The sequence below is a fragment of the Indibacter alkaliphilus LW1 genome, assembly GCF_000295935.2.
In the GTDB taxonomy this organism is placed as follows: domain Bacteria; phylum Bacteroidota; class Bacteroidia; order Cytophagales; family Cyclobacteriaceae; genus Indibacter; species Indibacter alkaliphilus.
Window position 1 is genome coordinate 1 of record NZ_ALWO02000014.1, and the last position, 57,671, is coordinate 57,671.

A 57,671-nucleotide genomic window follows, 5' to 3' on the forward strand; every position below is an offset into this window, starting at 1 on the left:
AAAAGCAGGCCCCCAGGATTCAGGAAAACTTATAATCAGCTACTACCAAATACGGGATTTGAGTCAGACAAGTAATAGGCAAACTTCAAACTTTGTTCGGCTGTTCAATTGTATAATGAAGGTTGACTGCTTTGCATTCTGACACCACTCCCGACCCCAATCTGCCCTATCGTTGGCAATAACCTACAATATGGTCTCTCAGCTAAAGAAATTAACTAAACACTACTCAGAAATACCAGGGATTACCCGAATTTTTCTAGCAGTTCCTGACCCTGAATAAGTTTGAAGTGATTAAATCTTAAAATGAAGAATAGCTTGAATGAATAAACTGAATCCATCAATCAAACACCATCTCCTTGTTGGATTACTTTTCTCCCTGTGGGGTTTTCTGTTCATGTTTTTTGTGAGGCCCTTTACTGATGACACAACAGGTTATTATTTTTGGATCAGGTCCAGTATTGGATTCAATTTGGTCGCATTTTTAGGATATGGACTCATAGCTGTTATCCAAAAAGCTATCTATGACAAAGTTAAGACCTGGTCATTTGGCTTGGAGGTTGGCACACTCCTTTTTTTTTACATACTTCATACTACTGCAACCTTTGTGCTGTACAAGAGTCCGTTTATCGGAGGTGGATACACTTTTCTACAATGGAATACCGAAATCATGATGAGAGCAGCGATTGTAAACTTTACTGCACTGGCAATTGCCAGAAGCTATCTTATCAAGTTAATTCCTGCTCAGGAAGATGTGCTGACTATAAAGGGAGAAAACAAACTGGATATTTTAAAAATAAAGAAATCAGACTTGATCTGTGTGTCTAATGCGCAGAATTACGTTGAGATTTTTTACATCCAAAACAACACCCTTGATTCCAAGATCATCCGTACCTCTTTAAAGAGCCTCAAAGAAGAATTTGATTTCCTGCTTCAGGTACATCGCTCACACCTTATCAACCCTTCTCATTTCAAGTCTTGGAAAGATTCAAAAACCATTTACTAAACTGAAAAAGAGCTTCCTGTTTCCCAATCTTTCAACAAGGAGCTTCTGTCTTCCTAGTTTTTCTGTACCCATTACAGGAGATTAGGAACCATTTTCTTTTTTACTAAAATCTTTAAACCTAAATAAGGCAATTTCATACCTAATCGCCCCAAAAACACAAATAGACGAGTTTTTCGATTCACTTTTGTTTCAAATCGAAAAACTAAAACAATGAACAAAATCAGCTTACGAAAAACCTTAATTCCATTGGTCACTTTTGGCATCATATGTTTCATGTACTTTGGGCCCATCAATCGAACACCATTTGAAAATATAATTATCTCTTTAATAATCATTGTAGCCAATTGTTTTGAATATAGGGGAAAGCCGTTTTCAGCCCTCGGGTTATACATAGAAAAATTCAATGCCAAAGACTTGTTGGTTATCGCACCTTTGGTAGCATTTGGGCTATTTATCTTTTATGTAATTGCGTTGGTTCCAGGAATCGAGATGCTCACAGGAGTTCCCATTGATTATTCCAGCATGAACCAGTTGAAAGGTGACCTTCCAACCACTATAATCTGGATACTGATTGTGTGGGCTACAGCAGCCTTTGGAGAAGAAATTATTTTCCGGGGATACCTAATGCGACAGTTCGTGAAATTCTTTGGAGACAGTAAAATCAGCCTTGCGATCAATATCGTACTTATTTCCGGTTTTTTCGGATACATGCACATGCAGCAAGGGGTTACAGGCCAACTTGTTGCCGGATCTACAGGGGCAATTTTTGCCATAATATTTATCCTGCGCAAATATGATTTGTGGTTTATGATTATGGTACATGGCATTTTTAATACCATTGCCTTTTTCAGTATATATTTAGGTTTGGCCTAGGTTTGATTGGAGTCCTTATTTTAAATCTAGCTTGATTTTTTATGGATGCTATCAAACACTCAGTGGTTTGAGCTTCTCCCTTGGTTTCTAAATGACAGCAGAATCACCATGTAATATAAGACCATTCACATTATCATTTTAACCAAGCTTTGTGCACTTATCCTGATTGGGCTACCTTTGGTAATGACAAGAAGACATTTTCATTAAAAAATTGATACTTTTTCTCTGTTAATTTGATACTTTGAAAAAAAGGCCTGCTTCTCAGCAGGCCTGAAATTTCACTGATTTCAGCTGATAGAATCCAATTCCGTTGGCAGAACTTCTACCTCTACTGAGTCTCCCTCATCAAAAGTCCCTTCAGACAAAGGAACCTGTTCAGTTTGCTCTGGTTCAACCAGAGTATCTTCTGTGGTTTTGTTTCCACATGATGCCAACACTGCCATTCCGGCAACTAGCATTAAGACAAGCATTTTTTTCATTTTCAATTGGTTTAATTTCCTTCCCGGACAAAATAAATATTTCAAAATGTGTGCTAACTTTTTAAAAGTTCAGAGTTTTATACTGATGATTTTTGAAAATATTTTTTCTATTTCCAGGAAGGTGAGCGTGGCCAAAGCCACCCAGGTTTCTGTAAGAAGGAAAATTTCCATAGCAATCTAAATCTTATATATTTTTTGAGAGGTTTTAAAACAAAGGGGTATCAACTATCCCCCTGTCAAATTTAAGAACTGTATCCATTTCGATATTAGATTCCAGAAAATCCGATCGAATGAACTGGATACAAAATTTAAACTACTGCCAACAAAGGATTACTATTTCTTCCCCTGTTCTTTTTGAGAACTGAATTGACTTGGTCTCGCCATTTTTTAACCAAGACTGTTTCACCCAAAAGGTCAGAGTACTTCTCTCCATCATAAAACTCAAGCATATACCTGACATTCCCTGAGGCATCTATAAGCTCCAGAATCAACAGGTCAATGATCTTTCGCTTTGGTTCCTTTTCCCCAAGGATCCTAAATGATTCACTGATTTTAGCATAATTGATATCTTTCAGGTCAATCAGTTGATTGCTGAACTGATCAGAGCCTTTTGCATAGACCAACTTCATTTGGGAAGAGTCTATACCCACATAATAGAAGTTTCTCCAAAAATCAAAGTCATTGATCTGGAGTTTGTTTTCTTCAAGAAATCTATTGAGCTCAGATGCTTTTCTAAGCTTCGTTTTTTTCACCCTCAAATATTGGATATAGAAGGGGGCGAGGAATGCCATTATTGCAGCAATAGCAATCAGCATGGAGGGAATATCTATTTCAAACATGATATTAGAAGTCAATGGACAGCCATTAACAGCTGTCTGGTTAGAATTTGTAAATTGGAATTCAGTCAGAATACGTGTTTCTGACTTTAAAAATCACCCTCCTATTAAGAGGGAATTCCATGCTACCAAAAGAATGACTTGGAAATTTGAGTTCTCTGATGCCAAAAACAACGAAAACATGAGACCCAATACCTAAGCGGCATTTGATAAAAGTTGCCAAACAGTTTGCATATGCAGTAAAAGCATCAATGGAATGGCTTTCACTTGAATACTCTTTCTTTGAAGGCACAGAAGTCAGATCTGTACCGGCAACTGTACTATAGCCATCAAAATTCTCCCAGAAAGAAATAGAAGAAATCTTTTGTTTAGTTTCAGTACCGGTAAATTCAATTGATTGGTTTGTGAGGGGAAAAACCAATCCCAGGCCTATAAAATATAGCGCCATGGAAAGCCCAAACAATTGTCTTAAAAGTAATGTCATTTTCGGTGAAGAACTTATCAACTGAATTACAAAACTAATACCAAGATTTAACAAAAATACAGCCCTCAAAAAATAAAGTTTCGTGCCAGTGAATCCAAGTTCTAATTGTTGTTGGATTGATATTCTTAATGTGTCAGGAATCGTTTTTTTGGATAAAGTTAGGTTCATCAAAGTGAGGCTTACTGCAACTGTATTAAGAGCATTTAAATTTTTCAAAAGTCCTTGGGTCCACTTTTAAGCTGGATCACTTGGATAAAGATGTGGTGAAAAAAAATTTAAACACAAAAGGAATGGCTATCATGAAAAATCTTTTATATGAAGGGTATTCTATCAAATTAGTTTCCAGTGCAGGGTCTGGATAATAACAAAGCTTGAAAAATGTTAAATTGTAAAGGATAATCTTGTAGGTGCAATAGTTTGATTTACAGCTTAATTGTATAAGACATGCTTTTAAAGAAGTACACTTCAACTTGGATCAAAGATTTTGAAATGATCAAGGGGGAAATCGAAAATGGGCTTTTGGGTATGGATTTCACCATTGAACACGTTGGTAGTACTTCTGTTCCGGAATTGGATGCAAAACCGATAATCGATATTGACATTGTTTTTTTCAATCGTCAAGACTTTGAGGTCATAAAATACCTGCTCGAAAAATTAGGTTATTATCATAATGGAAATCAAGGTATCGAAAACAGGGAAGTATTTAAAAGATACGGTCAATCAACAAATAACATATTAGACTCAATTGCACATCACCTTTATGTTTGTCCTAAGGACAGCAAAGCATTGGAAAGACATATTTTATCAAGAAACTATCTTAGAAAGAATGAGTGGGCCAGGATAAAATATCAGGAAATGAAATATGAAATTGCTCTAACAGCCAATCAGGACAGAAAAAAATATGCTGAACTGAAGGAACAGAACATAAATGTTTTCATTGATTCAATTGTAGAAAAAGAAAAATCATCATTATAAAGTACATCTGATCTCTACCATATGTCCTGCAGTAAAAAAATGCTACATCTCTGTGATTTTTGGGGAACTTCATACACTAATTGTTTGAAATTAGATTTTCGATGGAAAAAAAAGACCGATTCTTTCAGATAGTAAAACAAAATGAGGGACTGATTTTTAAAGTAGCGATGCTTTATACTTATAATCCTCAGGATAGAGAGGACCTGTATCAGGAAATAGTCTTTCAGCTTTGGAAGTCCTTTGACTCTTTCAGTGAAAAATCCAAGCTAAGCACTTGGATGTACAGAGTGGCCATGAACACTGCTATTTATAACCTGAAAAGCACCAAAAAACAAGTTAACACTGTCCCTCTCGAATTGGTAACCATGGGCCACGCCGATGTATCAGACAAGCTTGAAGAGGAAAGATTGAAGCTGCTTTATGAGCATATCCAACTCCTTAACCTGCTGGAAAAAGGGATAATCCTTCTTTTTTTGGAGGGAAAAAGTCATCAGGAAATTGCAGAAATCATTGGTATTACGACCAGTAATGTTGGAACCAAAATATCGCGAATCAAAGAAAAATTGAAATCAACAATCACTAAAGCAAACTAATCATGGAACTGGAAGAAATGAAGAATACCTGGCAAGAAATGAGTAAGAGATTGGAAAAACAGGAAATTCTAACAAATCGACTTATAGAAAACATTACCAAGGAAAAATATAAAAGCAAATTTAGCAAATTGATGACTTACGAATTGATAGGTGCTTTAATATGTTTTTCCAGCGCAGTATTCATTGCGATTAATTTTGAAAAGTTGGAAACCTGGTATTTGATGTCATTTGGTCTGATTACCATTATTTCTTTGCTGGTACTCCCCTTGTTGACATTAAGCAAACTAAATTCCTTGAAAAAGTTAAACATTGCCATAAGTAGCCATGCAGAGGTGTTGATTGAATTCCATAAAGCAAAAAAAGCAATATTAGATAATCAAAAAGTAACGCTTTATTTAAGCATCCTACTGGCAGCAATAATTTTACCAGTCACATCGAAAATCTTTAAGGATAATGACCTTTTTCATGCTGAGCACATCACAAACCTTTGGCTCTATATCCCAGTACTTTTTGTCTTTCTATTTTTTCTCTCAAGATGGGTATTCAAAGGCTATAAAAGTGCTACAAATTCAGCAGAACAGGTATTAAATGAAATAGACTCATAACCTTAGAAGGTATTGCCTGACAATACCAAAATTCCAAGCAAGGAGGAAATCCCTTCGGATATCAAATACTAATAATTTAACCAGAAACGAATTCTAATTCAACAAAAAATAGCTGTAACAGGATAGGTACGCCTTAAAAAATTGAATTATGAAAAAAATATTAACCATTATAATCTTTCTACTGATTGCTCCTTTAGGGTTTTCGCAGGAAATTGAGGGGATTTGGAACAGTACTCTTGAAGTCCAACCGGGCAGAAAACTTCTATTTGTATTCCAAATCACCAAAATAGCCAACAAGCTTGAATCTGAAATTGACATCCCAAGTCAAGGAGTAAAAGGTATCAGAACATCAAAAACAATTTTTGAAGATGGACAGCTTTTTATTGATGCTTCAAATATAGGATTTAAATACAGTGGAACATGGAATACTGCTACAGGTAATATAGAAGGCACTTTCCAAGAAGGTGTCAATAAAGTGCCATTAGGCCTTACAAAGGAAGTATTGGAAGAAATTAAACTGAACAGACCCCAAGAACCGACCCTTCCCTACCCCTACTTAGAAGAAGAGGTCAAATTTGAAAACCTTGAAGCTAAAATTACTCTTGCAGGCACTTTGACACTTCCTAACCTATCGGGTAAGAAACCTCCAGTAGTTATATTGATTTCTGGAAGTGGTCCTCAAGATAGAAATCAATCCTTTCAAAGTCATCGAACTTTTTTGGTACTTGCTGATCACCTTACAAAAATGGGGATTTCCGTCTTGCGTTTTGATGACCGGGGCTTTGGCGAGTCTACGGGAAATTTTGCTGAAAGTAACACTGCTGATTTTGCAACGGATGTATTGAGTGCCATTGATTTTCTAAAACGCAGATCTGATATAGACGTCAATAAACTTGGATTGGTGGGACATAGCGAAGGCGCCATTATTGCCCCGATGGTAGCTAATCAATCGAAAGATGTAAACTTCATTGTAATGCTGGGAGGAACAGGAACAGCCGGCAAAGAGGTATCTCTAAGACAGGCAATTGATAGTCGAAACTTCCCTATTGCAGATGAGAAACAATATAAAACCTATGTAAAAGAGGCGATAGATATAGCATCCTCCGAAAGGGAGACAGACATTGTTAGAAGAGAGCTGAAAACATATTATCAAAATTCAGATTTACTAGCTTCACTTCTTCCACCCAATGTGGATCGTGAAGAATTCATTGAAACCCTTGTGGCGGCAAGAACCACCCCTTGGGTAAGATATTTTTACAATTACAACCCTGTTACAGAAATCAAAAAAATTAAAGTTCCAGCACTTGCCTTGTATGGAAGTAATGATACTCAGGTTCCTCCAAAATATCATTTGCAGCCAGTAAAAGAATCCTTGGCTTTAAGTGAATCAAAAAATTATGAGGTTGTTTTGATTGAAGGTCTGAATCATTTATTTCAGGAAAGTAAATCGGGGCTTATCTCGGAGTATTCACAAATTGAGCAGACATTTGCCCCGGTAGCCCTGGAAAAAATCAGTTCTTGGATTCTAAAACAAACCAAATAGAAAATATCATGAAGATTAACCTGGAAGAAAAATTCACTAAAATAAATAACCACTGGCACCCTTATATCATCGGAGAGTTGAATGAAAACTTCGTAAAACTAGCCAAGCTTAAAGGAGACCTGGTCTGGCATAGCCACCAGGAAGAAGATGAGATGTTTGTGGTCGTCACAGGCACCTTAATGATGGATTTTAGAGATGGAAAAACCATCACCACCAAACCAGGAGAGATATTGATTGTTCCAAAAGGAGTAAAACACAGGCCTTGGACCAATGGTGAAGAAGTGCAAGTAATGCTAGTCGAGCCTAAAACCACCAAACATACCGGAGATCTAAAAGTGCCGCAAACTGTGGACAAACAGGAGTGGATATAGCAACACCCATCATTATATCAAAAGCAAAATCAAGAAAAAGACAAACCATCTTAGAGGGTGTCTTTGAAAAGCCCCTGTAAAGGGCGTCAAACAAACAGAAGAATGACAATCGGAGGTGTTATCAATCATTCAGGCTGAGCCCCGAATTTCGATTCGTAAGATGGCCGAGAGACTTCGATTAAACAATTCTACGGTGGTCTAGCACATTGATTCTCGGAAAGAAAAAGGATTTTTGGAAAGGATCGGAAAAACACGGGGTTATTGAAAAATTAATGTCAAGGAATGATTTGAGTTCGGAAGAAATCAAATCATTCTCTAAAGAAATACTCAAAAAGTTCGGAGAAAATCAGAACGAGGGTAAATTTTCCCTTTAATTACTCTCGTTCCAATCTCAAGAGTAAACGTGACTCTTGAAGAGCGGTTTAAACCCATTAAGCTAAACTATATTTAAAAACATATAAAATTAGAACCAAAGTATAAATTATATTTTTTTACATATAATTAACTATATTTGAATCATATTGTATTCAAAAGCATATAATGAAAAGACTTGCAGACTTTGTAAAGGAACATAGAAAGGAAACAGGAATGACTCAAGAGGAGTTTGCTGACCGCTGTGGTGTGGCCTTGACAGTAATCAGAAAGATAGAACAAGGCAAAACTAACCTTAACCTGGATAAAGTTAATCTGGTACTCCAGATGTTTGGTCACGAGCTGGCTCCAGTAAACAGTAAAACTTTAAATGATGAGGCAAGCTGAAATATATTATAAAGATATTCTGGCAGGAATACTTGCTGAAGTTTAAAAAGAAAAGTACTCAATGGGTGAAGAATTCTTTACTTTCAATAGAAATGCAGGGAAAGTATCTGGATTTGATGGAAGAGCGATATGGGAGAATTGAGGGATAAAAATTACTCCTTCAATCAAGGTTTAAATCAAATGAATACAGTTTTTTAACAAAAAATTATACCCCTAATTATCTAAGGTTTTAGAAATAACTCAATACTAAGTAAATAAGCACAAAATGAAATATTTGAAGGGAATTTATCATTTCTTTACAAACCACTTTTAATACGCTGGTGGAAAAACCCTTCTTATTACAGCTTTCATTTTTCACCTATCAATCCCATTCGATTCAAGTAAATTAAGAAAAAACTAACTATTGGAAAAATAAAATCACCAGTTCTGATTTATTTAAACTTAGAAAGATGAATCATGTTAAAAATGAGACCGGTTTTTGTTAAAGGGTTTGGCAAAATCAGATGAATTGTACAAATCATTCCACCAAACTTAAAACCGATTTCAAACTAAACTAACCAATATGAAATACTTAAACAATTTAATAGCAGCATTTGTCCTGATAGCAGCATTTGCACTTTATTCCTGTAGCAATGATGATGAAATACCAGGATCTGGTGAAGGTAAATTAGGTTTTGCATTTGTTCTGAACAATAGCAGCTCAAGTTCACCCAACAGTAGAGTCCAGAACAGTAAATTAACAATCGAAAGTGGGTTCATTCAGATCAAGGAACTTGAATTTGAGGTCGAAGGCAGAAATGAAACCGGTTCTTTTGAAAGAGAATTTGAAATCAGATTCAATGATATTAGAAAAGTCACCTTTGATCAATTTGATGAATCAACTGATTTTTTTGTCAATATAGAAGCTGGGGAGTATAAAGAAATAGAATTAGAATTAGACCTGATAGACCATAGAAATGAACCGTCAATCTATATTGAAGGTACTTATGAATTCGAAGACGGTTCTTCCCTCCCAGTTGTATTTGAACATTTTGGAGATGACATTGATTTTGAAGTTGAAATTGAAGGAGAAGACGATGATGCCTATTTTTTGATAGATTCCAGAAACAATCCGCTTGCACTCTTTGAAATCAGTGCAGGAAATTGGTTCAGAGGTGTTTCTGACTCAGCATTTGAAAACGCTGAAGTTACTGACGGTGTTATTTTGATCAGCCGAACCAGCAACAGAAACATTTACTCTAGGGTTAAAAACAACATTGAAGAATTTGCAGATATTGAAATAGAATTAAAAAATTAAAAAAGAAAGTCTTCCCGGTTTTTAATCAAGTCCATTCTTCCGGGATGGACTTTTTTATTTGACCAAACCTTCAAAACTTCCGAATAATTATGTTCCCATTGGTGGTGGAATGTAGAAAGGTTCATTTCAAAGTCCTTTCTCTAAGAGCAAAGTTCTTATATTTACCTTTGTTTCCTTTGAGAGAGCCAAAGAATTTCATAGCTAAACCTTCTGGAGTAGCGTAGTTCAAGGAAACCTATTTTCAACGATTCCAAGCAACCATCACATCCAATAAAATCGGATTTATTTTTGAATACAAAATACCACAGAATGTTGAACAAGGTTTGTGCAACATGTAAAAACGAAATATCAACACATCATGTCAATAAAAACTGAGTCAGAACTGATTGCAATGAAAAGGGTAAGCAAAGCGGTGGCTTATACTTTGAAAGAAATGAAAAACTATGCCAAGCCCGGCATTTCAACCAAACAACTTGATGATTTTGGAGCAGGTATTTTGAAAGATTTTGGAGCAAACTCTGCTCCCAACAAAACCTATCAGTTTCCAGGCTGGACTTGTATCAGTGTAGGTAATGAATTTTGTCACGGGATCCCTTCAACAAAGAAAATTTTGAAAGAAGGAGACCTGATTAATATTGATGTATCAGCAGAACTGAACGGTTACTGGTCTGATAATGGCTCTTCTTTTGTACTGGGAGAAGATAAATTCTTTCACCAAAAACTTGTAGATGCCTCCAAGTCTATTTTAAAGAAAGCCATTTTCAACATCAAAGGAGGTGTAAAAATATCAGATATTGGTCACCTGATTGAATCAGAGGCAAAAAGACATGGCTTTAAAGTAGTTAAAAACCTAGCCGGACATGGGATCGGCAGAAGTTTGCACGAGCAACCTGACGAGCTACTCAATTACAAAAACAGGCATGATCTGAGACGTTTCAAAAAAAATTCAGTCCTGGCTATTGAGACTTTTATTTCCACTACTTCTAGTTTCGCCATCGAACTCAATGATGGATGGACTTTGGCTGGAAACAGGGGTGGTTATATGGCCCAACACGAACATACCATAGTAGTGACAGATAATAAGCCTATAATCTTGACCGAGAAAAACGAGATTTGGAATTAATTCAAGCCAAAGTCCACCCATCTTAAAACAAAACTACAGACACCTCACTAAAAAATACCTATTCCTTCCAGAAGCTGGATAATAACAACCCTATACGCTGTAATTGTATGGGAAATCGCAATTTGTGTTAGGTGTGAATCCTGTAAACTCAAAGACTTTTGCCATAAAACACCTGATCAATATTTCTATGGTCGATTTGAAGCTTGGCAAACATCAACAAAAGAGTGTATAAGGGAGCAAAGTCGATTCACTCAGGTTTCCTTTTTCTTGCACATTCCTTTCCAAAGTTCCAGTAATAATTTAATTATTGGTAAGAAGGAATTTTCCAAACTGTTACGAGCGGATATTACATTTTCACTTCATCAAAAATTGTATCGTGCTGACATCAGGATAATTCTGGTTTCTTGCTTGGAATAGAATTCCTGAGAAAATGAATTGGTCAGCGCATTCCCTGCAAATCTTCTGGTATCAAAAATATCCCGTACACTCAGTGAAATACTTCCCTTGTCCTTGAAGAGTGCTTTCTGTAATGTCCCATCCATATAGTATTGTGCCAAATCCCTTCCTTGGGCTTCTATTTCCGGGGAATCATAGTTTCCTGCAAATTGAAGGTTCAAGCCAAAAGGTAGTTTGAAATCCTGAATTAACTTTAGGTTCCAGGCATACCCAGAGTTGGTAAACTCTTCACTGATGTTAGACCCATCAACCAGAATCCTATAAATGGTGAATCCACCATTGATGGAATACCAACTGTTAACCTCACTGCTGCCAATCCATTCCAGTCCATAGGATTCTGCTGAAAGCAGGTTATCGGGTTGGGAATAGGATATTCCATCTTCTACAATGGTAATAAAATCAAGTTGTCCGTTTACTTTTCGATAAAACAAGTTGGTTGTCAAACTTGAATTCTTGAAGTTGGCAATATGGCCAAATTCAAACGAGTTGATCATTTCAGGCTGTAACTCAGGGTTACCTCTTCTTACATTCAAACTGTCTGTGATGTCAGGAAAGGGATTTAACCTCCAAGCAGTAGGTCTGTCTATCCTTCTGCTATAGGTAAACTTCAAAGAATGAATTTCACTGAAATTATACATCCCCTGCACACTTGGGAAGAGGTTAAAATAATTTTGTTTATTACTTTCATCTGTATTTTCCAGATAAGTGTCTACCACAGTCATTTCCCCTCTTAAACCAAGACCATACTCAAACTTTGGGGTACTTGCAGAAAACAAAGCGTAACCTGCGTGAATCTGATCTTGGTAAATAAAACGGTTGCTTATCAAGTCATCTTCCACAAATCCACCTTCAGACTCATTAAACCTAAAGTACTGGTAGTCATTGTCAAATTTTCTAAGAATAGATTTCAATCCAGTTTCAAACTTCCCGTTTTTTAGTGGTTTGATGTAATCAGCCTGAAATACTGATATATTCCTTACCTCATCTATATAGGCCAGCTCCTGGCCTGTTCGGTTTTCAGGAATAGGATTCAGTGTATTGTTGAAAATGTCAATTTCTTGTGTTTTGAACTGATTTCTAAAAGAATGACTTGCTGTTGCCCGAAACAAATGACCTTTCTCTTTAAAGTTGTGTTCAAAAATCAATGCATTATCCAGGCCGGTATCAGTTTCACTTTCTTCATTTCTTCGGACATAGTCAAATGACCGTGGGTTACTCCCTCCCCTTTCCAACTCAGCAAAAAGTGTATTTATCTGCCGATCAAGACTTGTTTGAAATACACCTTCATAACTCAGCACATTGTTGCCAAAGTAATATTCTGTACCATAATTAAAATTATGACCTGCATTCCTTCTGGAATTGGACGTATTTTGTCTGAGTTCTTCCTGATCCTCAAATAAAATCCTGGTATTGCGTCTTTCTCCTATATTTTTCCAGTCTCTGTAATTATAGCCTATAAATGTATTCCATTTTGCATTTCTGTGGTTTATTCTTGCTCCAACGTTTGTTCTGTTTCGTGTACCATAAGTTGCCTCCAATCCTCCATGGGTTCCCAGGTCTGTCCCTTTTTTCAATATGATGTCAATAACGCCACCTTCAGCTTCCGCATCATATCTTGCATTGGGGTTGTTGATGATCCTGATCTCTTCCACGGCACTGGCCGGTAGCTGGTCCAGGTTTTGGGTCAGGGATGAATTCCTACCATTGATCAGGATATTGGTCCCGGTGCTGCCTCTTAGCGAAATGCTTCCATCTTCAGACACTGAAATGGATGGCGTGTTGCGCAAAATATCCAAAAGTGTACCCCCAATATTGGCCAGGTTATTTTCCGGAGTGATGGTTATTCCCTCCATACTTGTCCTGATTGGAAGTTTATTTGTCTGGACAACCACTTCCTCCAGGTTTTCGCTGTCACCTACCATCTTCAGATCGCCAAGCCTCTTTGGTGCGTTAATGATAATTTCCTCTATAACCAGATCCTCATATCCTATAAAAAATGCCTTGAAAGTATAAGAACCTTTAGGGGCTTGCAATGCAAAACCTCCATTTTCATCTGTATCTGAAAATGTAAGTGGCTGGTCTTGATTTTCTTTTGAAAACAAAGCCACCTGAACAAAGGCCATCGGTTCATTTGAATCCGCATCCAATAGGGTTCCTGTGACCGGAAAGGACTGGGCCGAAACCTTTGATAATGAAATCAAAGAGGACATTATAAAAATCAGTGTAATGTTAATCTTAATCACTTGAATAGTTGGTTTAATATTTACCAACTAAATTACAGACACATTCTGATTCAATTTTGAAGAAGAAATTTAAAAGTCAATAGTTATGGTGTGTATGTCATCTTTGCTGACGGAATAATCAAATTGGAAGTGATATGTTTTACAAATTTGATTTACTATGGCCAAGCCCAAGCCCACTGAATCACTGTTGGAACTTTCTTTCTTGAATCTCCCCTTCAATTCATCGGTTTTTTTAGTCAAGGACTTGCCTGAGTTTGAAACAAGCAATTGATGGGGAGACAGTGATACCTTGATCCAACCTCCTTTAAAGTTGTGTTTGACGGCATTACTTAAAAGATTGCTGAACATAATTTCAGCCACTGATGGATGCATATTCACAAATACTTCCGGTCTGATATCGGCATTAAATTTAAGTTCACTCAAGATTACCAGTTCGGAAATGAGTTCAATACTTTTTTCAAGAATCTCCGACAGGTCAATTTTTGAGCTTGTATCAAATTCCGCATTCTGAAGTTTTGCCAACAGCCCCAGTGACTTGACTATTCGGTGAATCTTTTCGTTGTTTTGGTATGCGGCATAAATCAGGACTGCCTGGTCTTCTGTGATCTCAGAATTCAGCAAATTTTCCAGTTTTCCACCGACAACTGCTGTTGGAGTCTGAATCTCATGGGAAATATTTTCAGAGAATTCCTTGATCTGTCGATAGTCTATCAAAAGCTTTTGTGTCATTTTCTCAAGGAAACCATTGAGCTGATCAAATTCTGAAATTTTTGTTTCTTCAAAAACCAAAGGTTCATTGGCCCCAAAATCAAATTGTTTGATTTTCTTCAAAGTATTTTGAAACGGACGGAGTACCCTGTTTGAAATACTTCTGAAGAAAAAAACAACGAAAATGATCTGAATCAAAAACACCAAGACCATGGTATACACTACTGTTTCTGTTATATCCTCTGCTTCCACTACAAGATTGTAGTATGAAATTCTGTAATGCTTGTCTCCTATTTTATAGGACTTAGAGGCTTTGAGTTGTTTTTCTTCCCTGTTCATCGGGTCATGGTAAGCGATGGTATCACTCAAAACCAATGCTTCCTCTTCCAAATCGTAGGGAAGTTCTGTGATCTGCAATCGGTCATTTTCCAAAGCTGAAGGGGACAGACCATTGCTGATTCTTTGAGCATAAGCCTCAATTTGCCTTTCCAACTCCATTCCTAATTCAAAATCAATTTCAGAAACCAATTTGCGGTAAATGAAATAACCACCTGTAATAACCGCAGTCAAAGTGATCAGAAGGTATACAGTAGTAAGGATATTGAGTAGTCTCATGATTGATTGGCTCCAAATTTATACCCAATCCCATATACAGTAGACAAGTAATCACGTCCGCCGGCCTCAGCAATTTTTTTTCTGAGATTTTTGATATGCTGATAGACAAAGTCAAAGTTTGAGAGGTTATCTGTATAATCCCCCCACAGGTGTTGGGCAATGGCGCTTTTACCCAAGACCCTATTTTTATTGGTGATTAAAAAAACCAGGAGGTCAAATTCCTTTTTGGTCAGGTCTAACTGTTTTCCATGAACACTTGCCAGTAAGTTTTGATACTGAACCTGGATTTCTTCAAAAACCAACACCTCTGTTCCACCAAGTTTTGTCCTGCGGTAAATGGCCTTGATTCTGGCAAGCAGCTCTGCTAAATGAAATGGCTTGGGCAAATAATCATCAGCTCCCAAATCCAATCCCAGCAACTTGTCTTCTAGAGAATTTTTGGCTGAAATAATCAATACATCGGGTTTGGATTCCAATCTTTTTAATTCTTTCAACAAGCTTAGTCCGTTCCCATCAGGAAGAGTAAGGTCCAATAAAATACAATCATATTCAAAGGATAGAATTTTGTCTTGGGCATCAAATAGGTTCTCTGCTACCTCACAAATCATCCCTTCCTGGGAAAGGTATTTGATAATATTGAGAATCATTTCCTTGTTGTCTTCTATCAATAGGACCTTCATAGCATTGTAACCAAACTTTGAGATTTAGATTGGATTAGTAAATAACTTAAAAAAATTGAAGGAAATCTGAAGAGATAAGAATTACTTTCAGGTTTATAAGAACATGAGAAGAAGAAGTGAATCCTTTAAAATTAAAGTGTGGTAAAACTAGCTTAGAACAGTTTAAATAAGATTTTTTTGATACCTATAATTTTATTCCAAAGCCTTTTTATAAAAAAAAACTAAAGTTGTAAAAAGACTTGTGTAAAAGAGCAATAAAGAACTTCTATCACTGAAATGCCCAACCTATAAAAACCCCATAATTTGGCTTAAATTCTTTTTCAGGCCCATATTGATCCAAGTTAGCCCCTAAACCAAAGTTTAAAGCATTCTTCTTAAGCCCTGCCCTGAGTTGCAGAAAGCTTCGGGCGTGTTGATTTGCCGAAACTCCATGAATGTAGAGGTACTGCAACCTGCTGTATAAATTAAAGTTATCACTGAGGCAAGGTTTGTATTCATAGATCCCAAATAATTCTACATTTCTACTGGAATTTAAAAACAAAGAAGCAATGGTAACGGCCACCCATTCCCGGTTGGCAAAGGAATGTTCTATACCTGCTAAAGGCGCAAATCCAACTTTATTGTTAATCGTAGTCCCAGCCACCAAACCGAAACTTTTATAGACATTATATGTAAGCAAAACCGGCATGACCAAGTCTAAATCACTCAGTTCGTTGCTATAATCTGTTGAAAAGGATGTGACACTTAAAAAGCCCAATTTGCTTTCCTGGGTAAATTTCTTTTTAACCACCATCTGAAAAAAAAGTCTATCGTGTCCTACCATAAATTCCACTGGAGTAGAGACAATTGGCTTCTGGGCCTGCGCAAAAGCGGGAAAGATTATAATACCCATGAATGTTAGCAAAGCTGAAATAGGTTTTAGTAAAAGGCATTTGATTCGGAAATTCATAGGTTCATATTTTTCTACAAATTTCAGGAAACGAATGTTAAAAAATATTGCTCTATGTCAACGTTTTAAAGTTTCGATTTTAACCTACTTAATGTATATGGGGTAATGCCAAGATAGCTTGCCACTACTTTGTTGGAAATGCGGTTTAAGATTTTAGGCTGATTTTTTAAAAGCCATTGAACCCTTTCCAGACTATCTTTTCCCTGAAAATCATAAATCCGCCTCTGAGTTGTAATATATGCGGATTCGAGAATATTTCTGTAAACCTTATTGACACTTGGTTCAGTTTCTACCAAAGTATAAAAGTCATCCTTTCTTATCTGCAATACGGTGTTTTTTTCAAGACTCTGGATATTTTCAAATGCCGGTAACCCTGTGATCAGGCTGGTAAAACTGGTACCGAATTTCCCTTCGAATGCAATATAGCGCGTATTCTCCACCCCTTCTTTGTTGGTAGTAAATAGCCTCATGCAACCAGAGATTACAAAATAATTGTATTTACACACTTCCCCTTCACGAAGGAGATATTCGTTTCTTTTGAATGTCTTTTCTATAAAATATGGAGAGATTCTTTCCAGAACCTTATCATCGGCATTGGTATGGGATCTGAAATAATCTTTGAGTAAATGGTGCATATTTTCAAGTTGAAAACCCCTATTATATCTAATGATATATTACAATTTTGGCTCTAACCTATATTAAATATAGTTTGTTAACTTTCACGCTAAAAAAAACTCATTAAAAGCGACTCATATAGGATTATTGTAATCCTAAACGAATTGCTCTTTCGATTGGAGAATATTCAGAATCAGTTCCTGAAATAGTCAATTCAGCCTTTAGCTGCAGGGGCGGTTGAGCCATAAACTTTGGATTTACTCCTGTATGAGGTTGAGCAGCATGAACCAAAAAGGGGTGGCACAAATATACCGTTCCTGCTTTCCTTGTTGCAAGCATTTCTTTTCTTTATGGTTAAAATTGTTTGTAGTGTTGGGATTATTCAGTTCAAACACTGCGACAGGCTGTCGCAGATGTGACTTTAGGAAATAATTTGATAAATCTTAAAAAATAGAAAGGTACAAAAGTTAGTCACTTGGATTTTTAACCAGATCAATCATAAGCGATCACATCACATCAAATGAAAAAAATATTTTTTAAGCAACCGGACAAAATCGATATACTATTCGTCCTGAAAAAAACTAAACTAAACAATAATGAAAAACCCAATTTTACCTTTGCTAGCATTGTCAATTCTGATATTCTCTTGTGATACTGAATTGCCGGAAGAATCAATCACAGTAACCTATGAGGTAATTACTGAAAATGATGTTGCATGGTCAGGGGAATTCAAGGACGCCAGTGGCCAAAGAGTCCTGACTTTTGATCTGGATGAATTCACATCTGAAGCAGATGGGCACAGCATGCCAAGTGGCTGGAGATACTCCTTTCAGCCAGCAGTGCAACCTATTGAACTTTTGATTGCAGCAACAGCCTTTTGTGATGAATGTGATGAAAACACCCAAAGAAGCCCATCTCCCAGCATCACAGCAAACATTTACATCAATAACAAGCTGGTATGGACTGAAACAGATAACTGCAGAGAATGTACCGCTGAGAACCTTAAAGGATTGGCAACTTCTTGGTACAAGTTTCCTGAAGAGTGGGAAGCAAATGATTAGCCAATAGATTAATCATTTTTAAAAAATTCCTGCTTCTATATTCGGATTCTGGATGAATGTTTACCTGTTTTGGTTTGAAATACATCGGCAAATGAGATATCTGTCGGAAAATGGGTATATTTTTTTTTAGACCTAAAAATTATTTATTCTCCTGCGAAATAAGCTGTTTTGTGAACTAAAGTTTCTAAATAAAATAACTCAATTTGGAAAGCAAACCATAAATTGAATTACATTCTTTTATTTATAACTATAGATATTCTTAATAAATGGGTACAAAAAAATGGATTTCAGAGTAGATACCAATACATTTGTCAGCCCTGAAATTCAGAATAAAAAATTTCCTGTATTAATTTTTTCACATGGCCTTTACTCTGAAGCATTTGGGTATTATGCATTGATGGAAGAAATAGTAAGCCATGGATTTATAGTCCTGAATATTAACCATACATATGAAAGCAGTGGATCACTTTTCCCAGATGGAGAAATATTGCTTTTCCATTCTGAGTTCGATGAGAAAAATAATAACTCCACTATGGCAGAGATGGCTTGGGTTGCTTCCCAAAATTATTGGAATGCTTCCACCCTTGACACTAGGTATTCCGCTGTGGAAGATTTGATAAGAAACTATGTGGGAGCAGAAATTACAGAAAGATGGAGTAAGGACATTAAAGCTGTTTTAAATTGACCAGTCAAATTCAATTCCTAGAGACATATACCCAAGGTGGTTTGGAAGAAGTGATAAAAGAATTTATTATACCTACCAATGGTTGGGCCATGTAAATGAAGATGGGACCTGTCATTTTTATGCCAACGGAAATCTCAGACAGAACATCTCCATTATACCTCACAAAGAGACTGTAATTGTACATTGCAGCAATTCACTTCAGTATTTTAGCAGTGATTTTGGCTTATGGGATGTAGCTTTACAGCTGGAATAGGAAATTGCCATATTAAGATTTAATATTCAAATAAACTTAATGTTGTATTTTTAATCACTAATTATCATTTTGTTAAAATTTGATTTTCAGACCCTTATATTATTCACCCAATCCAAAAGCCAAATTCATGCATACAATCCCTCAAAACCTGGTAAAAACAGCTCGGATAACCGGCATCTGGTATTTGGCTTTGGCAATATCAGGAGTAATTGGCTTTTTGCTCATTCATCCTCAAGTATTCATAGCTGATGACCCTACAAAAACCCTGGAGAATATTACGCAAAACACTCAGCTTGCCAGGGTCAGGCTTATGCTCGAGTTTGCCATCATCATTTCACAAGCACTGACAGCCGTTTGGTTTTACAGACTTTTCAAGTCTATCAATGAATGGGGAGCTTGGACATTAGCTATATGGGGAACTGTAAACTCTGTAGTCATCATGGTAAGTGCTATTTCAATGGCAACTGCAATAGGAATCGCCGAATCTCTTACCTTAGGCCTAGAACAGAAAATAAGTTCAATAGAACTTTTAAATCATGTTAGTTCCAATGCTTGGGGAGTAGGAAGTCTATTTTTTGGGTTATGGCTTATTCCCATGGGTTTCATCATTCTCAGTTCAGGGAGAATGCCTGTCTGGCTCGGCAGGGTCATCATCATTGGAGGCATGGGTTATCTTCTCAGTACATTCCTGGGATACTTGAGTCAGGAATTTGTATTCATTGATTTCTTGACAATCCCTGCAACTATCGGAGAATTCTGGATGATAGGTTACCTGCTATGGTTTGGAATACGTCCGGCAAGTGAGAAAGGTAAAAAGGATGGCGATTAGGCTGTTTAGGCTTGAAAACTAATCACGAAAGCAGCTGGTGTGTAACATATAAAAGTTTAAAAACTTAAAAATGAAAAAAGCAACGGGCATCGGGGGAATATTCTTTAAATCTAAAGATCCCCAAAAGATCAACATTGAAAAAGTCTTAAATGAAACCAGTGCGGCTTATTCCCCATTGTCAGCTGAGTGTAGCCAGGATTTTATTGACAATTTGAGCATACGGAAATTCCAAAGAGGCGATCTGGTTGTCCGTGAAGGACAATTTGCCAAAAAAGCTTATTTGATAGTATCAGGTTGTTCGAGAGCTTTTTACCTGAAAGAGGGTAAGGACATTACGGATTGGTTCACTTTTGAGAACCAGTTCATGGCATCCATTGTCAGCTTTTTCAGCGACAGGCCGAGCCCACATTATCTAGAGTTTTTGGAAGATTCAACAGTATTGGAATTTTCTAAAGAAATTATGGACAGTCTTTCTGAAAAGCACCATGATTTCGAAAGGTTTATCAGCAGGGTGGTCACCGAAACGATGCTGGGATTATGTGAAAGGCTTTACACCATTCAGTTTAATAAAGCTTCTGTTAGGTACCTCCACCTTTTAAATATTTATCCCAAGATTACCGAAAGGGTTCCTCTGACTCATATAGCCTCCTATTTGGGCGTGACTTTGGAAACCCTTAGCAGAATCCGGAATCCCAAAAACCGAATTTGATCTAAATCAAATGATGACGCTTCCGTTTGTTGGACTTTTGTCCAAAAGGATCATAAATGGAAGAATTACAAAATCAACCCCAATCAATCTTCGGTAAGTGGTGGTTGCCGATAAGAATTTGGTTTTACCCAGCTTGGCTTCTCTATGAACTCTCCATGCGTTTTTATGGATACGCTTTGGACATTTACCATTATATTTTTAAAAATCTGGAATATATATTCCCTGACATAAACCTAACTCTGTCCCATATCACTGCAGGTATCTGTGCTTTCATTGCTTTTGCCATTTGTTTTGTCTATTTGACTGTTCCTGCTTGCTACATACTTTTTTTATTCTTCAAAAGAGGAAACCTGACGAATTCCAAGTTCGAACTGAAACTGAAAAAAAACCTGTAAGCTATATGAAAAAGATTTTAATCATCAATGGCCACCCGGATAAGGAGAGCTTCAGTTTTGCCCTTTCAGATGCCTATAAAAAAGGTGCCGAACAATCCTGTGCCGAAATCAAAGAAATAAACATTAGGGACTTGAATTTTGACCCAAACCTGAAATTTGGATACCGCAAGAGGACAGATCTGGAGCCGGATCTTTTGGACGCTCAGGAAAAAATTAAATGGGCTGAACACATGGTGTGGATCTACCCGGTATGGTGGAGTTCTTTCCCTGCCATCATGAAAGGGTTTCTCGATAGGGTTTTACTTCCCGGTTTTGCATTTCAAAAAAGACAGAATTCCTTATTCAGCGACAAACTGTTAGGTGGCAAAACAGCAAGGATCATCTGCACCCTAGACCAGCCTGCCTGGTATTACAAGTGGGTTTATGGAAACCCAAGCCACAATGCCCTCAAAAAAGGCACCCTGAATTTTATAGGGATTAAAAAGGTAAAGATTACAACTATTGGACCTGTAAGGCTTTCCAAAGGAGAATATAGGATGAAATGGTTAAAGAAAGTCCAAAAATTGGGACTTTTGGGATGCTAAAACAGATCTAATTATCCCACCACATTTCTTCTTATCATCACCTGTCAAAACAAATAAAGTTTAAGGTGCAAATGGTATCTCTTTGGGCTAATGAATCTTTTCTTTCACTTGTTATGCACAACCCCAAGTTCGCTTATTCGGGACATGAAAAATAGTATCCAATGCCCTTGATTGTAATGATTTCAACTCTAGGGTCTGCTTTTAAAAAGTCTCTCAATTTGGTGATGTAAACATCCAGGTTTCGGGAATTGAAGTAACTGTCATCATCCCAGATTTCAAGAAGTATCTTTTTCCTCTCCAGGGTGCTGTTTGAATGCTGGAGCAGTAGGGAAAGAATACCTGCTTCTTTATGGGAAAGTCTTCTGACTTCAGCTCCAGGGCCTTTCAGTTCATAACGGTTGGGAGAAAATATAAATCTCCCAAAATTGATTTCCTTTTGATTACTGTTTTGTCCAAAGGTAAGGGTCAATAGGTTTTCAATACGGATAATCAGTTCCTCCAAGCTAAATGGCTTCTTCAAATAATCGTTGCCTCCTGCTTTAAACCCCTTTAAGACATCATCCAACTGACTTTTGGCAGTAAGAAAAATGATAGGCATTTTGGGATGGATATTGCGGATATTTTGAGCCAGGGTATATCCGTCCATTTTTGGCAGCATGATGTCCAGGACACAGATATCCGGCTGGTGTATTTCAAATAGACTTAAGCCAGCTTGGCCATCTTCAGCCATCACTACTTCATACTTTCTGCTCTGAAGGCTCTCCTTGACAATCTTCCCAAGGGCAGGCTCATCTTCTACATAAAGAATTTTAGTCATTTTTAGGCAGTTGAATAGTGAAAAGAGTTCCTTTACCAATTTCAGATTTGAGGGAGATTTTGCCATTATGCTGCTTCACTGCTGCATAAACCTGCGCCAGCCCTAAACCATATCCTTTGACATCATGGATATCTTGCTGTGGCACCCTGACGAATTTTTCAAATATTTCCTTTTGGTACTTTTCAGGAATGCCGATTCCCTGATCCTGAATTTCAAGTTGTAAGTGAGCTTGATCCCCGAACAGTTTGATGCTGATAATCTTGGTCTTTTGGCTGTATTTGACCGCATTGTCCAACAAGTTAAATATCATCATGGCCAAAGACTCCTGATGCCCCATGATATGGTAATCAGCTTTATCTTTTTGATAGTCAAAAAGAAAGCCTTTGGAGTCCAATATGGGTTTGAATGACAACAACTGTTCTTCTAAGACCTTATCGAATTCAATCCCTGCTTTAGGGGAATCCTTTTGTCCTGAAACTGCTGAACTGAGAATGCTCTCAGACATCTTGTTTAGTCTTTTAAGCTCTCTTTTGGCAATCTGAATATATTCCTGCCTTGTTTCGGTTTGTTGGTCCGCTCCGAAATTTTCCAAAGCTTCGAGTACTACTCCTACGGTTGCCACAGGGGTTTTAAGCTCATGGGTGATATTGCTGATCAGGTCATTTTTGAGCAAATTGAGTCTTTGTTGCCTGATGATATTTCTGTACAAAAGGACAAATGAAAGACTGACCAATGCCAATACCAAAATCCCAAAAATCAAGGGGGGCAGCATTTTCATCCATAGGAACTTTCTGTAATCCTCAAAGTAAGCCTGGAAACTTGTCCCAAAAGGAATATTTACTTCTTCCAAATACAAGGCGTGCTTATATTTCGGAAGGGTATCTTTTTCTCCCGGAGAGAATTTCTTCATTCCCGCAATCAAATCATACCCCTGATTTTGGAGCCTTTGGTTAAAAACCTCCTCCACTTCTTCAGTTCCAAACAGGTCTTTGTTAAAATTGAATTCAAAAGTCTGCCTTCTAGGGAAGCTATCCGTCTTTAAAATAATTGGCCTGATAATTCTTCTTATGGAATCTGCCTGAAGGTTAACATCTCTTGAAACTATCCTTATTACCCTATTTTTGGAAGAATCAGTTTTGATAGAGCCGAGGGAGTCTACCATTACCTGAATATGAAAATTTTCATCGCTTTCATCCTTGGTAAACTGTTGATCAAAACTTCTGAAAACCACATCCTTCCTTGAGTGACCGATCAGGCTGTCCAAATTGGGAATAAGGGGAATCCCATCTAAAGATGCCCTTTTCCATACCAAAGAATCAACCATTCCGGTGATTGTAGTGGCAAAAAGCAGAGAGGTTTCCTGTTTTAAGCTGCTTTTGTTTTCCTTATAAACGGCATTGAGATAAAACACCTGCAATAAGATCAGAACCAGTATACTGAGGACCATTAATAAAAGGTAGGGTCTGTTTTTTAGCTCCATAGAACAAATATATATGCTTTTCAGAGTGCTGATTCAAACCATTAACCTTAATTAACCTTGTTTCCAGCTTGCTTAACCTACTATCAGGTTTCCATAATCTAGTTTTGGAAACCGAATCCAAGTATTCCAAAATTCCATCATTATGAAAAAACACATTCTGGCCATCATGGCCTGCCTCCTACTATCATTCATCAGCCAACAAACTGAAGAAGCGGCCATCATTTACAGCACCAAAGTAAATATGCACAAAAGAATACCTGAAGACAGGCAAGAAATGAAACAGATGGTCCCTGAATTCAACATCACTAAAAACATCCTGCTCTTCAATGAAAATGAGAGCCTTTACAAAAGTTTGCCTGAAGAAGAAAACCCATTTGATCCCTCATCCGGCGGAAACAGGATCATGATACGAACCGTATCGCCTAACGAAACTTACCTGGACAGGGATGAGTCATTGGTGACCCATTTGAGGGAATTTATGGGAAAAAAATATTTGATCAAAAAGGAGCAAAACCTGATACCTTGGAAATTGGAGCAGGACACCAAAGAAGTGCAGGGCTTTCTCTGTAAAAGTGCTTCATATATTGACGAAAACCAAAGGGAAATAAGGGCTTGGTATACAGAAGACATAAGAGTATCCCTTGGACCGGAAAGTTATCATGGATTACCGGGACTGATCCTGGAAGTGGCCATCAATGATGATGACATGGTCATCAGTGCCGATAAAATTGAATGGAGGACTTTAAAGAAAAATGAAATTAAGGCTCCAAAAGGCGGGCAGGAAGTTTCAGAGGAAGAATACATGGCTATGATAGAAGAACAGATGAAGAGTATGGGCATGCAGCCACAAGGATCAGGGGGATTTAGGATGATCATCAGAAATTAATACTTGTCCTCTGGAAATTCCCCTAATTCAACTGAAAACATCAGCCCCCAAGGATTTAATGATACCAGCATTGCCAATTGGCTGAGCAATTCCTCTACCTGTCAAAGATGAAAACTAAACCAAGCTTAATTATTTTGATTTTCTTTCTTATTGGCTTTCAGCTTTACGGCCAGAATACACGCTGGACATTGACCGGAAGCCTTGAAGGTGAAAAAGGCCAAATTTTACAGTCCGCTACGGTTACCCTTTTAGACCCTTTGGATTCCACTTTGTTGGCATTTGGTGTAAGTGGGGCAAGTGGAGCTTTTGAAATCAGAAATATCCGTAAAGAGGAGGTGATGGTTCAGGTTTCCTATATGGGTTATGCGCAATTTTCCCGAAAAATTCAAAGACCTGAAAATGCTTTGAGTCTGAACTTGGGTAAAATTACCTTAATGGAAAAAACCGAGGAGTTGGATGAGTTCACTTTAGAGGATATAACCCCTATAACTATCAAAAAGGACACCATAGAGTACCATGCTGAGGCATTCAAAACTCAGCCCAACGCCAATGTAGAGGATCTGCTCAAGCGTCTACCGGGAGTAGAAGTAGATCAGGAAGGAAACATCAAAGCGCAGGGTGAAACGGTCAAAAGAGTATTGGTAGACGGTAAGGAGTTTTTTGGCAATGATCCTAAGCTGGCCACTAAAAACCTTTTGGCGGAGGCAATAGATAAAGTTCAGATTCTGGACAGAAAATCAGAGCAGTCACAGTTTACCGGTATCGACGACGGACAGCGGGAAAAAACGATCAACCTAAAGCTTAAGGAAGATTATAAAAAGGGCTTTTTTGGGAATCTGACGGGGGGCTATGGATCCGATAACCGTTACAAACTTCAGGGCAATCTCAATAGATTCTCAGAAAACCAACAGCTTTCATTTCTCGGCCTTTCCAATAATATCAATGAACAGGGTTTCTCCATAGAGGACTACATAAACTTCCAAGGTGGTATCCAGAGCTTTGCCAGTGGGGGGCAGGTAAGAATCACGGTAGGAGGACCTGGCGGAGGTAGCGCAGGCATCCCGATCAACAGTGGACAAAGGCTCAATGGAATTATGAACAGCCATGCTTATGGGGCAAATCTCAATCAGGACTTCAATAAAAACACAAAGTTGAGAAGTAGCTATTTCTTCAATCAGCTCAATCATCAGATAACACAGGATACCGAGAGGTTAAATTTTTTCCCCTCAGGAGATTTTACTTTTGAAGAAAAGAGCATTCAGGACAACCAATCCAGCAACCACAGACTTAACCTGATCATAGACCAAAAGATCGACAGCCTAAACTCATTAAGGTCCACCACAAATGCCCAGCTTAACCAAACAGATCGTTTTGGAAGAAGCATTTCCAGCACAAAAGATATGGACGGAAACCTTCTCAACAGGGGCGAAAGGTCCAACCTTACTTTTGGAAATTCCTATCAGGCCAACACAGAGATGCTGCTTAGGCATAGATTTAAAAAACCCGGAAAGACCATTTCTGCCAACCTGACCTTTGGAATCAATGCCAGTGATTACGAAGGGATTTTGTATGCTGAAAATGAATTTTTTGGCACTGAAGAAGAAGTGGAAATCCTGGAACAGGAAAACACACAACAAAATCAAAACCTCAATTACGGGGTGAACCTTGCGTATACAGAACCTCTCGGAGGAAGAAAATACCTGGAGTTGGTCTATAATTTTACCCAAAACAGAAATGAAGTAAACCGGGAAGTATTTGACAGAGACGGAGAAAGTCTGACTTTCAACAAAGACCTCAGCAATAAATTCAACGCTATATACACTTATCACAGACCTGGAGTCAACATTTCCTATAATCCTGGAAAATACAATTTCGTAGCAGGTTTGGCCATGCAGGCAACCTCACTCAATGGAGAGCTCGTACTTTTTAATGAATCGATCAAAAACAGCTTTACAAACCTGCTTCCCAGTATGCGCTTAAACTACGGTTTCAGCAATACAAAAAACCTGATGTTCAATTACCAGACATCTGTGAATGAACCGGGTATAGAGCAGTTGCAGCCTGTAATCAACAATGCAGATCCGCTTAATATCTTCATTGGCAACCCCGAATTAAGACCTGCCTTTAACCATAGTTGGCAAGCCAATTACAACAGCTTTGACATGGGAAGTTTTGTCAATCTCTTCATCAATGCTTTTGTCAACTTTACCGAAAATGCCATTGTCAATTCGCAAAGTATTGATGAAAGACAGGTCAGAACAATCAGGCCAGTGAATGTGCGAAACAATACCCTTGTCGGAGGAAACATCAACTTCGGATTTCCGATCAAGCCCCTGAACAGCAGGTTTAACTTAGGCCCCAACCTTAACTACAGCAGAGGATTCAATCTCATCAATGCGCTTGAAGACCAGATTAAAATCAGCAATATAGGAGGAAATGCACGGTACGACTTCAATTGGAAAGAGTCTGTAAACCTTGGCCTTTCAGCTAATATCAGCACGCAAAACACCGCATACGCATTCAACCCTGAGCAAAACCAGCTGTTTTTAAACCAAAACTACAATGCGGAAATCGGTTTGAATTTCCTTGATAAGTATGCGGTTTCCTGGAATTTCAACTATTTGAAATTCAATTCCAGAACAACGGATTTTGATGAATCCATACCACTTCTCAATTTTTCTGTCAGCCGCTTAGTATTGAAAAACAATATGGGAGAAATCAAACTTTCAGGAAACAACCTTCTTAACCAAAATATTGGAGTAGCCCAAAGGGCAGATATAAATTTTATTGAGCAGACGATCACCAATAATCTGGGTAGGTTTATCCTACTTAGTTTTACCTATAAACTCAATAGCAAGCTCAATCCGATGAATGCTTCTGGCACACAGGGAGGAGGAATGCGAATGATGCAGATAAGAAATTGAGTCCCTTTTTGAAAAGTAGAAAATGGAAGCGAGGAAAAAATCAAAAGAAAGTAAAGTCTTATCCCTTTTGTCAAAAGTGCTTAACAGACCGGAATTTAACCCCAGTCATATTGCTGTTTATACAGCCATTTTAAAGGAGTTTTTGATGCAGGATGTAACAGATGGAATCAGGATCACAAGAGGCCGGATAATGAGAATGGCCCAAATCCGTTCTATTGCCACATACCATCATTGTATTAAGGGTCTGATCAAAGCAAACCTAATCCAGTACCATCCTTCCTTTCATCCAAAGCTTGGGACAATGGTCAAGTTGTTATAGATAAAAAGTTAAACCGGAGGGGTCTTAGAAGATTAAATTCCATCTATTTTAAAGCCTCTCCGGTTATAAATTCAGATTTACTTATCCAACTTGGATTTGAGAGCCAGCATATCTTCACTAATTTTTCCATCAAGGATTTTTGCATAATGTTAGGTCTGCTTCAGAATCCTGTTTCCCAAGAGTTTGGATACTGCTGTCCAAAAATATTTTTCTAATTTGTCAAAGTTGCTCAATGGATTGAACCAAGTCAAGTTTAATCAAATCCCAATATTTTCCTCTAAGGCACAATGGATCTGGCTCGTTATCAGCTTTTTCAAAGTTGAGCATATTCTCCAATATTAAATTCCTCTCATGGGTATATTTATATTTCTGAAAATGAAAAGCGACTAACTGCTCAAGACTATATTTTTCCAATAATTCATGGATATCCCAAAAGTCTTTTTTTCGGCCCACCCTTTGGATTACATCAATTTTCATTGCGGCAATCTCAGATATACTGGCCATTCGTACATTATCATGAATCTCCAGCTCTTCTAAAAATGGATCGGTATAATAAAGATCCAGTTTAATCAGGTTTGTAGAATCCTTTCCAATCAAATAAGACCGTCCAAAACCTATATTTACACTTACTGGATCAGAAACATAATTGTAATTTGACCTCAAAAAATCATCGATTGAATCAAAATTTAAACTTCCATATGGCTCCTCAGTAAACATATCAATATCCACGGATACCCTATGACCTAAATGTAGACTCAAAGCTGTTCCACCTACGAGTCTGAATCTTTGAAAGCAGACACTATGCATCAAAAATTCTAAGCATTCTTTAAGCTCTTTACTTACTGTATTCCAATATAAAGTCTTATTCATTGAATAGAATTTAATTCAGAAACTTCTTGTAATTCGTAAAAGTCATTGATTAGCTTTTTCTCTTCTTCATTCCCTCGTTGCATCACCCTATCAATTACGTACAGTTTATGCTTAACCCAGTCTATATTTTCAAAAGAAGTATCCCAAAAAAGCGCAGGCCTCAATTTACTTAAATCTGGCTTGATCTTCCTTGACAATTTTCTTTTTTCCTCCCTGATTTCGTGGTAAACCTGAAGAATCATCAACGTTCCCTCCTCCAGCCCCAAGGCTTTTTCTATTCTTAATGCGAGGGAAGTATTCATTGCTCTTTTCCCATGGGTTATAGCACTTAACGTTTGTGGATACTCCCCAATAGAAAGAGCAAAAGGACCTTTCGACAAACCTCTTGACTTCAACTCCCTTTCAAGAAATAATCCGGGATGAATCCCTTTAATGTATTTAATCCTATTATCCATTAAACAAATATAAACATTTTTGTTTACATTTATTTGTTAACTATATCAAAAATTAATCGAACAGGATTAGCAAATTTTAGCTTTGTAGCATAATCACAGTCAATTTTCTTTCAATAGATATGGCTATACTAAACAAGAATCCATCTTTTGATCAATAAAAAAACAAAACCGGCGGGGTCTTAGAAGATTAAATTCCTTCTATTTTAAAGCCCCTCCGGTTATAAATTCAGATTTATTTATCCAACTTGGATTTGAGAGCCAGCATATCTTCACTGATTTTTCCATCAAGGATTTTTGCATAATGTTGGGTCTGCTTCAGAGACCTGTGCCCCAAGAGTTTGGAGACTGTCTCAATAGGAACACCATTGCTTAAAGTTATGGTAGTAGCAAAAGTGTGTCTGTCATAAATACAGTTTTTTATTCCCTTCGAATTTTGGGAAGACTTCAGGTAAAACAGGAAACTGAATGATTTTTCGATCATAATGACACACTTTAAAGGTTTAAATTAAACTTTGGTGAGTCATTCGGCAAGATGTTTATCTTTCAAACAGGTTGATAATCAATATCTTAAACCCCTTCTGGTGAGTCATTTTTATTTTGCAAAATGACTCACCGCTTAGGGCTAATTGATTTTGATTATTCTTGCAAATTTTGGTGATTCAGGCACCAAAACGCAAAAAAGCCTGTATTGATGAAATACAGGCTTTTTTAACTTGAAATTGTAAATAATATTTTAAAATCAGCGTTCAAAGGCTCTAAAGGCCGTTTTTAAAGCTTTTTTCTTGTTGATTAAACCTTACATTTTCCTTGATTTTGAATGGATTTGAAAGAAAAAATCAAATAAAAGCAGAGGAGGAGGGATTCGAACCCCCGGTACCTTGCGGTACAACGGTTTTCAAGACCGCCGCATTCGACCACTCTGCCACTCCTCTATTTATTCTAAAGCATCCGTAGATAAATCTATTTTCGCTCTATGGTCTCCCGTAATTACGGATTGCAAATGTAGCCCTTAACTTTGATTTTGCAAACTCAGCCCTATCAAAAATTATCTCTCAGGCTTTAATCAGTTGATTTCCTGAATTTTTATTTTCTTGACATGCCTTATTTTCCCAAAAAAGTCTGGGGGAAAGGTATAGATCTGAATAATTCTTGAGATTTTAACTCCTTACCAACTTACTTACTTTCTCCTTCTGCATCTTTGCCCAATCCCCGCTATTTCTATCCTCATTGTTCGGGATAGCATTGGGGTATCCGAATAAGCGATAGGAAAGCAGTCTTGCTACTTTAGCCTTTTCCGAATGCGCACGCATGTAATTGAGACTATTGTAATCATAAATACTCTTGGCGGGGATAACACCTAGAGTTCTAGGCATGTGGTTGAGAGAAAAGCTGGTTTTGGTACTTTCCTTCCAATCCAAGGTCTTGTCAATTTCTATTACTGCCAAATCGTGCCAAGGGTGAGCATCTTCATCCCATGGGACCATATTGTTGAAAATTTCCGGGTCATCATCATCCTGAGCTATGCGGGTTTGTATCTGCATCATGTACTTTGCCCCTTCCCTTTTTACCCTCTCTTCATATTCATATTTGAGGTAATTGCGGCCACGGGTTTCAAAAGGAAGTATGCGCTGATTGCCTGTATCCACTTTACTCATATCATGCTGGATTCCTGTTTCAGGTTCATTATCCAGTGGTCGAATGCGGTATTTTGCGTAGCGCTTGATTTTGTCCTCCCCGATAAATTTAAAAGGGGTTTTGCAATAATACCGGAGATTATGAAAAGAAGTAGGATTTCTTCTCAGTGCTGCTTGGGCACCCTTGAGGCCTTCAGGATACTTTTTGTAGTATTCTATATATTCCACACCGTATTTCTCTTTGCGCAATTTGGCAAATTGTAAAAAACTATATGCTGACCAGAACAAGCTGATCTCTCCTGAATTCATCTCTATATCAAAAGGACTTTTGAAGTGGTGATCGCTAAATTTCACTGAAATACTCCTGATACAATTCATGGCATCATCCAAAAACGTGGCCGATGCATGTCTGACCCTTGCCTGATATACTTTTCCCGGAGCAAAGAATTCATGTGCAGGAAATTTGGGATTAGGAACAATGGTGAGTTTACCAGAGCCGGCTATTCCATTGTCATGGGACATCCTTTTCCTGTAAAAAAGACTTAATGTCAGTACAATGACCCAACTGAACATTTGGCAAAAAAGCCATAAATACACTTTATCATAGGCCCCTCGTACCGAGTGCCATACGCTGTGTCTGATAAATTTCCCTGTACTTTCCATGGCCTAAATGTTTGTTCTGGATTCAATATTGTCAATCTCTACGTAAAGCTCTTTAAATGCTGTTCTGCGCTTTTCCAGCAGCTCAGCAAACAAAGGATCGATATCATTTTCCTCATTTCTTGTGATAAAACCGTATTCCGTTCTTGAAAGCAAATTGCTGAACCACATCATTTGGGTTGCCCGGGTAAGGTCAGGAGAAATGGAATAATCGTTTTCAGGAAGAAAAATACCCTCCTTCTTATCACCAAACCTGAGCCCCAAACTACTGTACAGCACTTCCCCAATGTCTTCATATTGATGTTCATTGACCCAGGTATGCATAAAAGTTGCCTGCATGATAATATATTTGCATGCCTGTTTGAGATTTTCCCATTCCTCGATGGTAGGGGATTCCTGATTTTCCGTTATAGGGGAGACCGCTTTTTGGACACCATCTACCGTTCTCCTCGGAAGATCGGGATCATACCTAAACCTAGCATGGTAATAGGCTGCCCTTTTTTCTTCAAATTCCTGCTCTTCTTTACTTAAAATTTCGCCATTTTTTCTATCATGAAAAACTGCCGCAGAATGATTCACCAAGTCTTCACTGAAGCAATATACCTCATACCATTCTTTTATGATCCCCTCTTCAAACTGTACAAAAAACTCATCCACAAACTCACCCACAACCTCCCAAAAGAGATTTTCTGCTTTGGCATAGGTATGCCTGGCATTGATGATTTCCATAGGTTCCCAGTTTTTCCAATCCAAAACCCCCATCATCTCAGTTACCCTTTTTACGATTCCCTTAGCAGTCAATGCAGAAGCGCGGGGGATATATCCAGGCCCAATAAGAATAGTGTCCGCGGCATGATTGATCAAGGCTACTTCTTTCAGATGGGGAAAAAGCAAGGTAGTCAAAGGGTTTCTTCTAAAATTCCTTCGGGCAGCAATAGCATATTGCTCAGCATTGGCATGAGTTCCCGCAAAGTGATCATCCAACTCGGTACACAAAGCACCAGTCACACGGGCTACACGTTTTGCATATTCCCATTTTACTCCGTCAGATGGGGTGAAAAATTGAGTAGAAAAAGGTGACTTATCATAATTGCTGGTCGGACCTATGGTAATGATCTGCTCGGGAACGGGAAGCGCATCCGGTCCAATATGAAATTTCATTTCCACAGAAGGAAATGCATACTCATCATTGACTTCATAATCACAAGCACCGAAATACCTTACCCAGTACTTATCTTTTTCTACTTTATCAGGCACGAATGTAGCACAATTCATTCCGTTCATCATGCGTCTGCCAAACCAATAATCACAGCGGGTAGAGTAAGGAAGCTTTTCCTCCATAGCTACAGTAAGGTTTTTCGGGTAATCTTTCTGAATATCAGGAATCGTAATGTGGGCTTTATCTTTTTGGATTTGAATGAGGTGTTTGTCTTTGGTTAGCTGGATAGGGATAAACTGCTGCTGAATAGCATTATTTCGCCCATCTGAGTAATATTCGGGCGCATCCTGTTCATGATCTTTGATGACCACCCTGGCCATTTGGACATCACCTCTGTATTCCCAAAAAAACAATTGGATGTTCCCCAAGTCATAACCCATCCCCGTCAGATCGGCTTTGGGAATTTTGATCCTTTCAAATAAATCCAGCCTTACTTCCGGATTCAACATATCCCTTTCAAAAAAGACATGCTGAACCTGATAAATTTCCAGATGAAAAGAGCTATACCTCCATCTTCTGGAAATCAAGTAATCGAACTCCAGTTTGAAGATTCCATCCTTATCAGATTCACCTTTTGCAAACAGACGCCAAGCTCCCCAACGTGTTCTTGCCCACAGTTCAAGTGGCATGTGATGAAGGGCTGTGGTATAATCGCTCCTTTTGGCAAATGTCAATTTTCCTGTGATATAGGCACTTTTGGCTGAACCGATAATCCGCTCCCTTCGGGGAAACAAAGCATGATACTTCCTTTTCAACCAAATCATAAATCGTTGGTATAGCGTCAATAAATATTCAATCGCGCGGACTACAAAGCTGTTGATCACTTTGGAATTACCTACTTCAAGATGGTTGATGGACTTTAGATTCGGACTGAAAAAGCCTCCTGAATCCGTGTAACCTATTTGGGTTTCAAGATGGGCTTCCAGATAGACCTTCTCGATATCTTCTTCGTTGCAGGCAGGTGGGTAAAGACTCATATTTCTCTCATTAAAAATTACACATTCCTTATTTGCTTATAACATCTATCTTTTTGGGTTCAACAAAATACATGTCGATCAAGCCTTTATTTTTAGCTTCAATCTCCCCCCTGTATTCACAGTCAAATGAATTTTTAATGATTTCGTAGGTTTTCCCTGAGACGTTGATTTTACCGGTTTCACCACATGACTCCATCCTTGAAGCAGTATTGACAGTGTCGCCCCATATATCGTAGGCGAATTTTTTTGTACCTACCACACCTGCGATCACTGGACCTGTATCCAAGCCAATTCTGATTTCAAAGAAAGGTTTACCAAGTTCTCTGGCCTCAGCATTTCTGATTTTCATCCAATCTCTGATTTCCAAAGCGGCGTTGATTACATCCATTGGGTGTGTGGAGTTTGGTATTGGAAGGCCTCCTACACACATGTAAGAATCTCCAATGGTCTTGATTTTCTCAATTCCGTATTTTTCTATAATGCTATCAAAATGACTAAAACAGGAACCCAACTCATCGACCAACTCTGTGGGAGTCATGGTTTCACTCGATAAGGTGAAACCTTTAAAATCGGTAAACATTACTGTCACTCTTTCAAAATACTGAGGCGTGGTTTTTTTGGTTTTCTTCAGTTCTTCCGCAATTTCAACCGGAAGGATATTCAGCAGCAATTCATCTGATTTTTTCTTTTCCACTTCAAGTTGTGCTGTTCTTTCAGCTACTTTTTGTTCAAGGTTATCATAGAGCATGGCATTATTGATAGAGACTGCTATCTGACCCGAAAGCAAGGCCAAAAGGTCAACTCTTTGTTGGGTAAAAGCTGCTGTGCTTTTATTGTTTTCCAGATAAAGTACTCCTTCCAACCTGCCTAAATGAAGAATAGGAAGGGATAAAATGGAAAGCACCTGACTTTCTTTCAGGTAGGAACACTGTAGAAATCTCCGGTCATTTTTAGCATCCTGGACCACTACACTCTTTTCTGATTGGGTGACATAGGACACAATGTATTCCGAAAGAAGGTCTGAACCTTTATAATTCAGGTGCTGAAGAACAGTGCAGGTTTTACCATCATCTTCAGCCAAAGCCTCAATCAGAAATTGCTCTTTGGACTTGAGTAATAATAGCCCTCTGTCTGCTCCGGCATTTTCCATCACTGTAATCATCAGTTTTTTGAGAAGCTTGTTCAAAATAATTTCCTGGGAAATGGAGGATGATGCCTTTAAAATAGTTGCCAAATCAAGCTTCAAACTGCTGCTACCATCTACCGATGAGGATGTACTGAGCGAAATTTCATTTAACCCTATCCCTGAGTTAACTCCACTTACATATTTGGAGTACTTCAATTCCATTTCTTTCAATTTTGCCTTGGCTCCCCATTCCCTAAAAGCATTATAAGAGGATTTTAAGTAAAATTCTGCCAACGAATCAGCATTTTGAACCATATAAAACCTACCTGCCAATTCTCTGGCTATGCCTTCTTCATGAATGAAGTTCTGCCGACTAGCACCCTGAATAGCCTTATCGTACAGTACTGCTGCTTTTTCAAAATCCCCCTTGATCCTCAAAAGCTCTGCTGTCAGGATATCAAACTTATGCTGAAAGTTCTCAGGAGCATCTTTAGCCCATATTTTCAACTTCTTGGCATTGACCTTTATCCGCTTTCGGAATTTTCTTTTTCCTTTTGAATCAGCTTCTTCGAAAAGCGCAAGCATGGTCATGGCTTCATAAAAATGGTGATTGGGAATCTCAAATTTTGCCATTACCGCTTCTAAAAGCTTTCTGGATTCTGAAGCGTGTTTTAGTCCGTTTTCATATTTTCCCAAAATATAGCTCAGGATAAGTTTATTGAAATGGAGGAAAAACATTCCTGTCTTGTCATTGCGCTCTGCATTTTGAACAACCATTTTCTCCTCATCATACGCAGAGCCTTTGAGTTTCAATGGGTCTACAGACTTCCCGAGAAGATTTAGCATGGCTTGCCTGTAGACCTCATTGTAATTCAGGTTGGTTTCCTGATTAAAAAGTTTAAAGCTTTGGCTATAAGCTTTGGTCTCTTCTTCCAAGCGCTCCAAAGGCTTGCCGCTCAAGTAGCTGTGAATACAATATATATTGGTGTTGATGCAGGCAAACTCAATGGCACCTGTTTCCATACCTATATGGTAGGACTCCTGAAGAGGTTTGAGCGTCTGGTCTATATGTTCGTTCCAATTGACAATGAGGCAGTAAATCGGCGTGTAAACCTGTGTTTTCCACTCTTTGGCTTTGTACTTCTCCAAAAGAATCAGACCTAATTTCCCAAACTGGTAGCCACTTTTCATAGCTCCCAAAACACCGCACATAATGACCCCATAAGTTGCAAAAGCGAAAGATGAAACCTGGGTGTTGCCATACTTCAGAGAAAGACTGACCATTCTGAAAATGATCAGTGGGAAAAGTGTAGGGGTAGCCCAATAACTTGAGGAGGCTATCCCTGCCATGATCCTCATGGCAGCAATTTTCCATTGGTCTGACATAGCAGGAAGGTTGGCCAAAGTCTCATTGTTTTTACCGCTTAGCTGAATCTTAGACTTGACTAAGGCTGCCATGACATGTACCATTGTAGGCTTTCCAGGAAACTTTTCCCCCAACTGTCCCAACACTTCCAAACCTGTACTGATGGCTTCAAGCAATTTATTTTCTGCTTTAAAAGCCAAGATCCGCACCTCATAGGACTTGACCTTCTGCAATAAATCGGTGGCATTTTCCAAAACCTCCGAAATCATCTTATCCATATTATGGAAATCTCCGTTGAGATAAGCTGTCTCTCCTGCCAATGCATGAAGCTGTAGAGAAAGGTCATACTGGCCTTTCCAATGATTTGTCCTCAATAGGCTTATGCCATTCAAAAAGTAATCAAAGGCTGTTTTGTAAGCGGAAGATTCCTTCGCCTTGATTCCTGCTTTTAAATTGAGATGACAAAGCTGTTCTCTTTTTTCGGCATCTTGGATGAGATTGACTCCTCTATTCAGCTGATTGACAATATCGAAAAGGTGAATTTGAATCTTTTCTTCAGGAATATGTCTCAAAAGCTCCTCCCCTATTTTTAGGTGAAAAACATCTTTTTCCTCATCCTTGATCTGACTGTAGACGGCCTGCTGAATCCTGTCATGGGCAAATTTGTAGCCTTGATCTCCTTTTAGAAGAATCAATCCTTCTGCCAAGCTTGTATTTAGGTCTTTTGCAGTTTGAGACTGATCAGACTCATGGATGATCCTGAGGGTATCTACGTCAAATTGGTTACCAAAACAAGCAGCCACTTTCAATACCTGCTGACTGGAATCGGGCAGCTTCAAAAATCTCCCCGACATCAGTTCCACCACATTATCGGTAATATTTTTCTCTTTGATCTGGAATAGATCAAAGTCCCAGCATTTCGCTGAACGGTCAAAAAACAAAAGTTTTTCCTCATAAAGTGACCTTAAAAACTGTGTCAGGAAAAATGCATTCCCCTGAGTTTTTTCAAAAACCAGTTCGGAAAGTTCCTCCACATCTTTTTCAGTTCTTTCCAAAGTATCTGCAATCAGTTCACTTACATTCTGAAGCGTCAGGTTATTTATTTTCAGGTCGTAAATTTCCAGGCCTTCTTTTCTCAAATCATTGATCAGAATGCTGAAAGGATGGCTGGCACTCACCTCATTATCACGGTACGCACCAATGAACAACATGTGTGCATTTTCAGGATCACTGACCAGAGTATGTAAGAGGCTCAAAGAACTGGAGTCAGCCCACTGAAGGTCATCAATAAAGATAACTACAGGGTATTCAATTTTAGAAACAGCATTGGCAAACTTCTTAAAAATGTAATTGAACCTGTTTTTGGCCTCATTACCACCAAGCTCCGGTACCTCAGGCTGCACCCCAATAATAAGCTCAAGACTGGGCAACACTTCCGTCAATACCCTCCCTTCTTGTCCCACTGCTTCAAGAATATCCCTTTTGATTATTTCCAGCCTATTTTGACTTTCTCCCAAGAGAATATCTATCAATTCCTCAAAGGCCTGCAGTAAGGCAAAGTAAGGCACATCTCTTTGGTACTGGTCAAATTTGCCTTCCGCAAAATACCCTGATTTCTGGGTAATAGGCTTGTGTATCTCGTGAACCAATGCAGATTTTCCTGTACCCGAATAGCCGGATACCAAAATCAATTCTACCCTGCCAACAGCAACTTCTTCAAATTTCCGGAGCAAAATATCTAAGTCAGCATCTCTTCCATATAATTTTTGGGGCAAATTGAATTTGCCGGAAAAATCCTGAAGCCTCAGAGGAAATTCAGCTATGCGTTTGTGAACTTCATATTGCCTAAGGAAATGTTCCAGGTCATGCTTCAATCCGTATGCAGACTGATACCTGTCTTCTGATTTTTTTGAAAGCAAGACGTCAATGATATCTGAAACCGGCTTTGGAATATTGGGATTCCGGGTCTTTACAGAATGGGGCGTACTTGCAATATGGCCATGGACAATACCCAGCGGATCCATTCCTTCAAATGGAGTGGATCCCGTCAGCATTTCGTAAAAAACTACACCCAGCGAATATAAATCTGTCCTGTAATCAATGACCCTGTTCATTCTTCCGGTTTGCTCAGGACTGATATATTCCAATGTCCCATCTAAGCGCTCGGGATTTCCTAGGTGTTGCTGTTTAAGGGTGATTTTGGAAGCCATTCCAAAATCAATAATTTTTATCCACCGCTCGTGTATATTGACGATGATATTATTGCTAGAAATATCCTTGTGGATGATGTTCTGATCATGCAGTTGAGCCAATGCGTTAGCCATCTCTATAGCCAGATGGAGAAAATCCAAAATGTCATTTTGCTTTCCTTTGAATGCCTCTTTGACTGTTTTTCCTTTTACCCACTCCAGATACATGGCATGGCGACCATTGAATTTGAGTTTTTTAAAGGATATCCGGATACCGCTGATGTCAAGCCCGTCAATTATTTCATATTCATTGTAAAATTGAGCTATGTCTTTAGGCGTAGGAAATTCATAATTTAAAATTTTCAGGAGGACAGGCCGTTCAAATTCCGACTCTTCCAAAAAATAAATTTTTGACTTTTTGCTTTCATAAATAAGCTGTTCAGTTACCATTTGACGCAATCCGTTTTTTATTAAGAAAAAAATTTAAATCCGCCAGCATTTCAAATACCTGAAAATCAAATCAATTTAATCAATAAAATAGCATGTTTCAAAATAATATGTTGTAAATATTATTTCTTATAATTAAAAATGTATTTTAAACTTTATAAATCAAAATAATATTTTTTATTACGATTACATTTAAAAATAGTGTTTTATGATACTTCTCAATCATTTATTACATTTTAACTACTTCATCTAACCGACTCATTTACAAATTTTTAACAATCTCAGTAGGAAGAAGAGTATGTCATTGAGAGTAGGATATAATATGTTTTAATATCCAAAAACCAAAACCTTCTCCTGCTTTTTACTTATATTAAGATACAACAAAACGCTCTATGTCATGAAAACCCAAATATTCACCTTCTGCTTTCTCTTTATTTTTAGTTTGATTGCAGCACAAACAATTCAGACCTTTCCAACTCAAAATGGGGTTACTTCCATTTTCCCCAATCAGAGCATCAAAACCGTAGCTCCAAACACCTTAAATATCTACAACCACAACAGCAGCGGCATTCAGGAAATCTTCCCTTCCCAAGTAATCAGGACTAACCCCCAAAGTGGAGTAAAGCAAGTCTACAATACCAATAACGGAATTCCGGAAATTGCACCAGTCAAAGTCATTAAGCCCAATAACCTTGGAGGATATGATGTCTTTGAGACCTCAAATGGGATTCCAAATATCAGTCCTAGTCAAACCATCAAAGCAAGCCCAAATGGAACCTTTAAGGTACACCCAAACCAAAACGGAATTCAAAGTATAAATCCCAGTCAGGCCATTAAGCCAACACAACATGGCTTTGATATTATCCAGTACAAAAGTGGATTGCCGGAATTGTTCCCCAGCAAAACCATAAAAATTAAAGATTGAAAGTACCAAAACACAAAACCCGTGCTCAGTAGCAACTGAGACGGGTTTGGACTAATATAAAATCAGGGTGATTAAGTAAATTTATCAGGCGACTGCCTTCTTCCTGTCTACAATCGACTTCCAATACAGATAAGCAAAACCCATCTGTGGTATTATCAAAAGCAATGCAGAAGGAACCAATGCTTGGGAACTAAAGCCCAACTCTATCCCTTGTGTCTTGGACAAGGAGAAAACGGTGATGACTGCAACCAAAGCAAATAAATTGGCCAGAATCAGTTTAGTGGTATTCTTCATAATGGATCAAAGATAAATAAGACTTGTTTAAGCAGACTTTTGAGCGGATCAAATCCTGGTTTTTTCAAATATCTGAACTCGAAGATGTTACAAAAAATCCAATAAACAAATTATTTATCACTTGAAATCAAACTATAATTTGTATTGAAAATGAGGTAGTTAAGAAATTTTGAATTTCAAATTCAGATTTTTGCATCTCATCAGAGATTTCAAACATTTGAGCCAAAAAATATTTTTTTAAAAAAATACTATACTTAAACCCTTAAAAATCAAATATTTCAGAAAATCATCTCCTTTTTAAAGATTTGAGGTAAAGCTCCTCGACTTTTTTCCTTGCCCATTCTTCCTTTCTCAAAAACTTCAAGCTTGAATTGATAGAAGGGTTGTGGGTAAAGCACCTGATGTTAATTCGATCTCCCATTTCTTCCCACCCGTAGGTGGATACAAGGTGTTCAAGTATATCAATTAGACGGACGCCATGAAGAGGATTGTTTGGTTGTGATTCCATCAATTTTGTAAGTTTTAGATCAGATTTTTCTCACCCCAAAGGTAGAGAAATAAAAAAAGCGGGAGAAATATCCCGCTCTTTATGTGAAATCATGATTGCTTAATTTCTTTCGAAAACCCGAATGTAATCTACTACCATTTGCTGTGGAAATGAAGTACTGGCATTAGGATTTCCTGGCCAATTACCCCCTACAGCTACATTGAGCAAAAAGAAAAACGGTTGCCTAAATTCATCCAAGGCGCTGGGGCGGATATCAATTTCATGAAAGGGATCATTATCTAAGAGCCAGATGATTTTTTCAGCATCCCAAATTATAGAAAACACATGGAAATTATCATTGAATATTCCCTCAGAGAGTGTTTTACTTCCTCCAAAATTGGCATAGGATCCATTATTGTCCCAATGAACGGTTCCATGGGTGGTGTCATCTCTTCCGGACTGAGATCCGCCAATCATTTCCATAATATCGATCTCACCGCAAGCAGGCCATCCAACCTGGGGAATATTTTCGCCCATCATCCATACTGCCGGCCAGATCCCCTGCCCCTTAGGCAAAGCAGCCCTTACATCTATTCTTCCGTATTGGAAAACTGCCTGTTCCTGGGTTTTGATTCTTGACGAACTATAGTTCTTTCCTCCTACAGCTTCTTCCTTAGCTTGGATAATCAAGTAGCCATCCCTTACAGTGGTATTTTCTCTCCTGTAAAACTGAAGCTCATTATTCCCCCAACCACATAGATTTGGACATCCGTCACCCAGTTCGTGTACCCAATGGGATGCCAGGCTATTTCCTTCGAATTCATCCTGCCAACTTAAAGTGTAGCCATCATATTCCAATGGGCTTTCATATCCCGTAGAGGGAATGCTAAGCCCTGAATTTGTTTCAGGAATTTCCACAGAAACAGTCTCTGTAATAAAATCGGACTCAGTAGCATGGGCCTGTACTGTAATCACATAAGTCCCTGGATTGCGGTAAGTGAACCTTGCCTGATTCCCAGTGGCTCTTTCCGGTGCTTGATCACCCACTCCAAACCCTACTCTAAAGAAGTTCACATTGTCCGCACTAAAGCGAACCAAGACTTCCCCTCTTTCCAACTCCTCCACTTCGACTTGAAGATTTGAAGGCAATAAGACCATATCGTCCACTTCATCCTGACTGCAAGAATTACTCATCCAAGCAGCCAGGAAAAGAAGACCTATTAATTTAAATTTAGCCATTGCTAAAATCATTATTATTCATTTGGTACTAGGACAAAAGTCCACCAAACGCCACCATCATTGGTGATATCAATTGTTAATGTAAGTTCTTTTGATTCAGGATCATAATCCAAAACATCATAAGTCACTGACGCATTTTCATTTGGTGGCCCTTGCTCATATTCTCCACCGTTGAATGCTTTGGCCAATACAACAAATGCACCTGTTCCGGTTACAGTGATTTTTGGCCTTGTACTTCCTTCACCCGGAGTAAATTCGAAACTATGAACTCCTGAACCCCATGCTTCACCTGGTGTGCCTTCAAGGTTAGATTCATCCTGACACCCTTCCTCACTTACTCCCATGTAAAACTCGGCAAAAATATCACCTTGGGTATCGTATTCATAAGTACCATCTTCGCTGAATATATACAAGTCATTGAACAGACAAGCTCTTTCATCTGAAATATCATTTCCATTTGGGAAAAATGAATCGTTTCCAGGAGCAGGACCTACACCAAATGCCCCAGCTGCAGACTTCAATGTCCAAGCCTGAGTACCATCTCCTATCAAATCTTCAAAATTAAAATTGACATCGCTTGGCTCTTCCTCCTGAACATCTTCTCCACTGTCAAATCCAGCTGGAATCAGACGGATATACCAAGCAAGTTCCTCATTGGCCTGATCTATATATCTCAAAAACATTTCATTTTCTTCCAGATTCACAATCTGATAAGTGGTACCTCCGGCAAAATATCCCAAGAAACCTCCTTCTGAAATTCTTAACTCGTCAAAACCATTTTCTACCTCCGTGTAAGACCAAGTCAATCCATCCGGTGCTTCATAAGGAGCAGACAAGTCTCCAACTCCCGGATCAAAAGCACCTGGGAAATTTGGACCCTGAGCTTCATTCAAATATACAAACCCGTTGGTTTCCATATTGAAACCGAAATTATCCAAAAAGAAAGTATATCTATCTGTGTACATTCCGCTTCCCCTTTTTTCATTTGCCTGAGCTGCATACCACTCTGGGAAGTCACCTGCCTGAGATGGGTTCGGACCTACTCCAAAATGACCCACCCGAGCTGAATCTATCACCCAGGTTCTACCTTCTATGGCATTGATTCCTCCTGTCAAGATATTGAAAATAGGACTATCCAAAAGTGTTGGGTCGGTCTGGTCTATCACAATATCTTGACTAAAAGAAGCACTACCAGCTGCGTTGAATACGGTAAGCGTTACAGTGTAAGTACCCTCGTTAGGGTAAGTTCCGGTTACAGTCCTACCCTCTACAGTGGTACCATTTCCAAGATCCCATTGCATTCTGAAAAACTCCCTGTCTGCGGTGAAATTGACAATATTGGGGTTTTCACTTGTTGGTTCTACGCTAAAAGTAGCGTCTTCTGAAGTAGGTGGAAGATCTTCGATGTTTTGTTCATCCACACAGGCCGCCATGACCACAAAAGGCAGCACTACTAGTAAGTACTTAAGTAATTTTCTCATAATTAATTGATTTTGGTTAATATCCTGGGTTTTGTCTCCAATTGCCTCCTGCGAGGTCTATTTCTACTTGAGGTATAGGGAAAAGCTCATGCTTTCCGGTTTGAAATCCTTCAATTTCCTGGGCAGCCTGGCCCGTACGGACCAAGTCCCAAAAGCGGTAGCCTTCTCCCGAAAGCTCCAGTCTTCTTTCTCTCAAAATATCATTGATTAAGGATTGTCCCGTACTGTTAATGAGTGGCATACCCACCCTCTCTCTGACTTTGTTGAGTTCAGTCCTGGCTCTGGCATCATTTCCTGTTCTTGCAAATGCCTCTGCAGCCATCAACAGAACATCGGCATACCTGATTACCCTATAGTTCAAAGGACTGGTCAGGTCATCATCCGGCAAGCCTCTTTCGTCTGCTCTTTTGATGTATTTGTTATTGTAATAGCCTGTATGACCACCTCCTCCGATGGCATAGTTAATATTTCCCGGGTTGGGCTGGACTGCGATAAATGCCTCGATGTCCAAAATAGTAGCCTCTCTCCTAGGGTCTGCCGGATCAAAATAATCATACAAGTCCTGAGTAGGTAGATTGTAACTGTTCCCATCTGCATAAAAAGGCCCGTTGTACTGCCTGATACCATGAAAACCTACAGCCAGATTTCCTTGAAGACATACAAAACAACCATAATCCCCACCCTGAGCACCTGAATACTGAATGGTGAATACATCTTCATTGACATTTTGGTTGATTACATAAAACAAAGAAGCATAATCTTCAAACAGCCCATAACCGGCCTGATTGGTCGTGATCAGTTCATCCAGAACCTGAGCTGCCTCACCGTATTTGCTCTGGTAAAGTAAAACTTTGCCCAGCAGGGCCAATGCCGCTCCTTTGGTAATCCTTCCTGTTTCCGGATCAGTCCAGTTAAGGGTGTTGATGGCCCTGTTCAGATCGGCTTCAATTTGAGCATATATCTGCTCTTTTGGGGTTCTGTCTATTCTTTGGATCTCGCTGATCGCAATTCTCCTATCAACGATCAAAGGCATATCCCCAAAGTAGGTGACCAAATTGAAGTAATAATAAGCTCTTAGGAAGGCTGCTTCTGCCAAGAGCTTGTCTTTTCCATTGAAGTCCAGGTTGTCCTGGAATTCAAAAATATAATTAGCCCTGGCAATCCCAGTATAATTGAAGCGCATAACATCCCTAAGCTCGGCATTCTCTCCCCCATGAACCATATTCTGAATATCATGAAGCCCTTGTGTATCGGTCACTGATTCACCTCCTGCTATGGAATTATCTGAAGCTATTTCACCGATCCAAATCTGCAAGTATGCAGTTTGCATGAGATCATAAGCTCCAATCAGTGCTCTTTGATAATCTTCCTCTGTATTGAAGAAATTTTCTGCATCCTGAGTAAACTCAGGGTCTATATCCAGCAATTGGTCACATGACATGGTCATCGCCATGAGTACCGAACAGATTATGAGTATTTTTTTCATGTGTTTAGAATCTAAAGTTTACTCCCCCCATGATTGATCTTGCCTGTGGATAAATACCATTATCAACACCTGCAAAAAGCGGATTTCCTGACCCTACATCAGGATCGAAACCCATGTAGCGGGTCAGTGTCACCAAATTGTTGGCAGCGATGTAAAAGCGAACGGATTGAATTTTCATCTTTTGACTAAGCTCTCCCGGCAAGGTGTAACCTACCTGTACATTTCTTAATCTGGCAAATGATCCATCTTCAACATAAAAATCTGAGAAAACTGTATTCCTTGTGTTTCCCGTTGTAACTCTCGGAACCTCATTGCTTGTTCCGGGCCCTGTCCACCTGTTGAGGTAATAGCTTAATTGATTGGCATAAGGCTGTTGCCTTTCATAATTCCTGATGATGTCCTGACCCAAAGCAGCGTAAATATTGGCCGATACATCAAAGCCTTTGAAGTCTACAGCTAAATTCAAACCCATAATCACATCTGGAATTGGAGAGCCTACAAAAGTCCTGTCCGAATCATTGCTGAAGCTGATACTTCCATCTCCATTTTGATCTACAAACCTCAAGTCACCCGGCCTAGCACCTGACTGACTTACCGGACTATTGGCAATTTCTTCTTGGGTCTGGAAAATACCGTCTGTCTGATAGCCTATAAAATACCCTATTGGGAATCCTTTCTGAAAACGGGTTGCAACGTTGCCCCCTACACCAAAGGCTGCTCCAGGAATAAAGTCAAAGCCTTCCGGAACTCTAGTTACCTCATTCCTCAAGAAAGTAACATTATAATCAACTCTGAAATTGACTCCTGAACTCCTTCGGGTGCTGTAACCTATCTCAAGCTCTATACCTTTATTAGTAACATTCCCCGCATTGATCACTGGAGGAAATCCGCCAGCACCATATGAACCTAAAAGTGCAGAAACCGCTGGCTGGAACAGTAGGTCTCTGGTGTCTTTGATAAAGTAATTGGCTGTGAAGTCAACATTACCCAACAAAGTGAAATCTACACCAATATTGGTCTGGTAAGTGGTTTCCCATTTCAAATCAGGATTGCTGGTAGCACCGATAGCAGCTCCATTGACAATTAGGTCATTGAAAACATATCTACCAAGCCCATTCATGAGACCTCTGTACCTGAACAAGCCTATCTGATCATTGCCTGAAATCCCAAAACTCGCCCTTAGCTTCAAAAAGTCTATTGCTGAAGAGGAAAAGAATGATTCTTCTGAAATCAACCAAGCTCCTGAAACCGCAGGGAAATAGCCAATCCTGTTGTTTGGTCCAAAATTAGTTGATCCATCTCGTCTCAGGATACCGGAAATAAGATACCTACCTTGGTAATCATATTCTCCCCTGACAAATACAGATGTCAATCTCTGTCTGGCTTGAAAAGAACCTACATTGTTCAAAAACCCTCCAGGTGCTTGATTAGCAGAAATATCGGCCAATTCTAAAGAATTATTCGGGATATTGAATCCAACTCCGTTTAACCCAAGACTTCTATTTCCCAAATAAGAAACACCTACCATACTTTTTACCCTATGGTCTTCTTGGAAAGTCCTGTCATAATTTAAGAATGCTTCAAAATTATAGTCCAAAAATGTGTTTCTCGACTCATTGACAGAAGCTCCTCTTTCTATATCCAACTCTCCGATATTGACAATCACAGGATCCAAGTTGGCATTTCTTGCTGTATTGGCAAATTTCCCAGTACCATACCAAACCAAAGGATTGAAAGCTTTCGAATCCACCAAAGCAAAATTATAACCCGCTCTTCCGGTCAGTGTAAAAAAAGGATTGATATTGTAAGTGAGCTCTTCTTTACCAACCAGCTTATTTACAAAAGTTTCATTGTATGTATTTTCTATTTGTGCTACAGGGTTGATGATGTCATTGACCAAATCCAAGTACGAATAGCGTCCATCCACAAAAATCGGTTCTGTAGGGTAAGCGTTTACTGCATTGAAAAGTACTGAACCTATACCTCCTTGCGCAATACCGCTACTTTGCTCATGGGTATAAAGCAAAACATTTGTCAGCCTTACTTTTGGAGCGATTTCTGTGCTGAAGTTTATTCTTGCATTGTATCGCTCAAAACTGGCCTTGGGTCCACCTATAATACCTTGCTGTGCAAAATAAGACCCGCCAATAGAGTAAGATGTCTTCTCGGAGCCACCTGTGGCCGTCAGGTTATATTCCTGAATGGGTGCCTCCTGAAAAACTTCCTGTTGCCAGTTTGTCCCTTCTCCTAGTTCAGTATTGTTAAATGGTCTACCAAGTCCACCAGCGGCAAAGGCTTCATTTTTCAATACGGCATACTGTCGGGCATTCAACATGTCCAATTGCTTGGCAGTTTGTTGCACTCCGTAGTAAGCACTAAAATCCAGGCTCGCCCGACTATTGAGAGTTCCTTTTTTGGTTTCAATTAAAATAACCCCGTTTGCAGCACGTACTCCATATATTCCTGCCGTTCCATCTTTAAGAACATTAACAGACTCAATATCATTGGGATTCAAAGCATTGAGACCGGCAGCATCATAAATGACACCATCAACAAGGATTAAAGGATCATTTTCTCCAAATGTCCCAATTCCTCTGATACGAATATTGGAAGTTCCCCCAGGAGCACCTGAATTGGTAGAAATATTCACACCTGCTATCTGACCTTGCAAGGCCTGGTCCAGCCTGGGCATATTCATCTTTGTAATATTGTCTCCTTTGACCTGAGATACAGCTCCTGTCAATTCCTTTTTCGTGGCAGTACCATACCCCACTACGATGACCTCTCCCAAAGAAGACAGTTCTGATTCAAGCTGCACATTAATTACGGAAGCCGCCCCGACTTTAATTACCTGTGTTTTGAAGCCTATAAAACTTATCCGAAGTTCTTCACCTTCAGAAACTGCCAGGCTATACTCACCTTCAATATCGGTGACGGTACCAGCGGTAGTACCTACTTTAAGAATGCTTACTCCCGGCAATGGTTCTCCTCCTTCATCTACTATTCGGCCTGAAATGTTTTTTGTTTGAGCCGAAACTGAAAGCTGGAACATTATGCTGAGTAAGAAGCATAAAACTGTTCTCATAAATTTTGGATTTATTGTTTACTGAGAGCAATCAACTCAAAGGGTGCTCATAATCAAAAAATCAAACTACATCAATACTACATCAATACTGTAATTATCATTTCACAAAAACTCTACAAAATGATTCAAAATACGCTATATAGGCATTTAAGAGACATTTCTATTTCCTTGAAAAAATACTGCTTTTAGAAAAACAACTACATCAATTTATATTTTTACTACCTTAGGCCTTCTATCAATTTGAATTGGCATGTATAGGTATCTTTTACTGCTATTTTCCATTTTCTTTACTGTTTTTACCCAAGCTCAACAACTTGGCCTTCCCTTCTCTAAATTTTACTCAAGCCAAGAATATCAAGGGGGAATCCAGAACTTTCAGATAAGTCAGAGTGCTTCGGGATTGGTCTATGTGGCAAATAATTTTGGTCTTTTGGAATATGATGGTACTGACTGGAGAAGATACTCCTTACCAAATAGCACCAAAATCAGGAGTATTTACATAGACAGTGAGGAAAAAATTTTCGCCTCAGGACAAGGAGAATTTGGTTATTTCTATCCAGGTGAAAATGGTAATTTGGCATTTCAGTCCCTTGTCAACAAATTACCTGAAAACACCAGAAGTCTGGATGAAATCTGGAAAATATTCCACATTCATCAGTCTCTGATTTTCTGTACAGTAAACAGTATCTTTGTATTTTCAGAAAATCTAGACCTAAACTACACCTTGGAAAGTCTTAGCTCTTTTGAGACTTTTCACGTTTCAAACAATCAGCTTTTTATACAGGACAGAGAACAGGGCTTGTTGAAATTGGAAAATTCAGATCTTGTTCAGGTAGATAAAAAGAATTTTTTCCGTGACAAAACCATCACAGGAATTCTCAATCTTGTCCAAGGCAGAAATCTGATTTTCACTAGGGATCATGGAGTTTTTGTACATGATGAACAAAGTACTTTACCTTGGAGCGCAATTAAAAACCAACAAATCCAGCAAATCAATCAGGTCAGACGTTTGAAAAACGGAGAGATCGCTATCGGTACACAAAATGACGGAGTTTACATTCTCAGTGACACAGGTGAGCAGCTATTGCACATGGATAAGAACACAGGTATGCAGAATAATACCATTCTATCCATTTTTGAAGATGTTTCCGGAAATCTCTGGTTAGGGCACAACAATGGTATCAGCCTACTGGAAATGAGCCTGCCTTTTAGGTTGATTGATCAATTTTCAGAACTGACTGGCACTGGCTATTATGCCATGGTGAGTGATGGGCAAGCCTATTACGGGACAAATAATGGGCTTTTTGTCCAAGACTTACAGAGAAATACCGGGATTAAATTTATTCCAAAATCCGAGGGCCAGGTTTACCAGGTTAAAAACATTTACAATCATATCTTACTTGCCCATAATGATGGGGCTTTTGAAATTAAAAATGGAATAGCTAATCAGTTAACCGATATACAGGGCGTTTGGAATTTCCTGCCTTTGAAAGAAAATCCTGGATATATTCTTTCAGGCACTTATTCAGGTTTGATCGTATTCAAAAAAGAGGGAGACAAAGTCAACTTTTCCCATCAGGTGGAAGGATTTCAGGAATCTTCCAGAATCATGCAGCAGGACAATGAAGGTAATATCTGGATGACACATGGCTACAAGGGAGTCTATAAAATCAAACTTTCTGAAGACCTTAAATCAGCTGAAGTGAGTTTTTATGGAGTAGAAAAAGGATTGCCGACCAATTTATTGATTTCAGTCTGGCAAGTAAACGACAGACTTGTATTTACAACTGAGTATGGAGTATATACTTACAATTCTGAAACTGACAGGTTTGAAAAAGATCCTTTTTTCATAGATTATTTCGGGACTGAATTTCTCGTCACAAGTTTGATCGAAGATCCCATTGGGAACATCTTTTACATCGGAGAAAATGAGGCCGGTGTATTAGAAAATCAAATCAACGGAGCCTTTGTCAAAAACCATCAAATATTCAATAAAATCATCCCATTTCTCAATGACGATTTGCAAAATGTATCTCTACTCGGTTCAAATGAAGCTTTGTTTGCAGCCAATGAAGGTTTTATTTGGTACAAGCTCGAAAGGAATAAACGTACTTCTGCATCTTCATTTCCTACATTGATCAGAGCAGTCTATTTGACAGGTCTTGCTGATTCCCTTATAAATTTGAGGAAAAATCCAATTCAAAATTCTTACGAAAGTTCAGATCCCTCCCTATATAAACATCAATTTGATTACGGTTCGGCCAATATTCGCTTTGAGTTTACAAATCCAATTCCAAACCAAGAGAACACTACACTTTTCCAAACTTGGCTGGAAGGATTGGAGGAAGATTTTGGTGAATGGAGCACCAAAAGGGAAAAAGCCTTCACCAATCTGCGTGAGGGAAGTTACACATTCCATGTAAGGAGCAGAAATATTTATGGCCAGCTTTCTTCAGAAGATACATTTTCATTTGAGGTATTCCCTCCTTGGTACAGAAGCATCTGGGCCTATCTATGCTACTTCGTTTTTGCAATGGTAATTCTATATTTTACTTTCAAATATGTAGATAAGCGTTATCAAAAGAAAACCAAAGCCATTACAGCGAAGCAAAAAGAAGTCATAGAAGCCAAGGAATCTGCTCTCATTAATTCAAAAGAGGAAATTGAAAGGTTGAAAACAGAGAAACTTCAGGCAGAAATTCAAAGCAAAAACAAAGAATTGGCATCGGCAACCATGCACCTGCTCAATAAAAACGGCTTTATAGACCATACTAAAAACCAATTGGGTACTATAGTCAAAAAAAGCAAAAATCAAGAGGTCAAAAATGAAATACAAAAAGTCATACACAATATTGACCGAAACATTGCCGGCGATAAAGATTGGGAACAGTTTGAAATCCACTTCGATCAAGTGCACGGTGACTTTATGAGCCGATTCAAATCTGAGTTTTCCAATCTTAGTCCTCAGGAAATCAAATTAAGCGCCTATTTGAGAATGAACCTTTCTTCCAAAGAAATTGCATACCTGATGAATATCAGTACGCGAGGGGTAGAAATCTCCAGATACAGGTTGCGCAAAAAACTCGAACTCCAACGATCTGAAAACCTACAGGAGTTTATCCTTAAATTCTAAATTCTCTCAAGTCAAAAAAATCCATCTCTTTAAATAAAAGGGGCGGATGAGTTTATCGGATCCAAAAAAACCAAACGCTACAAGTTCCACCAATAGGTAAACTTTAAAGCAACTGACCTGTCCTTTGCATAAAATGGTGCCGGAAGGTAATTATCTGTTACGACCAAGAAAATATCTGATGCAGGTGCAAACCTCCACTGCAAGCGCGCATTCAAATTGATGTTTTCTATCTGTTCGTTGTACTGCACAAAGGTGGTAATGAAAAAGGTATTGGTCAGTGTCAGGTCAAACCTGGGACCTATCAACCAAAACCTGGTCACATCCCAAGGTTCGGGCAGGTGGATTTCATTGTAATTGGCATTCATGGTCATACTGAAATAAGGCTGAATTCTATAGCCCATTTCACCTGCTAGATTATACCGGTCACCATCTGCAAAATATCCGCCCAGTCTACCCGAAACTGAATAAGTAAAAAGGCTTTGAGGTTTGGATGTATATTCACCTCCTACCGAATACCACTGATGATCTGTACCTGACTCAAGCAAATCACCCGAAAAATTAGTCGGGTCAAAAGGACGCTGAAGCTTTATAAAATCATAAGCTCCCCATACAAAAAGGTTACTTTGACTCCTAAATCTCACCCTATATACCATGAAAGATTCATTGTCTGTCAATTCCCAGTCAGTATTGTAAAAAAGGTTGACATTCAGTTCAGGTCCATGGCTGAGTATTTTTTTACTTTTCGGAAAAAAAAGATAGCCCACACTGGGACTTGCTTTGTAAAAACCCGTTCTGGGAACAAAACCTACCTCTGCAGTATAATTTTCGGAAACATATTCATGTCTCCAATTCCATGTCAGATTCCCTGAAGCATAGCGGAGATTGGAAGCATAAGCAACCCCATGACCTTGAATAGGACTGAAAGAGTTAAGCATAAATGCCTTTCCGGTCCACAAATTATTGGGTGAAGCATAGTTGAATTCAAAACCAACATTGCGGTTGTATTCACTGAACCTTCTCTCTCCTCCCGCATTGGGTTCAAAAGGTGCAGATTGTCTGTTTACAAGAATAGCTCCTATATTGGACCTTGAAAAAACCCTTCTCTGTAAAGATATTACTGAATAGTTTTGCCCACCATAGTTATTCTCGGGTACAGCAGCAGTCTGCATGCTCATGGCACCTACTCTCCAATCTTTATTGACCCTGCCACTTAATCTAGCACCTGCAATAATTGGAGCATCCAGACCTACCCTTCTCGAAAAAAATGGTCTTATTGTTTCGTATCCAAAGTTTCCGAAGATATCCCCGTTTTCAAGGAAAAACTGTCTCCGTTCAGGAAAAAATAATTCAAAGCGCTCTAAGTTGGTGACTTGCCTATCTACTTCCACCTGTGAAAAATCCGGATTTACAGTCAAGTCCAAATTCAATGATGAACTCAATCCGATTTTGGCATCCATACCAAAAGCATTTCTGTACTCTGCACCCTGCCCCTCTTGAATATTCCTGTTCATGCCTCCAAGTGCATATGGAATTACAGAAACATTCGGACCGGGGGAAGGAGGTGGAGAATCCCATACCAACACACCTGTATAGGCTAAAGAAGCTGAAGGAAACTGTCTTGGCACTGGTGCCCAGCCGGATTTCTCTGTGGTCTTTAAGTCCATACGACTGAAATTGATTCCCCATTCTTTGATACCATCTTTGTAGCGGATAGATTTAAAGGGAATCGCAGCCTCGAAGACCCAGCGGTCTTCATAATTCTGGACTTTTGAAACCCATTTATTATCCCAACTCAAGTCTATTTGTCCTCCATTGAACATAATCCCATCCCACTGGGCACCAGCAGCATTGGCACCAAACGAAAAACCATTCAGTTGATCATCAAAAGGATCCATAAAAAAGATAAAGTTGTCATTCTTCCCAAATGAAAAATCCCTCCTGAGAGACTCCACCATATAAGGTCCATCCAAAGCATGGAAGTTTTCGACCAGGATATAAATGTGTTTTTCATCATAGGCCATTCTGACATCCGTTCGCACACTGGAAAAGGAAGTGTCCATAGGAATGATCATAAAAAAATCAGTAGCTATTTCAGCTTCTGCCCAAGTCTCTTCATCCATCACACCATCAATGCTGATCGGGTCTGATACACTTTTAATGTGTAGACGGTAATCAGAATTGATTTTCCTCTGGGCAATGGAGGTATCGAGCAACAGGAAAGTACATAAAACCAAGAGTATGGCTTTCTTCATGGAAATGCTGGGTAATTCACAGGCCAAAAGTAAAGCTGATTTGGAGAACTTTATTAATTTTTTTTCAAAAGTTCATCTCAGGTTAGGAGTGGATAAATAAGGTGCTGAAATCAAAAGCTCTTTAGATCAAAAAAAATAAAACTATTATGACCATGAACCCTTAATAAAATCAAAAGGCTCAATTCAAAATTATTCAAATAAAAAATTAGCTTTAACCTCTATTTTAAAAGGAAAAATACCCTGTAGAGGGTATTTCTATGCAGGTTTATTATTTGTAAATTGTATAAATCTTATTCCATTTTTTAACACGGTTTTTTTTAGAGGGAAGGGCTTCCAGAAGTTCTTCCCTCATTTCTTACAAATCCCATTTGAAGTACCTGACCCTGTAACATTGCTTGGCAGTCTCTCCAAGGAGTGCAGAGAGTTGGTAATTCGCTACTGCTCCTACTCCGGCTCCAATTACTGGAATAAGTTGTGCCAATTTGGCCAGATCCATGTAGTCCCTATATTCCAATTGAAACTCCATCCAATCAAAATCAGCCTCATCCATTGGTAATAAAGCAGTATGAGCATCCCAATCTTCTATTACTTTAACTGTTTCGTTTCTTGATTCTTGACTGGAAAACGCCAGTTTGAAAACATAGAGCATAAAAAGCCTTTCCTGAAAACTTTTCACATCAATTCCATAAGCAGCGGCAATCTCACAGAGCATTTTTATTTTGATACTAAGAAAAGCAGGAAAATCAGCAAAGCCCATGAGAATGCCTCCAGCTCCAGTAATCGCACCTTCAGCAGAGGCTGTGTTTTTGTAAAACTTGATGATTCTGTCTACTTTTTCTTCCCGCTCTTTAAGTTTTAAACCTTCCAGTGGTTTAGGTGTGATGTATTTTGTTCCAAAAAGTAATCCCTTGATCATATTTTCAATGGCAAATGTGATCACTCTGTGGACCTTTTGGGGTATGATCTGATTGATGGTTTTTTGAGTTCCTTTAGTAATCAGGTTGAGAATAGAGGGGCGCTTATGGTTTTTAGCAAGCCAAGAGCTCATTTCCGCAAAGACAATTTCCTCATAATGCTCCTCAAGATAATCTTTGGTACTGTTCATATAATTTTAGGCTACTTTAGATTATACGGGAGAATGCTTATTATGATCCTTTTCCCATGTTCCCAAAAAGTCTATTGAGGTTCTGAAGATAACTCTCTCCCATATCTCTGACCACAAGTACCCAACCATTCCAAAAGTCAAGAAAACCATAATCAAAACAAAACCAAAAATTCATGGATGGAGAATGTTGAAAGTGGTGGGTATGGTATTTAAAATTAAATCCCAACTGAGACAATCTCTCTTTCGGAACTTTGACAGTTTCTACACCATCTTCTAAAACCATCATCAGTATTTTCCTATTGGTTCTTAGAATGTACTGAATGTTTTTGACTTCATCCGCGTCGTCATCCCTTCGCTGATTGTTGTAACTACTCCTACAGGCGTCATTACAAAACTTCTTATCTGACCTTCCATGGATCGCCGACCCACAGTATTGGCAATGTCTTTTTGATAGCTCCATAAAAATTACATTTAAAAAGATTGAGAACTTTGTACGCTAAATCAGTTTAATATTAACAATTTAATAACATCAAGTCAATACCCATTTTTAGGTATTTTTTTGTTTTTTCTATCCATTCTCCTAGTATTCCAAGGATTTTTAATAAAAATTAAAACAAAAAGACCAGGATTTTCACCTGGCCCTTTGTTCATATTTCACAATTCTCTTTTGCTGATGCCTTTTGGAAAGTTAACCTTTGGAGCTATTCACTCTTAAGGATTAACCATAGAAATACACCGAATTATTTTTTCAAAAAGTCCCTGAGAACATAGTGGAGGATGCCACCATTTTTGAAATATTCAACCTCTATCGCTGAATCCAATCTGCACAGGACTTTGAATTCAACTTGTCTACCATCCTCTTTTTTAGCAAGTACATGAAGTTCCTTCATAGGTGAAAGATCATTGGAAATTCCTGAAATATCAAAAGACTCTTTGCCATTCAATCCAAGACTTTCTGCAGTTTCACCGGATTTAAATTGAAGCGGGAGCACTCCCATTCCAACCAGGTTACTTCTGTGAATCCTTTCATAACTTTCAGCAATCACCGCCTTGATCCCTAATAAATTAGTACCCTTAGCAGCCCAATCCCTAGAAGAACCACTGCCATATTCTTTGCCTGCCAAAACCACCAAAGGAGTGTTGTTTTCCCTATATTTTTGAGAAGCTTCAAAAACACTCATTTCTTCACCTGAAGGAATGTGCCTCGTAAACCCACCTTCTTTGTCCGCCAGCTGATTTTTGATTCTAACATTGGCAAAAGTGCCTCTGACCATGACTTCATCATTTCCTCTCCTGGAACCGTATGAATTGAAATCCTTTCTTTGTACCCCTCTGCCTACCAAGTATTGTCCTGCAGGGCTCGATTCTGCAAATGAACCTGCTGGAGAAATATGATCTGTAGTAATGGAATCACCCAATTTCAAGAGTACTCTTGCACCTTTGATATCGTCTGGGTTTCCTACTTCTTCAGAGATTCCGTTAAAAAATGGTGCCTCCTTGATGTAGGTGCTTTCTTCAGACCATTGGTAAACCTTATCCTTTGGTGCCTCAAGCTCCTTCCACATTTCATTGCCTTCGAAAATCTCACCATAACTTTTTGCATAATCTCCCGGGGATAATACCTGGCTCATTACATCATTGATCTCATCATTGCTAGGCCAGATATCTTTTAGGTAAACCGGTTCCAAATTTGGATCATAACCTATCGGCTCGTTGAGCAAATCAATATCAACTCTTCCCGCAAGTGCGTAGGCTACCACCAACATGGGAGACATTAGGTAATTCATTTTCACTTGGGGATGAACCCTAGCTTCAAAGTTTCTATTCCCTGAAAGCACAGAGCTTACTACCAAGTCATTTTCCTCAACGGCACTTGCAATATGCTTGGGGAGAGGACCTGAATTCCCTATACAAGATGTACATCCGTAGCCTACCACGTGGAACCTCAACGCTTCCAAGTCATCAAGCAGGCCTGATTTTTCTAAGTAATCAGTAACTACTTTGGATCCTGGAGCCAAAGATGTTTTTACCCAAGGCTTCACATCCAAGCCCCTTTCTCTCGCCTTTTTAGCGACCAACCCTGCACCCAACATCACCGAAGGGTTAGAAGTATTGGTGCAAGATGTAATAGCAGCTATCACTATAGATCCATCATGGAGAGCAAACTTTTCATTATGAAGTTTTACCACAACAGTCTTGAGTCCATTTTTCACTTTAGTTTCATACTCTACACCATCAGCGTCTCCTCCTCTATTTTCTCCTGGTTGACTCCCACCTTCTCCATACCATCTCCCAACCTCTCTTTTGTCGATTGGGATATACTCTCTACCGTGAACATTTTTGAGCAATTCCCCGAATTTCCCCTTGAACTCTCTCAAGAGAATTTTATCCTGTGGTCTTTTGGGTCCAGAAACTGTCGGTTCAACCGAATCCAGATCAAGTTCTAACAAGGAGCTATATTTGATTTTGTCCTCATTTTCCCTCCATAGCAAATTTGATTGGCAATATTGCCTCACCAAATCAATCTGTTCTTGAGATCGGTTTGTTTTAGACATGTAGTCCAATGTTCTGTCATCAATTGGAAAATAAGTAACCGTACACCCAAACTCAGGAGACATGTTGGAAATAGTAGCTCTATCTGGAACAGAAAGGTGATCTAGACCTGGGCCAAATACTTCCACGAACTTACCGACCACACCATGTTTTCTGAGTAATTCTGTAATGGTCAAAACCATATCTGTGGCTGTAATCCCTAAAGGAAGCTTTCCGGTCAATTTCAAGCCCACCACTTCGGGCATGATAAAATAAATCGGCTGACCTAGAATCGCAGCTTCAGCTTCAATTCCTCCTACTCCCCAAGCCACAACTCCGATACCGTTGACCATAGGCGTATGCGAATCAGTACCTACCAATGTGTCCGGGAAAACATTGCCATCTCTTTCAATCACGCCCTGGGCTAAATATTCCAAATTCACTTGGTGACAAATCCCCATCCCGGGAGGCACCACAGAGAAATTATCAAATGCCTTCTGAGCCCATTTCAAAAACTGATAGCGTTCACCATTTCTTTCATATTCCACCTCCACGTTCTT

The 57,671-nt window shown here is 38.8% G+C and carries 49 protein-coding genes and 1 tRNA gene (1 of these 50 running past the window's edge); 23 read left to right on the forward strand and 27 right to left on the reverse strand.

Annotated features, from left to right (window positions below; translation table 11 throughout):
- The first annotated feature begins 319 nt into the window (after nt 1-319).
- The gene (locus tag A33Q_RS02725) at nt 320-1,003 is read left to right on the forward strand and encodes a LytTR family DNA-binding domain-containing protein (protein WP_009034729.1); all 684 of its coding nucleotides are present in this window, start codon (nt 320-322) and stop codon (nt 1,001-1,003) included.
- A 210-nt stretch (nt 1,004-1,213) separates the two neighbouring features.
- Complete coding sequence (locus A33Q_RS02730; RefSeq protein ID WP_009034730.1) at nt 1,214-1,876, forward strand: CPBP family intramembrane glutamic endopeptidase; 663 nt, start codon at nt 1,214-1,216, stop codon at nt 1,874-1,876.
- Nucleotides 1,877-2,163: 287 nt separating this feature from the next.
- Here A33Q_RS02730 and A33Q_RS02735 read toward each other — a convergent pair whose 3' ends face one another.
- From A33Q_RS02735 to A33Q_RS02745, 3 genes are all read right to left on the reverse strand, one after another.
- On the reverse strand, nt 2,164-2,355 hold the full coding sequence (locus A33Q_RS02735; RefSeq protein ID WP_009034731.1) for a hypothetical protein: 192 nt from the start codon (nt 2,353-2,355) through the stop codon (nt 2,164-2,166).
- A 308-nt stretch (nt 2,356-2,663) separates the two neighbouring features.
- Entirely contained in the window at nt 2,664-3,194 is a 531-nt protein-coding gene (locus A33Q_RS02740; protein WP_009034732.1) for a hypothetical protein, read from the reverse strand.
- A 61-nt stretch (nt 3,195-3,255) separates the two neighbouring features.
- Nucleotides 3,256-3,891 (reverse strand): hypothetical protein, encoded by a 636-nt coding sequence (locus A33Q_RS02745; RefSeq protein WP_009034733.1) that lies wholly within the window; start codon nt 3,889-3,891, stop codon nt 3,256-3,258.
- Nucleotides 3,892-4,119: 228 nt separating this feature from the next.
- Between A33Q_RS02745 and A33Q_RS02750 the strand changes: the two genes are divergently transcribed.
- The 9 genes from A33Q_RS02750 to map all read left to right on the forward strand — a co-directional run bounded on the left by A33Q_RS02750 (nt 4,120) and on the right by map (nt 10,941).
- A complete protein-coding gene (locus A33Q_RS02750) occupies nt 4,120-4,650 on the forward strand; it encodes a GrpB family protein (RefSeq protein WP_009034734.1) in 531 nt (176 codons plus the stop codon).
- 101 nt (nt 4,651-4,751) lie between these two features.
- Nucleotides 4,752-5,243 carry an RNA polymerase sigma factor gene (locus tag A33Q_RS02755; RefSeq protein ID WP_009034735.1) on the forward strand — a complete coding sequence of 164 codons (492 nt, stop codon included), beginning with the start codon at nt 4,752-4,754 and terminating at the stop codon, nt 5,241-5,243.
- Nucleotides 5,244-5,245: 2 nt separating this feature from the next.
- Nucleotides 5,246-5,848 carry a hypothetical protein gene (locus A33Q_RS02760; RefSeq protein WP_009034736.1) on the forward strand — a complete coding sequence of 201 codons (603 nt, stop codon included), beginning with the start codon at nt 5,246-5,248 and terminating at the stop codon, nt 5,846-5,848.
- A 148-nt stretch (nt 5,849-5,996) separates the two neighbouring features.
- Entirely contained in the window at nt 5,997-7,391 is a 1,395-nt protein-coding gene (locus A33Q_RS02765) for an alpha/beta hydrolase family protein (protein WP_009034737.1), read from the forward strand.
- 8 nt (nt 7,392-7,399) lie between these two features.
- Nucleotides 7,400-7,762, forward strand: a complete 363-nt coding sequence (locus tag A33Q_RS02770; RefSeq protein ID WP_016254546.1) for a cupin domain-containing protein — start codon at nt 7,400-7,402, stop codon at nt 7,760-7,762.
- Nucleotides 7,763-7,877: 115 nt separating this feature from the next.
- Nucleotides 7,878-7,964, forward strand: coding sequence for a winged helix-turn-helix transcriptional regulator (locus A33Q_RS22560; protein WP_084328459.1), 87 nt, complete (start codon nt 7,878-7,880; stop codon nt 7,962-7,964).
- A 338-nt stretch (nt 7,965-8,302) separates the two neighbouring features.
- A complete protein-coding gene (locus A33Q_RS02775; RefSeq protein ID WP_009034739.1) occupies nt 8,303-8,521 on the forward strand; it encodes a helix-turn-helix domain-containing protein in 219 nt (72 codons plus the stop codon).
- Between the two features lie 562 nt (nt 8,522-9,083).
- Nucleotides 9,084-9,818, forward strand: a complete 735-nt coding sequence (locus A33Q_RS02780) for a hypothetical protein (RefSeq protein WP_009034740.1) — start codon at nt 9,084-9,086, stop codon at nt 9,816-9,818.
- Between the two features lie 358 nt (nt 9,819-10,176).
- A complete protein-coding gene (gene map, locus A33Q_RS02785; protein WP_009034741.1) occupies nt 10,177-10,941 on the forward strand; it encodes a type I methionyl aminopeptidase in 765 nt (254 codons plus the stop codon).
- 362 nt (nt 10,942-11,303) lie between these two features.
- Here map and A33Q_RS02790 read toward each other — a convergent pair whose 3' ends face one another.
- The 5 genes from A33Q_RS02790 to A33Q_RS02810 all read right to left on the reverse strand — a co-directional run bounded on the left by A33Q_RS02790 (nt 11,304) and on the right by A33Q_RS02810 (nt 17,227).
- Nucleotides 11,304-13,640 (reverse strand): outer membrane beta-barrel family protein, encoded by a 2,337-nt coding sequence (locus tag A33Q_RS02790; protein WP_235062766.1) that lies wholly within the window; start codon nt 13,638-13,640, stop codon nt 11,304-11,306.
- A gap of 69 nt (nt 13,641-13,709) precedes the next feature.
- A complete protein-coding gene (locus A33Q_RS02795) occupies nt 13,710-14,963 on the reverse strand; it encodes a sensor histidine kinase (protein ID WP_009034743.1) in 1,254 nt (417 codons plus the stop codon).
- Nucleotides 14,960-15,643, reverse strand: a complete 684-nt coding sequence (locus tag A33Q_RS02800; RefSeq protein ID WP_009034744.1) for a response regulator transcription factor — start codon at nt 15,641-15,643, stop codon at nt 14,960-14,962. The genes A33Q_RS02795 and A33Q_RS02800 overlap by 4 nt, the downstream gene beginning before the upstream one ends.
- A 268-nt stretch (nt 15,644-15,911) precedes the next feature.
- Nucleotides 15,912-16,535 (reverse strand): hypothetical protein, encoded by a 624-nt coding sequence (locus A33Q_RS02805; protein WP_200862448.1) that lies wholly within the window; start codon nt 16,533-16,535, stop codon nt 15,912-15,914.
- A 122-nt stretch (nt 16,536-16,657) separates the two neighbouring features.
- Complete coding sequence (locus A33Q_RS02810; protein ID WP_009034746.1) at nt 16,658-17,227, reverse strand: Crp/Fnr family transcriptional regulator; 570 nt, start codon at nt 17,225-17,227, stop codon at nt 16,658-16,660.
- Nucleotides 17,228-17,803: 576 nt separating this feature from the next.
- On the opposite strand from A33Q_RS02810, the gene A33Q_RS02820 reads away from it, so the two are divergent.
- The 7 genes from A33Q_RS02820 to A33Q_RS02845 all read left to right on the forward strand — a co-directional run bounded on the left by A33Q_RS02820 (nt 17,804) and on the right by A33Q_RS02845 (nt 21,723).
- Nucleotides 17,804-18,268 (forward strand): hypothetical protein, encoded by a 465-nt coding sequence (locus A33Q_RS02820; protein WP_009034748.1) that lies wholly within the window; start codon nt 17,804-17,806, stop codon nt 18,266-18,268.
- 280 nt (nt 18,269-18,548) lie between these two features.
- On the forward strand, nt 18,549-18,953 hold the full coding sequence (locus A33Q_RS02825) for an alpha/beta hydrolase (protein ID WP_009034749.1): 405 nt from the start codon (nt 18,549-18,551) through the stop codon (nt 18,951-18,953).
- Nucleotides 18,954-19,035: 82 nt separating this feature from the next.
- Nucleotides 19,036-19,206, forward strand: a complete 171-nt coding sequence (locus A33Q_RS22060) for a hypothetical protein (RefSeq protein WP_016254551.1) — start codon at nt 19,036-19,038, stop codon at nt 19,204-19,206.
- Between the two features lie 127 nt (nt 19,207-19,333).
- The gene (locus tag A33Q_RS02830) at nt 19,334-20,035 is read left to right on the forward strand and encodes a DUF4386 domain-containing protein (RefSeq protein ID WP_009034750.1); all 702 of its coding nucleotides are present in this window, start codon (nt 19,334-19,336) and stop codon (nt 20,033-20,035) included.
- Between the two features lie 70 nt (nt 20,036-20,105).
- Entirely contained in the window at nt 20,106-20,744 is a 639-nt protein-coding gene (locus A33Q_RS02835; RefSeq protein ID WP_009034751.1) for a Crp/Fnr family transcriptional regulator, read from the forward strand.
- Nucleotides 20,745-20,800: 56 nt separating this feature from the next.
- Nucleotides 20,801-21,139 carry a hypothetical protein gene (locus tag A33Q_RS02840; protein WP_009034752.1) on the forward strand — a complete coding sequence of 113 codons (339 nt, stop codon included), beginning with the start codon at nt 20,801-20,803 and terminating at the stop codon, nt 21,137-21,139.
- Between the two features lie 5 nt (nt 21,140-21,144).
- Nucleotides 21,145-21,723, forward strand: a complete 579-nt coding sequence (locus A33Q_RS02845; RefSeq protein ID WP_009034753.1) for an NAD(P)H-dependent oxidoreductase — start codon at nt 21,145-21,147, stop codon at nt 21,721-21,723.
- Between the two features lie 133 nt (nt 21,724-21,856).
- On the opposite strand, the gene A33Q_RS02850 is transcribed toward A33Q_RS02845, so the two are convergent.
- Nucleotides 21,857-22,540, reverse strand: coding sequence for a response regulator transcription factor (locus A33Q_RS02850; protein ID WP_009034754.1), 684 nt, complete (start codon nt 22,538-22,540; stop codon nt 21,857-21,859).
- Entirely contained in the window at nt 22,533-24,020 is a 1,488-nt protein-coding gene (locus tag A33Q_RS02855) for a sensor histidine kinase (RefSeq protein ID WP_009034755.1), read from the reverse strand. Before A33Q_RS02855 ends, A33Q_RS02850 begins: the two co-directional genes overlap by 8 nt.
- Before the next feature lie 142 nt (nt 24,021-24,162).
- On the opposite strand from A33Q_RS02855, the gene A33Q_RS02860 reads away from it, so the two are divergent.
- The 3 genes from A33Q_RS02860 to A33Q_RS02870 all read left to right on the forward strand — a co-directional run bounded on the left by A33Q_RS02860 (nt 24,163) and on the right by A33Q_RS02870 (nt 28,149).
- Nucleotides 24,163-24,906, forward strand: a complete 744-nt coding sequence (locus A33Q_RS02860; RefSeq protein ID WP_009034756.1) for a GLPGLI family protein — start codon at nt 24,163-24,165, stop codon at nt 24,904-24,906.
- Between the two features lie 107 nt (nt 24,907-25,013).
- Complete coding sequence (locus A33Q_RS02865; RefSeq protein ID WP_009034757.1) at nt 25,014-27,830, forward strand: outer membrane beta-barrel family protein; 2,817 nt, start codon at nt 25,014-25,016, stop codon at nt 27,828-27,830.
- Nucleotides 27,831-27,852: 22 nt separating this feature from the next.
- Entirely contained in the window at nt 27,853-28,149 is a 297-nt protein-coding gene (locus A33Q_RS02870; RefSeq protein WP_009034758.1) for a hypothetical protein, read from the forward strand.
- Between the two features lie 219 nt (nt 28,150-28,368).
- Here A33Q_RS02870 and A33Q_RS02875 read toward each other — a convergent pair whose 3' ends face one another.
- The 7 genes from A33Q_RS02875 to A33Q_RS02905 form a co-directional block, all read right to left on the reverse strand.
- Nucleotides 28,369-29,019 (reverse strand): nucleotidyl transferase AbiEii/AbiGii toxin family protein, encoded by a 651-nt coding sequence (locus A33Q_RS02875; protein ID WP_009034759.1) that lies wholly within the window; start codon nt 29,017-29,019, stop codon nt 28,369-28,371.
- The gene (locus A33Q_RS02880; protein WP_009034760.1) at nt 29,016-29,474 is read right to left on the reverse strand and encodes a helix-turn-helix transcriptional regulator; all 459 of its coding nucleotides are present in this window, start codon (nt 29,472-29,474) and stop codon (nt 29,016-29,018) included. The genes A33Q_RS02875 and A33Q_RS02880 overlap by 4 nt, the downstream gene beginning before the upstream one ends.
- Before the next feature lie 232 nt (nt 29,475-29,706).
- Nucleotides 29,707-29,955 (reverse strand): tyrosine-type recombinase/integrase, encoded by a 249-nt coding sequence (locus A33Q_RS02885; protein ID WP_009034761.1) that lies wholly within the window; start codon nt 29,953-29,955, stop codon nt 29,707-29,709.
- A gap of 366 nt (nt 29,956-30,321) precedes the next feature.
- Nucleotides 30,322-30,406 (reverse strand) — tRNA-Ser (locus tag A33Q_RS02890).
- Between the two features lie 225 nt (nt 30,407-30,631).
- Nucleotides 30,632-31,771, reverse strand: coding sequence for a catalase family protein (locus A33Q_RS02895; protein WP_009034762.1), 1,140 nt, complete (start codon nt 31,769-31,771; stop codon nt 30,632-30,634).
- Nucleotides 31,772-31,774: 3 nt separating this feature from the next.
- Nucleotides 31,775-33,964 carry a lipoxygenase family protein gene (locus A33Q_RS02900; protein WP_009034763.1) on the reverse strand — a complete coding sequence of 730 codons (2,190 nt, stop codon included), beginning with the start codon at nt 33,962-33,964 and terminating at the stop codon, nt 31,775-31,777.
- 28 nt (nt 33,965-33,992) lie between these two features.
- Nucleotides 33,993-39,095 (reverse strand): adenylate/guanylate cyclase domain-containing protein, encoded by a 5,103-nt coding sequence (locus A33Q_RS02905; RefSeq protein ID WP_009034764.1) that lies wholly within the window; start codon nt 39,093-39,095, stop codon nt 33,993-33,995.
- A 394-nt stretch (nt 39,096-39,489) separates the two neighbouring features.
- On the opposite strand from A33Q_RS02905, the gene A33Q_RS02910 reads away from it, so the two are divergent.
- Nucleotides 39,490-40,017 (forward strand): hypothetical protein, encoded by a 528-nt coding sequence (locus tag A33Q_RS02910; RefSeq protein WP_009034765.1) that lies wholly within the window; start codon nt 39,490-39,492, stop codon nt 40,015-40,017.
- 84 nt (nt 40,018-40,101) lie between these two features.
- Here A33Q_RS02910 and A33Q_RS02915 read toward each other — a convergent pair whose 3' ends face one another.
- The 6 genes from A33Q_RS02915 to A33Q_RS02940 all read right to left on the reverse strand — a co-directional run bounded on the left by A33Q_RS02915 (nt 40,102) and on the right by A33Q_RS02940 (nt 48,089).
- Nucleotides 40,102-40,311, reverse strand: coding sequence for a hypothetical protein (locus tag A33Q_RS02915; protein ID WP_009034766.1), 210 nt, complete (start codon nt 40,309-40,311; stop codon nt 40,102-40,104).
- 286 nt (nt 40,312-40,597) lie between these two features.
- Complete coding sequence (locus A33Q_RS02920) at nt 40,598-40,819, reverse strand: VF530 family protein (RefSeq protein ID WP_009034767.1); 222 nt, start codon at nt 40,817-40,819, stop codon at nt 40,598-40,600.
- 99 nt (nt 40,820-40,918) lie between these two features.
- Nucleotides 40,919-42,037: a glycoside hydrolase family 16 protein gene (locus A33Q_RS02925; RefSeq protein WP_040489790.1), complete on the reverse strand. Its 1,119-nt coding sequence runs from the start codon at nt 42,035-42,037 to the stop codon at nt 40,919-40,921.
- Between the two features lie 14 nt (nt 42,038-42,051).
- Entirely contained in the window at nt 42,052-43,518 is a 1,467-nt protein-coding gene (locus tag A33Q_RS02930) for a PKD domain-containing protein (protein ID WP_009034769.1), read from the reverse strand.
- A 16-nt stretch (nt 43,519-43,534) separates the two neighbouring features.
- The gene (locus A33Q_RS02935) at nt 43,535-45,004 is read right to left on the reverse strand and encodes a RagB/SusD family nutrient uptake outer membrane protein (RefSeq protein WP_009034770.1); all 1,470 of its coding nucleotides are present in this window, start codon (nt 45,002-45,004) and stop codon (nt 43,535-43,537) included.
- Nucleotides 45,005-45,008: 4 nt separating this feature from the next.
- The gene (locus A33Q_RS02940; protein WP_016254559.1) at nt 45,009-48,089 is read right to left on the reverse strand and encodes a SusC/RagA family TonB-linked outer membrane protein; all 3,081 of its coding nucleotides are present in this window, start codon (nt 48,087-48,089) and stop codon (nt 45,009-45,011) included.
- 250 nt (nt 48,090-48,339) lie between these two features.
- Between A33Q_RS02940 and A33Q_RS02945 the strand changes: the two genes are divergently transcribed.
- The gene (locus A33Q_RS02945) at nt 48,340-51,222 is read left to right on the forward strand and encodes a two-component regulator propeller domain-containing protein (protein ID WP_009034772.1); all 2,883 of its coding nucleotides are present in this window, start codon (nt 48,340-48,342) and stop codon (nt 51,220-51,222) included.
- Between the two features lie 77 nt (nt 51,223-51,299).
- Here A33Q_RS02945 and A33Q_RS02950 read toward each other — a convergent pair whose 3' ends face one another.
- From A33Q_RS02950 to acnA, 4 genes are all read right to left on the reverse strand, one after another.
- Entirely contained in the window at nt 51,300-53,474 is a 2,175-nt protein-coding gene (locus A33Q_RS02950) for a DUF5916 domain-containing protein (RefSeq protein WP_009034773.1), read from the reverse strand.
- 355 nt (nt 53,475-53,829) lie between these two features.
- Nucleotides 53,830-54,579, reverse strand: coding sequence for an EcsC family protein (locus A33Q_RS02955; RefSeq protein WP_009034774.1), 750 nt, complete (start codon nt 54,577-54,579; stop codon nt 53,830-53,832).
- A gap of 40 nt (nt 54,580-54,619) precedes the next feature.
- Nucleotides 54,620-55,039, reverse strand: a complete 420-nt coding sequence (locus A33Q_RS02960; RefSeq protein WP_051394800.1) for a DUF2116 family Zn-ribbon domain-containing protein — start codon at nt 55,037-55,039, stop codon at nt 54,620-54,622.
- 280 nt (nt 55,040-55,319) lie between these two features.
- Nucleotides 55,320-57,671, reverse strand: partial view of an aconitate hydratase AcnA gene (gene acnA, locus A33Q_RS02965; protein ID WP_009034776.1) — the 3' portion only. It continues 423 nt past the right edge of the window; the window shows 2,352 of its 2,775 coding nt (coding positions 424-2,775); its start codon lies beyond the right edge, outside the window; it ends in the stop codon at nt 55,320-55,322.

Excerpts from the sequence above, each read along its gene's own strand:
- A33Q_RS02725 (WP_009034729.1), top strand. The coding sequence starts at position 320 with ATGAATAAACTGAATCCATCAATCAAACACCATCTCCTTGTTGGATTA.
- A33Q_RS02730 (WP_009034730.1), top strand. The coding sequence starts at position 1,214 with ATGAACAAAATCAGCTTACGAAAAACCTTAATTCCATTGGTCACTTTT.
- A33Q_RS02735 (WP_009034731.1), bottom strand. The coding sequence starts at position 2,355 with ATGAAAAAAATGCTTGTCTTAATGCTAGTTGCCGGAATGGCAGTGTTG.
- A33Q_RS02740 (WP_009034732.1), bottom strand. The coding sequence starts at position 3,194 with ATGTTTGAAATAGATATTCCCTCCATGCTGATTGCTATTGCTGCAATA.
- A33Q_RS02750 (WP_009034734.1), top strand. The coding sequence starts at position 4,120 with ATGCTTTTAAAGAAGTACACTTCAACTTGGATCAAAGATTTTGAAATG.
- A33Q_RS02755 (WP_009034735.1), top strand. The coding sequence starts at position 4,752 with ATGGAAAAAAAAGACCGATTCTTTCAGATAGTAAAACAAAATGAGGGA.
- A33Q_RS02760 (WP_009034736.1), top strand. The coding sequence starts at position 5,246 with ATGGAACTGGAAGAAATGAAGAATACCTGGCAAGAAATGAGTAAGAGA.
- A33Q_RS02765 (WP_009034737.1), top strand. The coding sequence starts at position 5,997 with ATGAAAAAAATATTAACCATTATAATCTTTCTACTGATTGCTCCTTTA.
- A33Q_RS02770 (WP_016254546.1), top strand. The coding sequence starts at position 7,400 with ATGAAGATTAACCTGGAAGAAAAATTCACTAAAATAAATAACCACTGG.
- A33Q_RS02775 (WP_009034739.1), top strand. The coding sequence starts at position 8,303 with ATGAAAAGACTTGCAGACTTTGTAAAGGAACATAGAAAGGAAACAGGA.
- A33Q_RS02780 (WP_009034740.1), top strand. The coding sequence starts at position 9,084 with ATGAAATACTTAAACAATTTAATAGCAGCATTTGTCCTGATAGCAGCA.
- map (WP_009034741.1), top strand. The coding sequence starts at position 10,177 with ATGTCAATAAAAACTGAGTCAGAACTGATTGCAATGAAAAGGGTAAGC.
- A33Q_RS02795 (WP_009034743.1), bottom strand. The coding sequence starts at position 14,963 with ATGAGACTACTCAATATCCTTACTACTGTATACCTTCTGATCACTTTG.
- A33Q_RS02800 (WP_009034744.1), bottom strand. The coding sequence starts at position 15,643 with ATGAAGGTCCTATTGATAGAAGACAACAAGGAAATGATTCTCAATATT.
- A33Q_RS02805 (WP_200862448.1), bottom strand. The coding sequence starts at position 16,535 with ATGGGTATTATAATCTTTCCCGCTTTTGCGCAGGCCCAGAAGCCAATT.
- A33Q_RS02810 (WP_009034746.1), bottom strand. The coding sequence starts at position 17,227 with ATGCACCATTTACTCAAAGATTATTTCAGATCCCATACCAATGCCGAT.
- A33Q_RS02820 (WP_009034748.1), top strand. The coding sequence starts at position 17,804 with ATGAAAAACCCAATTTTACCTTTGCTAGCATTGTCAATTCTGATATTC.
- A33Q_RS02825 (WP_009034749.1), top strand. The coding sequence starts at position 18,549 with ATGGATTTCAGAGTAGATACCAATACATTTGTCAGCCCTGAAATTCAG.
- A33Q_RS02830 (WP_009034750.1), top strand. The coding sequence starts at position 19,334 with ATGCATACAATCCCTCAAAACCTGGTAAAAACAGCTCGGATAACCGGC.
- A33Q_RS02835 (WP_009034751.1), top strand. The coding sequence starts at position 20,106 with ATGAAAAAAGCAACGGGCATCGGGGGAATATTCTTTAAATCTAAAGAT.
- A33Q_RS02840 (WP_009034752.1), top strand. The coding sequence starts at position 20,801 with ATGGAAGAATTACAAAATCAACCCCAATCAATCTTCGGTAAGTGGTGG.
- A33Q_RS02845 (WP_009034753.1), top strand. The coding sequence starts at position 21,145 with ATGAAAAAGATTTTAATCATCAATGGCCACCCGGATAAGGAGAGCTTC.
- A33Q_RS02850 (WP_009034754.1), bottom strand. The coding sequence starts at position 22,540 with ATGACTAAAATTCTTTATGTAGAAGATGAGCCTGCCCTTGGGAAGATT.
- A33Q_RS02855 (WP_009034755.1), bottom strand. The coding sequence starts at position 24,020 with ATGGAGCTAAAAAACAGACCCTACCTTTTATTAATGGTCCTCAGTATA.
- A33Q_RS02860 (WP_009034756.1), top strand. The coding sequence starts at position 24,163 with ATGAAAAAACACATTCTGGCCATCATGGCCTGCCTCCTACTATCATTC.
- A33Q_RS02865 (WP_009034757.1), top strand. The coding sequence starts at position 25,014 with ATGAAAACTAAACCAAGCTTAATTATTTTGATTTTCTTTCTTATTGGC.
- A33Q_RS02870 (WP_009034758.1), top strand. The coding sequence starts at position 27,853 with ATGGAAGCGAGGAAAAAATCAAAAGAAAGTAAAGTCTTATCCCTTTTG.
- A33Q_RS02875 (WP_009034759.1), bottom strand. The coding sequence starts at position 29,019 with ATGAATAAGACTTTATATTGGAATACAGTAAGTAAAGAGCTTAAAGAA.
- A33Q_RS02880 (WP_009034760.1), bottom strand. The coding sequence starts at position 29,474 with ATGGATAATAGGATTAAATACATTAAAGGGATTCATCCCGGATTATTT.
- A33Q_RS02885 (WP_009034761.1), bottom strand. The coding sequence starts at position 29,955 with ATGATCGAAAAATCATTCAGTTTCCTGTTTTACCTGAAGTCTTCCCAA.
- A33Q_RS02895 (WP_009034762.1), bottom strand. The coding sequence starts at position 31,771 with ATGGAAAGTACAGGGAAATTTATCAGACACAGCGTATGGCACTCGGTA.
- A33Q_RS02900 (WP_009034763.1), bottom strand. The coding sequence starts at position 33,964 with ATGAGTCTTTACCCACCTGCCTGCAACGAAGAAGATATCGAGAAGGTC.
- A33Q_RS02905 (WP_009034764.1), bottom strand. The coding sequence starts at position 39,095 with ATGGTAACTGAACAGCTTATTTATGAAAGCAAAAAGTCAAAAATTTAT.
- A33Q_RS02910 (WP_009034765.1), top strand. The coding sequence starts at position 39,490 with ATGAAAACCCAAATATTCACCTTCTGCTTTCTCTTTATTTTTAGTTTG.
- A33Q_RS02915 (WP_009034766.1), bottom strand. The coding sequence starts at position 40,311 with ATGAAGAATACCACTAAACTGATTCTGGCCAATTTATTTGCTTTGGTT.
- A33Q_RS02920 (WP_009034767.1), bottom strand. The coding sequence starts at position 40,819 with ATGGAATCACAACCAAACAATCCTCTTCATGGCGTCCGTCTAATTGAT.
- A33Q_RS02925 (WP_040489790.1), bottom strand. The coding sequence starts at position 42,037 with ATGGCTAAATTTAAATTAATAGGTCTTCTTTTCCTGGCTGCTTGGATG.
- A33Q_RS02930 (WP_009034769.1), bottom strand. The coding sequence starts at position 43,518 with ATGAGAAAATTACTTAAGTACTTACTAGTAGTGCTGCCTTTTGTGGTC.
- A33Q_RS02935 (WP_009034770.1), bottom strand. The coding sequence starts at position 45,004 with ATGAAAAAAATACTCATAATCTGTTCGGTACTCATGGCGATGACCATG.
- A33Q_RS02940 (WP_016254559.1), bottom strand. The coding sequence starts at position 48,089 with ATGAGAACAGTTTTATGCTTCTTACTCAGCATAATGTTCCAGCTTTCA.
- A33Q_RS02945 (WP_009034772.1), top strand. The coding sequence starts at position 48,340 with ATGTATAGGTATCTTTTACTGCTATTTTCCATTTTCTTTACTGTTTTT.
- A33Q_RS02950 (WP_009034773.1), bottom strand. The coding sequence starts at position 53,474 with ATGAAGAAAGCCATACTCTTGGTTTTATGTACTTTCCTGTTGCTCGAT.
- A33Q_RS02955 (WP_009034774.1), bottom strand. The coding sequence starts at position 54,579 with ATGAACAGTACCAAAGATTATCTTGAGGAGCATTATGAGGAAATTGTC.
- A33Q_RS02960 (WP_051394800.1), bottom strand. The coding sequence starts at position 55,039 with ATGGAGCTATCAAAAAGACATTGCCAATACTGTGGGTCGGCGATCCAT.